This window comes from Pseudomonas sp. YuFO20, assembly GCF_035064975.1.
Lineage (GTDB): Bacteria > Pseudomonadota > Gammaproteobacteria > Pseudomonadales > Pseudomonadaceae > Aquipseudomonas > Aquipseudomonas putida_AE.
This window is the reverse complement of record NZ_JAXDEO010000012.1, coordinates 57672-114982: the sequence shown is the minus strand read 5'-3', so window position 1 is coordinate 114982 and position 57311 is coordinate 57672. Positions and strand designations below refer to the sequence as shown.

Genomic DNA, 57311 nt, shown 5'->3' with positions numbered 1-57311 from the left:
GCCATTGCGTTCGATTTCGATCGGCAGCGCCTGCTCCAGGAAACCTGGCCCGCAGATGGCCGCCACGCGCCGGGCGCGAGCCGCGTCGTCGTGGGCTTCGTGCAGGCTGAGGATGGTCTTGCCGTTATGGCGCAGGTGAAAGGCCACGTCGAACCGCGCCAGCGCCAGGCGCCGGATGACTTCCTGCAGGTGATCGAATTCGGTTTTTTCGGTCTTGAGAAACTTGCGGCGCGCCGGAGTATTGAAGAACAGGTCGCGCACCTCGACCGAGGTGCCCACCGGATGGGCCGCGGGTTGCACCCGGGGCGCCATGTCACGGCCTTCGGTTTCCACTTGCCAGGCCTGCTCGGCATCACGGGTGCGCGACGTCAGGGTCAGGCGCGCCACCGAACTGATCGATGCCAGGGCCTCACCACGAAAACCCAGGCTCATGACCTGTTCAAGGTCTTCCAGGTTACGGATCTTGCTGGTGGCGTGGCGCGCCAGGGCCAGCGGCAGGTCATCGGCGGAAATGCCGCTGCCATCGTCGCGCACCCGCAGCAACTTGACGCCGCCCTGCTCCACGTCGACATCGATGCGCCTGGCACCGGAGTCAAGGCTGTTTTCCAGCAGCTCCTTGATCACCGAAGCCGGGCGCTCGACCACCTCACCCGCAGCAATCTGGTTCGCCAGTCGCGGGCTGAGCAGCTCGATGCGAGCGCCGTTGTTCACGACCTGATTCATTCTTTGGCCGCCAGATCATTACCCGGGATGGTCAGGTGCTGACCAATCTTCAGCTCATCGCTCGACAGGTTGTTCGCATTGCGCACGGCGGCTGGGGACACTTGATAACGCACCGCGATCATCGCCAGCGTCTCGCCCGGGTTGACCCGATGGTCACGGGGGCCTTGGGCGATCTTCCCGGAGTCACGCAGCCAGGCAACGTAGGTGCCCGGTGGCGGGTTCTGCTGGAAGAACTGGCGCACGCCACTGCTGATGGAACGTGCCAGCGCCTGCTGGTGGCTCGCGGCAGCCAGTTTCGAGGCCTCGTTGGCGTTGGAGATAAACCCGGTTTCGACCAGGATCGACGGGATGTCCGGCGACTTCAGCACCATGAACCCGGCCTGCTCGACCCGTTGCTTGTGCAACGGCGTGACCCGGCCGATGTTGCTCAGGACTTTCTGGCCGACGTTCAGGCTGGAGGTCAGGGACGCGGTCATCGACAGATCGAGCAACACACCGGCCAGCATGCGGTCCTTGTCGTCGAGGCTGACGTTGCCGGCACCACCGATCAGGTCGGAACGGTTTTCACTGTCGGCCAGCCAGCGCGCGGTTTCCGAAGTGGCGCCGCGATCGGACAGGGCGAACACCGAGGCACCGAAGGCCGCGGTAGAGGGTGCGGCGTCGGCGTGAATCGAGACGAACAGGTCGGCGCCTTTCTTGCGGGCGATTTCCGTACGGCCACGCAGAGGAATGAAGTAGTCGCCGGTGCGGGTCAGCTCGGCACGGAAACCCTTCATGCCATTGACCTGGCGCTGCAGTTCGCGAGCGATGGCCAATACCACGTCTTTCTCGCGCTGACCGCGGGAGCCGGAGGCGCCCGGGTCTTCGCCACCGTGACCGGCGTCGATCACCACAATGATGTCGCGCTTGCCAGCCGGTGCTGGCGGCAACTTGATGGCCGGCTCCGAGGGCGTGACCGGCACGGCCGGCACTGTGGCGACCGAAGGGGTCGGCGCTGGCGGCGGCGCGGCGTCGGCCGGGTTGTCGAACAGATCGACCACCAGTCGATTGCCATACTGGGCGTTGGGCGCCAGGGAGAAGCTTTTTGGCGTCACGGCCTTTTTCAGGTCGATGACCACCCGCAGGTCTGTCGGCGTACGCTGTGCCGAGCGCATGGCGGTGATCGGGGTGTTCGCGCTGTTGACGTTCAACGGCGCACCGAGGCTCGCGCCATTGATGTCGATGACCAGGCGATCCGGGGACGTCAGCGTAAAGACGCTGTGCTGCACGGGGCCGGTCAGGTCAAACACCAGTCGCGTGTTATCCGGCGCCCGCCACAGGCGAACACTGTTGACCTTCGTCTCGGCCACAGCGTCGACGGTCACCGCCAGAAACAACACCCCTACGGCAGCCACCAACGCGCGAAAGCGCATACCTAACCCCATCATCTATTTGGATTCCAATGCCAATGCGGCACACCAGGCCTCGCCACGCGAGCCCTGGGATAAAATTTTCAGCGAACGCCCGCTGTCTTGCGGGCTAATGGTAATGGTCAGGTCGGGCTTTGGCAAAAAGCCTGCACCTTTATCGGGCCACTCGATCAGGCACAGGGCATCGTCTTCGAAATAGTCGCGGATGCCGAGAAACTCCAGCTCCTCCGGATCGACCAGGCGATACAGGTCGAAATGGAAGGCGCGGATGTCGCCGATCTCGTAGGGCTCGACCAGGGTGAAGGTCGGGCTCTTGACCGCGCCGACATGCCCCAGGCCCCGGATGATACCCCGGGATAAGGTGGTTTTGCCCATGCCAAGATTACCTTCAAGGAAGATCAGGCCATGCCCCTCGGTGATACGGGCGATGCGTGCGCCAAAGTCGCTCATGGCCTGCTCATCGGCCAGGTACAGGGTTACTTCAGACACGGTGCTTGCTCCTCCAACAACTGACGAATGGCTGGTATCAGATCACTGGCCGCCAGCCCACGGCCGAATTTTCCTTGTTGCTCACCAGCATTGGCGTGCAGCCAGACCGCCAGGCAAGCCGCGTCAAACGCCGCCATGCCCTGTGCAAGCAGTGCACCGACCAGACCGGCCAACACATCGCCCAGCCCCGCGGTGGCCATCGCCGGATGGCCCTGATGGCACAGGGCAAGCCGCCCGTCAGGGCAGGCGATCAGACTGCCGGCGCCCTTGAGCACGACGACTGCGTTGTATTTTTTGCTCAGTGCATGGACCGCCGCCGGGCGATCCGCCTGAACCTCGGCAGTGCTGAGCCCCAGCAACCGCGCGGCTTCCCCCGGGTGCGGCGTGATCACACAGCCCTTGGGCAAGCTGACCCGGCCCTCGGCCAGCAGGTTCAACGCATCGGCGTCCCAGACTTGCGGCAGGGGTGCGTTGGCGGCCGCCGATAACAGGCTTCGTCCCCAGGCGCCCTGCCCCAGTCCAGGGCCAACCACCAACACGGACACCTTTTGAAGCAAATCCATTAACTGATTGGCCGACGAAGTGCCCAACACCATCGCCTCAGGGACCCGCGCCAGCGCCGCGGGCACATGCTCGGGACGGGTCGCCACCGAGACCATGCCCGCACCACTGCGCAGTGTGCTTTGCGCGCTCAACAGGATCGCCCCGCCCAAACCGCGGTCACCACCGATCAGCAGGACATGGCCGAACCGACCTTTATGGGAGGCCGGGGCTCGAGGGTTCAGGGGCGGCAGATTGCCAGCCATGAGGCGACGGGCAGTGGTCGGCGCGCCCTCCAGCAGCTGCGGATCGGCGTGCAGGTCGTTAAACACCAGCTCACCCACGACATCCGCCGCATCACCGGTGAACAAGCCCAGTTTCAAGCCGATAAAGGTCACGGTCAGATCGGCGCGCACCGCGCAACCGAGGGTGCGCCCGGTATCAGCGCAAAGCCCCGAGGGGATATCCACTGCCGCCACGGGAAGGCCGCTGGCGTTGATCGCGGCGATGACACTGGCGTACGGCTCGCGCACCTCGCCAGTGAGGCCGGTACCCAGCAATGCGTCCAGAATGATTCCACGCAAGTCCGATTGCGCACTCCATGCATCGATCACAACCTTCTCAGCTACCGCTTCGGCATGGGCCGAAGCCGCATCACCTCGCAGTTGCTGCGGATCGCCCGCCGCCAGCACCCGTACCGTCCACCCGGCACGCTTGGCCAGCACGGCGACCAGATAACCGTCGCCAGCGTTATTGCCGTGACCGGTAACCACCGTCAGTTCGCTGGCCGTCGGCCATTGCCGGACCAGCGCCCGCCAGGTGGCCCGTGCGGCGCGCTGCATCAGTTCGAAGCCCGGTGTGCCGGCCGCGATCAGGCTCGCATCGAGCCCGCGGACCTGCGCGGCGCTGTACAGCGCGTCGGGTAAATCATCTTTAGCGTGCGGCATGCGTCTATGGGCTCCGATGTCTGGCAGAATTATACGCACCTCAGCTCCGGTTTCTCTCGCCTCATGCCCGCTATTACCACAGATTTGCCCGCCCTCGCCCAATCCATCAAGGACTGGGGCCGCGAGCTGGGCTTTCAGCAAGTCGGCATCAGCGGCCTCGACCTCGCCGAGCATGAGCAGCACCTGGAACGCTGGCTCGCCGCCGGCTACCACGGCGAAATGGAGTACATGGGCGCCCACGGCAGCAAACGCTCGCACCCCGAAGAACTGGTGCCGGGCACTTTGCGCGTGGTGTCGCTGCGCATGGACTACCTGTCGGGCGATACCAGAATGGCGCAGCTGCTCGCCCAGCCGGAAAAAGCCTACGTCTCGCGTTATGCCTTGGGCCGCGATTACCACAAATTGATCCGCAAACGCGTGCAACAACTGGCGGACAAGATTCAGGCAGAAATCGGCCCGTTTGGTTTCCGGGCTTTTGTCGACAGTGCCCCGGTGCTGGAAAAAGCCATCGCCGAACAGGCAGGCCTGGGCTGGATCGGTAAAAACACCCTGGTCTTGAATCGCAAGGCCGGCAGTTACTTCTTCCTCGCCGAACTGTTCGTCGACCTGCCGCTGCCAGTGGACCCGCCCCATGCCACCGAACACTGCGGCCGCTGCAGCGCCTGCCTCGACATCTGCCCAACCAATGCCTTCGTCGGGCCCTATGTGCTGGACGCCCGGCGCTGTATTTCCTACCTGACCATCGAGCTCAAAGGTGCGATTCCGCAGGAATTGCGGCCGATGATCGGCAATCGGGTGTTCGGTTGCGATGATTGCCAGATCGTCTGCCCGTGGAACCGCTTCGCCCGCCCGTCCGGGGAAAGCGACTTCAAGCCGCGGCACAACCTGGACAACGCCGGACTGGCCGAGCTGTTCATGTGGGACGAGGATAAATTCCTGAGCAGCACCGAAGGCTCGCCGCTACGCCGGACAGGGTACGAGAACTGGCTGCGCAACCTGGCCGTCGGCCTCGGCAATGCGCCTTCAACCATTCCGGTGCTGGAAGCGTTGAAGGCCAGGCGTGAACATCCGTCCGAATTGGTCCGCGAGCATGTCGAGTGGGCGTTGCAGCAGCACGCCGAGCGTCAGGCCTCGTCGTTGTAGACGAATTTGGGCATTTCCCAATGGAAGCGGATCGCCAGCAAGCGCAGCAGGAAACCGCCGAACAGGGTGATCAAGATCGCCTGCTCTCCCGGCAAGTTCAGGTATAGGCAAAACATGTAGCACCACGCCGCCGCGAACGACACGCTGGCGTACAGCTCGCGCCGGAAGATCAGCGGAATATCATTGCAGAAGATGTCCCGCAGGATGCCACCGAAAACGCCGGTGATCACCCCGCTGACCGACGCGACCAACATGCCATGCCCCATTTCCAGGGCGGTCATGCAGCCGATCAGGGTGAACGCCACCAGACCGACGGCGTCGAGCACCAGGAACAATGAACGCAGATGGCGCATCCAGCGCGCGGTGAATACCGTGATCATCGCCGCGATAGTGGTCAGCACCAGGTATTCCGGGTGTTTCACCCAGGTCAGCGGATAGTGGCCAAGCAACACATCGCGCACCGAACCACCGCCCAGCGCCGTGACGCACGCGATCAGCACCACGCCGAACCAGTCCATGCCGCGACGACCGGCAGACAGCGCACCGGTCATGGCCTCGGCGGTGATGGCGATCAGGTAGAGCATCAGCAACATGGTGGCGATCCTTGCAAAAAGGCGCGCAGTCTACGCACTTCGCCGAGGCACCAAAAGAGGGCGCCGCCATCTGTAGGGGCCGGCTCGCTGGCGATAGCGTCTTCAAAGCCCCCTTCGCTGGCAAGCCAGCTCCTACAGAACCGCGCAAACCTGTAGGAGCTGGCTTGCCAGCGAAAGGGCCATAACAGACGCTACACAATCAGGCCTTGATGAAGTGCTGGCGGTAGTGCTGCAGCTCGGCGATCGACTCGCGGATGTCGTCCAGCGCCAGGTGGGTGCTGCCCTTCTTGAAGCTGTCACGCACGTCCGGTGCCCAGCGCGCAGCCAGCTCTTTGAGTGTGGACACGTCAAGGTTGCGGTAGTGGAAATAGCTTTCCAGGGATTTCATGTGGGTATAAAGGAAGCGACGATCCTGGCAGATGCTGTTGCCGCAGATCGGCGATTTGCCTTTGGGCACCCACTTTTCCAGGAAGGCGATGGTCTGGGCTTCGGCTTCAGCCATGCTGATGCGACTGTCGCGCACGCGCTGGGTCAGACCCGAACCGCCGTGTTGACGGGTGTTCCACTCGTCCATGCCGGCAAGGATTTCGTCGCTGTGGTGAATGGCGATCACCGGACCTTCGGCCAGGGTGTTCAGGTCGCTGTCGGTGACAATAGTGGCCATTTCGATGATGACGTCGGTATCCGGGTTCAGACCGGTCATTTCCAGGTCGATCCAGATCAGGTTCTGCGGGTTTTGCATGAGTCGGCTCCTAGGCAATGCTGCGCAGTTTAGCCTAGGCCGGTGGCCGGGCGTGCTAAACTCGCGGCCGTTTTACCTAATCGCTGCATTCTTGATACGGAACACCCATGGCCAAACGCCAACTCAATCGTCGTCAAAACTGGCGCATCGAAAAGATTCAGGGCGAACGCGCTGCCCGCGCCGCCAAACGCGAGTCCTCGGCTGTCGAGGCACTAGAGGGTGGCGACCTGGGCCCGGAACAACACGGCCTGGTGATCGCCCACTTCGGGGTGCAGGTCGAAGTCGAAGCCCGTGATGGCGAGCTGGCCGGCCAGGTGTTCCGTTGCCACCTGCGGGCGAACCTGCCCGCACTGGTAACCGGCGACCAGGTGGTCTGGCGTGCCGGCAACCAGGGCATCGGCGTGATCGTGGCGCAATTGCCGCGCAATACCGAACTCTGCCGCCCGGACAGTCGTGGCCAGCTCAAACCGGTAGCCGCGAACGTCGACATGATTGTCATCGTGTTTGCGCCGCTGCCTGAGCCCCATGCCAACCTGATCGACCGCTACCTCGTCGCCGCCGAACATGCGGGCATCAAGCCGCTGTTGCTGCTGAACAAGTTCGACCTGATCGACGAGCACAACGCCCCGGCCCTGAACGCCTTGCTCGCGGTCTACCGCACCCTGGGTTACCCGGTGCTGGAAGTATCGGCCCACCACGGCAACGGCATGGAACAGCTTCAGAAACAATTGGACGGGCGCATCAGCGTGTTCGTCGGCCAGTCCGGCGTCGGCAAGTCGTCGCTGGTCAACAGCCTGCTGCCAGAGGTCGAAACCCGCGTCGGCCCGTTGTCCGAGCTGTCCGGCCAGGGCACCCACACCACGACCACCGCACGCCTGTTCCACTTCCCCGGTGGCGGTGAGCTGATCGACTCCCCGGGCATCCGCGAATTCGGCCTGGGCCACGTCAGCCGCGCCGACGTCGAAGCCGGTTTCATCGAGTTCAACGACCTGCTCGGCACCTGCCGCTTCCGCGACTGCAAGCACGACCGCGAACCCGGTTGCGCCCTGCTCAAGGCCCTGGAAGACGGCCGCGTGCAACAGCAACGGATGAACAGCTACCGCTCGATCATCGCCAGCCTGCCGGAAAACGGTTACTAAACAGACGCGCCGGCCGCCCTGACTACAGCGGGGCGGCCGGCGGCTGGATCCCTTCTCCATTTAAACGTCAGACCTTTCTGTAAGGCTTGTGCACACTCGCTTGTAGGGCATTTCTCTTTTCGCGCCAATCCCTTGTGGCCGCGCTGCAATCGCCTAGGTTCAAACCCTCTTCGCACTCAAGCGACACCGAGGGATACCCATGCAGACCTACCATTTGTTTATCAGCCACTCGTGGAATTACCCCCACGCCCACGACAATCTCGTGCGCTTGCTCAACGCGCGGCCCGACTTCAAGTACAAGAACTTTTCGGTGCCACCCGACAAGCCGATTGTGGGCGCGAAAACCGACAAACAACTCGAGGAGGCCATCGAAGACAAGATCCGCCCGTGCTCGGCGGTATTGATCATGGCCGGGATGTATTCCACCTACAGCAAGTGGATCAACAAGGAAATCGAGATAGCCAGGCGCATGGGCAAGGTCATCATTGCGATCAAGCCGTTCGGCGCCGACCGCATTTCCAAGGTGGTGCGTGACGCGTCGCACACCGAATGTGCGTGGAACACCAACAGCATCATCAGCGCCATTCGCCAGCACACGGCGGTGTAACCATGCGCAAGGGACTTTTTATCGGCATCAACGACTACACCCACGTTTCGCGCCTGAGCGGCTGCAGCAATGACGCCATGGCCATGGCTTCCGTGCTGAAGACCGACGCCAATGGCGATCCGAACTTCAAGAACATCGTCCTGACCTCCGCCGAGGACTACCTGGGCAGGGAAAAGCTCGAAGACCAGATCCGCGAGCTGTTTTCCGGGGACTGCAATGTCGCACTGCTGTATTTCGCTGGCCACGGCAGCTTCGATACCGACACCGACGAAGGCATGTTGATCCCGCAGGATTACAAGAGCGCCAAGGACGGGATTCGCCTCAGCGACATCCTCAACTGGGCAACCAAGGCCACCAAGATCAAGAACAAAGTGATCATTCTCGATTGCTGCCAGAGCGGCTCGGCCGGCGAATTGCGTGCCTTGCGCAGCGAGTGTGCCGTGATCGGCGAAGGCATGACCATTCTGACCGCCTGCAAAAAGGCAGAGCCGGCGATGGAGGGCTCACAGCACGGCGTGTTCACCGGACTGTTGCTCCAGGCCCTGCACGGCGGAGCTGCGAACATCCTGGGCAAGATCACCCCCGGCAGCCTCTATTCGTTTGTCGACAACGCCCTCGACGCCTGGGAACAGCGCCCGGTGTTCAAGACCAACGTGTCGCAGTTCATTTCCCTGCGCGAAGTTTCGCCGCTGATCCCCAAGGAAATCCTGCGCAAACTTCCTGAATGGTTTGCCGAAGCAGAGTCGATATACCCCCTCACCCCCAGCTTTGAACCCACCGAACCCGAGTTCAACCCTGAACAGGGCGAAGTCTTTGCCCAGCTGCAAAAGTGCAACCGCCACAGTCTCATCGAACCGGTGGACGCCGAACATATGTACTACGCCGCCATCCACGCCACAGGCTGCCGCCTCACCGCCCTCGGCGCCTATTACCGCGAACTCGCGATCAAGGGACATTTTTGATGCCAGTGTTTATCAGCTACCGCCACATGGATCGCGCTTATGCGATCAACATCAACACGCGCCTGATGCAGGCCAACATAAAGACCTACCTTGATGTACTGGATGCCGAATCCCAGACCACCGACGACATTACCGGGGTAATCACCCGCAACATCAGCGAATGCACGCACCTGCTGGCAGTGGTATCCGAGAAAACCGCGCTGTCCTGGCGGGTGCCATTCGAAATCGGCGAGGCGACCATCACAAATCGGCGTATCTGCTCGTTCAAGACCGGCCCGACAGAGCTGCCGCTGTATCTCGATAAGTGGCCGAAGCTGACCAGCGACAGAGATATTGAGTTCTTTATCGACGCGTATCGCAACGAATCGACGCTCAAGCGCTCGATGTCACTGGAATCCGTGAATGGCAGCGAATCGGCACGCAGCGTCAACAGGAGTAACGCCGACCGATTCCACACGGATCTCAAATCCAGAATCATCCGTGGGTTTTAAGGCAGGAAACGCCCACAAAAAAGCCGACATTGCTGTCGGCTTTTTTCGGTCACTGCCTGGTTGGTTCAGCCGATTTGGCTGGCTCACCCGGTTTTGGTGCAGGATCGTCAAACAGGTTCAGACGCTCCCGAAGCTCATGCGCCGGCAGCGGCTCCTTGTCCGCTGGCAACGCGTTTGGATCGACTGGCGCAGCCGGTGCGGCACTTGGAGCAGCCGAATCTTGCGGCGCATCAGGAGTTGGCTCCGCCCCTTGCGAACCTTCGATGGCACGCTGGGCCTTCTTGGTCAGCACGACAATGTCGATACGGCGGTTGACCGGGTTGAACGGATGCTCGCGGTCGAACAGGGCCGACGAGGCATAACCAACCACACGCGCCACCTGTGTCTCCGGGTAGCTGCCCGCCACCAGCGCACGACGCGCGGCGTTGGCACGGTTGGCCGACAGCTCCCAGTTGCCGAATTCGCCGCTGCCGCTGTACGGCGTGGCATCGGTGTGGCCGCTGATGCTGATCTTGTTCGGCACCGCCTTGATGGTGTCGGCCATGGCCAGCAGGATGTCTTCGAAATACGGCTTCAGGCGGGCCGAGCCCGAGTCGAACATCGGCCGGTTCTCGGCGTCCACGATCTGGATACGCAAACCGTCCGGGGTGATTTCGAACAGGATCTGGTCTTTGAATTTCTGCAGTTGCGGGTTCTCTTCGACCTTGTTCTGCAGTTCTTGCAGAAGCAGTTCCAGGCGCTCCTTCTCCACCGTCTCGGCCATGCCCTCGACCTGATCGACGTCGACCGTCAGCTTGTCCGGCTGCGGCTGGGTCTTCACCTCGGGGTTGAGGGTATTTTCCGGCGCCATGGTCGGCGTGCCGCCCAGATCGATGATGTAGGGTGTGCCACTTTCGGAAAAGCCGATCGGGTCCTTGAAGTAGCCGGCGATGGCGATTTTCTGTTCCGGGGTGGCGGTGGACAACAGCCACAACACCAGGAAGAACGCCATCATCGCCGTGGCGAAGTCGGCGAAGGCGATTTTCCAGGCGCCCCCGTGATGCCCACCGGCGATGCGCTTGACGCGCTTGATGATTATCGGCTGGTTATTTTCCATTACTTAACGACCACGAACCGCTTGTTCCAGCTCGGCGAAGCTTGGCCGGTGCGCCGGGTACAGGACCTTGCGCCCGAACTCCACGGCCAGCGATGGCGGCATGCCCGAGGCCGAAGCCACCAGCGAGGCCTTGATGGCTTCGTAGACGTTGAGTTCTTCTTTGGCATCGTGGGCCAGGGAATGCGCCAGCGGGCCGAAGAAACCGTAGGCGGCGAGAATACCGAAGAAGGTACCCACCAGTGCCGCACCGACGTGCAGACCGATCGACTTCTGGTCGCCCTCGCCCAGCGAGGCCATGGTCACCACGATCCCCAGGACCGCAGCGACGATACCGAAACCGGGCATGGCGTCGGCGATGCCGTTCACCGCGTGGGACGGGTGCTCCAGGTCTTCCTTGAGGCTGTAGAGTTCCATGTCGAACAGGCCCTCCAGCTCATGGGGCGCCATGTTGCCGGAGGACATGATGCGCAGGTAATCACAGATGAACGCGGTCATGCGCTCATCCTTCAGGACCGTCGGGTACTTGGCGAAGATCGGGCTCGCCGCAGCATCTTCGATGTCCGCTTCGATGGCCATCATGCCTTCGCGGCGGCTCTTGTTGAGAATCTCGTAGATCAGGCCCAGCACTTCAAGATAGAAGGCATGGCTGAAACGCGAACCGAACATGCTCAGGGACTTCTTGAGCACGTGCATGGTCATGTAACCGGGGTTGGCCTGCAGGAATGCACCGAGGGCCGCACCACCGATAATCATGACCTCGAAAGGCTGGATCAGGGCGGCAATCTTGCCATGGGAGAGCACGTATCCGCCGAGCACGCTCGCGAATACGACGATGATGCCGATAATTTTAGCCATAGGTAGGAGAGCACTTACTGAGTCGGGTTCAAGGTCATATTCGGAAGTTAAAAAATCTCTTCTTCTACTTATCGGCAAAACTGCGCCAGACTATAGCCAGTTCAGGCGAAAAGCCAATTTGACCCCCTCCGGGCCCAGGTATTGTTGACGATGATCGCCTCCAGACATGGCTAGACAAACGAACGCCCCGACGCCAACACCGAACACGCTCGAAGGCTGGGTCAAGCTTCTCGACGGCGTGCGCCTGCCGGTTCCGCAGGCCAGTCACGACCAAGTGTGCCGGGCCATGCGCGACAGTCGCAGCTCGCTGCGCAACATCGCCGACTTGATGCAGGGCAGCCCGGCCCTGGCCTTGAGCGTGATTCGCGAAGCCAACCGGCACAGCCATGGCGCCATGAGCGAGCCTGCGGAAAACCTTGAGGTCGCCATCAACCGCCTTGGCTTGAAGCGCACCGAGGAGCTGCTCGCGCGATTGCCCGCCATGCCCCAGGCCGAGATCCCGAAAGCCCTGCGCCAGTTGCAGATGATCAGCCAACACGCCAGCCAACAGGCCAACGGTTTTTTTGCCGGCCGCCTGGCGCGCCTGTGGCAGGACATCCACTGGGGCAGCCTGCTGTTCCTGTCGCCGCTGTGGCCGCTTGCCATGACGCATCCGCAGCTGCTCGAAGACTGGGAGCTGCGGGTCATTCATAAAGGCGAGTCGGCGCGCGCAGTCGAACAGCAACTGTTTGGCGCGCGCCTGCTGGAAATCGGCCAGGCCCTGGTGGACCTCTGGCACCTGCCGATCTGGGTGCAACAGGGCTATCGACTGCTGCTCACCGAGCAACGGGAACTGGTGAAAGTGCTGCGCATTGCCCGCGACAGCGAACATCCGCTACGCCAGCAGAACCGCTTGGATGACCACCCGACCCTGCGTCGCTGGCTTAATCAACCTGCCAACACGGTGCTATTGGCCAACGGCCTGGCCCTCTCGGCGCAGCAGGCCTGGGACAGTCCGCACAGTGAGCGCTGGCAGTACTTGACCGGCCTCTACCTGCAAATACCGATGGACGAGGTGCAACAACAATTGCACCAGCAAGCCGCCAACAGTGCGCGTTATCACGCCATGCCCGATCTTTGGCATCCCGCTGTCGCACTGATCTGGCCATGGGGTACGAACCCTGTACATGCCGGTTTGCAGCCAGCCCCGGCACCCACTGCCGACGACCTGGCGAAATGGCGCAAACAATGTGCCGCGCTGTTGCACGAGCCAAGTCGTTTCACCAATGCCATCCACCTGACCACCTCTGCCCGCGACGCGCTGGTGGCCAGTGGCATGCGTCGGGTGATGATCCTGATGGCCGACCGCACCCACGCCAATCTCCGTGTGCACCAGACGGCCGGCCTGCCTGATGAAGTGGCCGGGCTGAATTTTAACGTCAGTCAAAGCGCGCTATTGCAACGCCTGCTCTCGCAACAGGCCCAGGTACGCCTGACGCCGCTCAACAACGCGCAATTTTCCGCCTTGCTGCCCAACAACCTGCGTAGCCAGTTCAGCGGCGAGCACCTGTTGCTGCGCTCGCTGCTCAACAATGGGCGAGTGATCATGATCGTCGTGGCGGATCAGGGTGGCGGGCCATTCTCGGACATCGCCGTGCAAGCCTTCGGCAAAACCGCGCAATGCATCGAAAAAGCGCTGCACAGCTTTAGTCAGCGCGGCCAATAAGGCTGCGCTACAATCCTCCCTTTTGTGCCCTGGAGACCTCACATGTCTGACTTCTCTGGCTTGCCGCTGGTGATCGAGCCGAGCGACTTGCTCCCTCGCCTCGAAGCCCGCCAACTGATCCTGGTGGACCTGACCAGCCATGCCCGCTACACCGAAGGGCATATTCCCGGTGCGCGGTTTGTCGATCCGAAACGCACACAACTCGGCCAGGCACCCGCGCCGGGGCTGATGCCGCCGCAAGCGGCGCTCGAAGCATTGTTCGGTGAGCTGGGACACAACCCCGATGCCGTCTATGTGGTCTATGACGACGAAGGCGGCGGTTGGGCCGGGCGCTTTATCTGGCTGCTGGATGTCATTGGCCACAGCCAATACCACTATCTCGACGGCGGCCTGACGGCCTGGCTGGCTGAAGGCATGCCCATGTCGATCCAGGTCCCCGCTCCTGCAGGCGGCCCGGTCGCGTTGACCCTGCACGACGAACCCATCGCCACCCGCGAGTACCTGCAAAGCCGTCTCGGCGCTGCCGACCTGGCGATCTGGGATGCGCGCGGGCCGCTGGAGTATTCCGGCGAGAAAGTCCTCGCGGCCAAGGCCGGGCACATCCCTGGCGCGGTCAATTTCGAATGGACCGCCGGCATGGACAAGTCTCGCCAGCTGCGCATCCGCAGCGACATGCCGCAGATCCTCGAACAGCTCGGCATTACGCCCGACAAAGAAGTGATTACCCACTGCCAGACTCACCATCGATCTGGCTTCACCTATCTGGTGGCCAAGGCTCTCGGTTATCCGCGGGTCAAAGGCTACGCCGGCTCCTGGGGCGAATGGGGCAACCACCCCGACACGCCCGTAGAGATTTAAGGTTTTTAAGGACAGTTAATGAACAAGCGTCTGTTTATCGTCAGCCAATACCTGCTGCCCCACAACCTGCTCTCGCGACTGGCCGGCTGCATCGCCGAATGCCGCGTGCGCTGGTTCAAGAATGCGTTCACCGCGTGGTTCGCCAAGCGTTACCAGGTGAACATGTCCGAGGCGCTGGTCGAAGACCTCACCGCCTACGAGCACTTCAACGCGTTTTTCACCCGCGCATTGAAAGACGGTGCCCGTCCGCTGGACGAGACCCCGGGTGCCATCCTCAGCCCGGCCGACGGCGCGGTCAGCCAGCTCGGCCCGATAGAACACGGTCGTGTGTTCCAGGCCAAGGGCCACAGCTTCAGCGTGCTGGAACTGCTGGGTGGCGATGCGGCGAATGCTGCGCCGTTCATGGGCGGTGATTTCGCGACCATCTACCTGTCGCCGAAGGACTATCACCGCGTGCACATGCCGCTGGCCGGCACCCTGCGCGAGATGGTCTACATCCCGGGCCGGCTGTTCTCGGTCAACCAGACCACCGCTGAAAACGTTCCGGAACTGTTTGCCCGCAATGAGCGCGTAGCGTGCATTTTCGACACCGAGCGCGGGCCGATGGCGGTGGTGCTGGTGGGCGCGATGATCGTGGCCTCGATTGAAACCGTGTGGGCCGGGCTGGTGACGCCGCCGAAACGCGAGCTGAAAACCTTCCGCTACGACGAAACCGCGCGCGCGCCGATCCACCTGGAAAAAGGTGCGGAGCTGGGCCGCTTCAAACTGGGTTCGACCGCTGTCGTGCTGTTCGGGCCGGATCAAGTGCAGTGGGATGCAGAGTTGCTGGCCGGTTCGCCGGTGCGGATGGGTCAGGGTATGGGGCTGCCGAAGGCATAAGTGCGCAGCCCAAATCTGTAGGAGCCGGCTTGCTGGCGATGGCGTCCTTGAGGTCCCCATCGCTGGCAAGCCAGCTCCTACAGTGGATTTGCGGTGCTGTTAGAGTTGTCCGTCGCGATCGCGAAAGCCCAGCAGATACAGCACGCCATCCAGCCCAAGGGTGGAAATCGCCTGTTTCGCCGACTGCTTGACCAGCGGTTTGGCCCGGAACGCCACGCCCAACCCGGCAATCGCCAGCATCGGCAAGTCATTGGCACCGTCGCCGACCGCAATGGTCTGCTCCAGACGCAAACCTTCCTTGTGTGCCAGTTCTTTCAGCAGATCCGCTTTGCGCTGAGCATCGACAATCGGCTCGACCGCCACGCCGGTCACCTTGCCGTCGACCACTTCCAGTTCGTTGGCGAACACATAGTCGATACCCAGCTTGGCCTGCAATTGCTTGGCGAAGTAGGTGAAGCCGCCCGACAGGATGGCGGTCTTGTAACCCAGGCGCTTGAGTTCGGCGAACAGGGTTTCAGCGCCTTCGGTCAGGCGCAGCGAGGCGCCGATCGAGTCCAGCACGCCGACATCCAGCCCCTTGAGCAACGCCAGGCGCTCCTTGAAGCTGGCGCGGAAGTCCAGTTCACCGGCCATCGCCCGCTCGGTAATTTCCGACACCTTGTCGCCCACACCGGCCGCCTTGGCCAGCTCGTCGATGACTTCGGCTTCAATCAGGGTCGAGTCCATGTCGAACACAGCCAGGCGGCGATTACGACGGAACAGCGAATCTTCCTGGAAGGCGATGTCGACGTTCAGTTCCTGGGCGACGCTGAGGAATTCGGCCCGCAGCGCCTGCGGATCAGCCGCCTCACCACGCACGGAAAACTCGATGCAGCCCTTGCCTTTATCAGCCGGGGTGTCCAGCGGCATGCGCCCGGACAGGCGATCGATATGGTCGATGTTCAGACCATATTTAGCGGTAATCGAACTCACGGCCTGCAATTGCCCGGCGGTGACCTTGCGCGTCAGCAGGGTCACGATGTGGCGTTTTTTGCCCTGGTTGCCGACCCACTGCTGGTAATCCTCTTCGGACACCGGCGTGAAACGCACTTGTTGATCAAGCTCATAGCCCTTGAACAGGATGTCCTTGAGCACCGACTTGCCTTGTTCGGTATCAGGAATTTCAACCAGGATGCCGAACGACAGGGTGTCGTGGATCACCGCCTGACCGATGTCGAGAATGTTCACACCACCCTGGGCCAGAACGCCGGTAATGGCCGCAGTCAGACCCGGACGGTCGACTCCCGTGATGTTTATCAGGACGATTTCGCGCAAGGCGCACCCCCGCAGGTGGAAAAAACCGCATTCTACCCACATTCAGTGACCATCGGGCACCGTGAGCGCTTTGACGGCCTAGGGCCTGTCGCTATACTGCGCGTCAACTTCACGGACAAAAGAGCCGAGCTCAAGTGAACCGGCCCACGCCAGTAAAAACCGATAACTTCTTCCTGCTGATCTTCCGTGCACTGCGCCACCGCCGTGTACCGATTGCATTGCGCATTGCCAGCCATAACGTGATCCTGGTCGCTCTGGCCCTGGTGATCTACGCCTGTGTGATGGGTTTGCAGTTCAAGCAGGCCATGCACGAGCAGGCGGATGCGTTGGGTGAAAGCCTGACAATGCAGACGGCCACCTCGGCCACCGAGCTGCTGGTGTCCAACGACATCCTCAGCCTCAACGTGCTGCTCAACAACCTGACCAAGAACAAGCTGGTGGCCCACGCCGCCATCTACAGCGTGGACAACCGCATCCTCGCCGAAGCCGGCCAGCGTCCCAAGCATGGTTTGTTGGGCGAAGCCGAGGGCATGTACCAGAGCAAAATCACGTTCCAGGATGTGACCGCCGGTCAGCTGCGCATCAGCCTGGACATGGATCAGTTCCAGCAGCCGATGACCATCAGCCTGCAAAGCATGGGCATCTTGAGCGCGATCCTGCTGGCCCTGTCCCTGGCCTTGAGCCTGCGCATGGGTCGATACCTGTCCACGCCGCTGCTGCAATTGCGGGTGTGGCTGCGCAACATCGACGAATACACCCCGGCCACCGAGCGTAATGACGAGATCGGCGACCTGGCGCGCCAGCTGCACGCCGACTTTGCGCCGGAACCGGCCGAACCGGAACCCGAGCCGGAACCCGAATACGACGATGTCGACGACGGCGAACCGGGCTTCGAAGTGCGCAACCTGCGTGATCCGAGTTTCGATGAAAGTCGCCCGATGGCCGCGATGAAAGCCGCGCCACGGCGTGTCGTCAGCACCGTTGAAGACGATGACGATGACGATGCGTTCGCAGACTTGCTCGATGATGCGCCAGACAGTGTGGCGAAACCGCTGGCCAAACCCGTAGCTTCCAACGTGCCGCAGCACAGCGCCGTGCTGGCCGTACAGCTGGGCTCACAGGAACAGTTGCGACGCCTGCCGCGGACACGCCTGGAAGAACTGCTCAAGCGCTACCGCGACTGCCTCGACCAGGCGGCCTCGCTCTACCAGAGCGAACTGCACACCCTGAACGATGGCAGCACCCTGATGCTGTTCCACGCCGAAGACAGTGGCGACGATTACCTGACCAACGCCATCTGCTGTGGTGAGCTGCTGCGAGCGCTGGGGCATCAATTGCAGATCGAAGTCGCCGACAGCGGCATCACCTTGCAATTGCAGCTGGGCCTGACTCTGGGCGAGGAGCTGTTCGGCCTGAGCCAGATCGACCTGTTGCTGACCGACGCCGCGCAGGATGCCCTGGCCCTGTCGCAACACAGCCGCAACCTGCTGCTGGTGGAGCGCAAGATCAGTGACGATGCGCTGATCCGCCAGCGCGCACGGATCCGCCCGATTGCAAGCCCTGAAGGCGCCTGCTGCGTGGAGCGGCTGATGGAGCCTTATCCGTCGATGCTGGAACGACAGCTGGCGCGGATGCACGAACGTCGGGCGTAAAAGCCCTGTCATGCATAAGCCCGCAGGCGAGTGATCGTCTGCGGGCTTTTTTGTTGCCTGTCCTTTCGCTATCGCTGGCAAGCCCGCTCCTACAGGGTTCCATGCCGAACGCAGGTCTTGTGTACGACATCAATCACTGTAGGAGCGGGCTTGCCCGCGAAGAGGCCGGGACAGGCACTAGAGATCTCCAACCGGCAGAAACAACAAGACCCGCATCAACGCGGGCCTTGTTTCCAATCCATCGAGCATTAGAAGCGAAACACTTCCATATCCGTACGAATCGGCGCAGCCATCGGGATCTTCGGCTGTTTTTCCTGCTCCGCCGCAGGTGCTGCAGGCTTGGCTGCCGGCTTGCGTGGTGCTTCGGCAATCGGTGGCTGGTTGGCCAGCGGCTTGAGCGCTACCGAGAGCTGTTCAGCGAGCTTCTGCAGCAATACACCCTGTGCCTGGACCTGAGCCGCCGTGTTGCCGGCGTGCTGTTCCTGCAGGTGAATGATGCGGTTATCGCGCACCTGGCCACGACGGTCGATCAAACGCCATTGCGCATCGAGAATCGCCGGTTGCGACTTCCCCGAATCCAGGCGCGTGATGGTCAACAGCACCTGGACATCCGGCGTGAAGCCTGTGGTCGCAGGCGCCAGCACGACACGCTGGCTGTCCAGGTGGCCAGCCACCTGACGCAGCAACAGCTGGTCGATGTCGGAAGAAAGGCTGCCAGCCCAACGGCCGTCGGCCGAGGCTTGCAGGCTGCCATCGGGCTGACGCTGCAACAGGGTTTCGCGCTGCAGGTAGTCCGCCACGGTTACCGGGCCCAACAAAACCGCCATGCCCGCGCTTTGCGCAGGCTGAACCGGACTTCCGCTGTCCAGTTGATACAGCGACACCGGCTGGTGAACGCTGCAACCCGCCAGGCCAAGTACGCCGGCGAGCATCAAAATAAAAGGAAGGCGCAGAGCAGTCATCGTCCCATCCAGGTGATTGCCACAAGGCTAATCACAGTGAAAATACTCAATAAATATGAAGAACGCTCGGCCACGCCGGCGCTTGAAAGGCCATATCATCCGTGAATATGCGTTCCGACTCCAGCGCCAAAGCGTCGATCTACGCGTTAAATCGTAGATCGAGGCCTCTAGGACGCTTAATTGAGGTTTTCGACGAACAGCGCATCTACCCGCTGGAAGCCACGTGGCAGTTTGTTCCCACGACGACCACGCTCACCCTTGTAGTGCTCGAGGTCGTCCGCTTTCAGTGACAAGGTACGTTTTCCGGCCTGCAGCACCAAAGTGGCGCCCTCCGGCACAACGGCGATGTCCGTGACATATTCTTCGCGACTGGCCACACGCTCACCGGGAATCCCGATGATCTTGTTGCCTTTGCCCTTACCTAATTGTGGCAGATCGCTGATCTTGAAGATCAGCAGGCGACCTTCGGTGGTCACCGAAGCCAACCAGTTATGCTCACGATCGGCCACCGGACGCGGCAGGATCACCTTGGCGTTGTTCGGCAGGCTCAGCAGGGCCTTGCCCGCCTTGTTCTTGGCCTGCAGGTCTTCACCCTTGACCACGAAACCGTAACCGGCGTCCGAGGCGATGACGTACAGCGCATCGTCTTCGGGCATCAGCACGCATTCGAAACTCGCCCCTGGCGGCGGCGTCAGACGGCCGGTCAGTGGCTCGCCCTGGCCACGGGCCGAAGGCAAGGTGTGTGCCGCCACCGAGTAACTGCGCCCGGTGGAGTCGATGAACACCGCAAACTGGTTGGAACGCCCTGCCGCCAGGGCCTTGAAACCATCCCCGGCCTTGTAGGAAAGCCCAGTAGCGTCGATGTCATGGCCTTTGGCGGAGCGCACCCAGCCTTTTTCCGACAGCACGACAGTGACTTTTTCGTTCGGCAGCAGATCGTGTTCGGTCAGCGCCTTGGCTTCGGCGCGCTCGACGATTGGTGAGCGACGGTCGTCGCCATAGGTCTCGGCATCCTTGATCAGCTCGGTGCGTACCAGCTTCTTCAGCTTGGCTTCGCTGCTCAGCAGGGCTTGCAGCTTGGCTTGTTCCTTGAGCAGTTCGTCCTGCTGGGAACGCAGCTTCATTTCTTCCAGTCGCGCCAATTGGCGCAAACGCGTGTCGAGGATGTAGTCGGCCTGGATTTCGCTCAGGGCGAAACGCTCGATCAGCGCGGCTTTGGGCTGCTCCTCGGTACGGATGATGTGGATCACTTCATCCAGGTTGAGGTAAGCGATCAACAAACCGTCCAACAGGTGCAGGCGACGCTCGACCTTGTCCAGGCGGAATTGCAGGCGGCGGCGTACGGTCCGGACCCGGAATTCCAGCCACTCGACCAGCAGGGCCCGCAGGTTTTTCAGCTGCGGCTTGCCGTCCAGGCCGATGATGTTGATGTTGACCCGGTAGCTCGACTCCAGCTCGGTGCTGGCGAACAGGTGCTGCATCAACGCATCGTGGTCAAAGTTTTTCCGGGCGCCCGGAATAATCACGATCCGGCACGGGTTCTCGTGGTCCGACTCGTCGCGCAAATCGGCGATTTGCGGAGCTTTCGAGGGTTTGGCCTGCATCATCGCCGCGATCTGTTCCAACACCTTGGCGCCGGAAACCTGATGTGGCAGCGCGGTGACGATGATGTCGCCGTCTTCAATGTGATAAACGGCGCGCATGCGCACCGAACCGCGGCCGGTCTCGTAGATTTTCAGCAGGTCGGCGCGCGGCGTGATGATTTCCGCTTCGGTCGGGTAATCCGGACCCTGGATGTGTTCACAGAGCTGTTCGACCGTGGCCTTGGGCTCGTCGAGCAAACGCACGCAGGCGCTGGCGACTTCGCGCAGGTTGTGCGGCGGCACGTCGGTGGCCATGCCCACGGCGATACCCGTGGTGCCGTTGAGGAGGATATTCGGCAAACGTGCCGGCAACACCAGCGGTTCGTCGAGGGTGCCGTCGAAGTTCGGGCCCCAGTCCGCCGTGCCCTGGCCCAGTTCGCTGAGCAGCACTTCGGAGTAACGCGACAACCGTGCCTCGGTGTAACGCATGGCGGCGAAGGACTTGGGATCGTCCGGCGCACCCCAGTTACCCTGACCGTCCACCAGCGTATAGCGATAGCTGAACGGCTGGGCCATCAGGACCATGGCTTCGTAACAGGCCGAGTCGCCGTGGGGGTGGAATTTACCGAGCACGTCACCGACGGTACGCGCCGATTTCTTGTGCTTGGAATCGGCGTCCAGCCCCAACTCGCTCATCGCATAAATGATGCGGCGCTGTACCGGTTTCAGGCCGTCGCCGATATGCGGCAAGGCACGGTCCATGATCACGTACATGGAGTAGTTGAGGTAGGCATTTTCGGTGAAGTCAGCCAGTGACCGGCGTTCTACACCGTCCAGGCTGAGATCAAGGGAGTCGCTCATGCGGGCCTCATCGGTTCGTTGTCTGGCGCAGCAGCATGGTGCCACCGCGCTGGGTAAATTCAAGTTTGTTCAGCGCGCTCATACCGAGCAGCACTTGCTCGCCATCCAGGCCTGGCACGACGATGGCGCGCACATCACGCAACACAATGTCGCCCAGTTGCAGCCGGTCGACCCGGGTTCGATAACCCTCGGTGCGACCGTTGGCGGTGCTCAGGGTCACCCCGAAGCCTTGTTCCAGTTTCAGCCGTTCGGCCATTTGCGCCGGGATCGCCACATCGGTCGCCCCGGTATCGAGCATGAAATTCACCGGCTGGCCATTGATATGGCCGCTGGCAACGAAATGCCCCTGGCCATTGCTGACCAGTTTCACCTCGACGAAACCCTCGCCGCGTTCCGAGCTGACGACCACATTCGGATTTTGCTGACGCTCTTCCCACTGGCCGAAAAACCGCGTCGCCAGAAACAAAGCGGCGCACCAGGCCAGTACCATCAATACCCGACCGGCACGTTTGCCCGGCGTTTGCTGGCTCATGACTTGGCACTCCAGCCACCTTCAGGTACAGCAAAGCGCCAGACGATCGGACGGACCTCGCCATCGGCGCGGGCGCCGGTGTTGTTGTCGATGCCGATCCAGGCGCCCTCGGCGTCCACGATCAAGGCTTCCGTCAGGGCAAAGTCCTGGGGATAACGACGATTTTCCTGCAACGCCTCATCGGCAAACGACCAGCAGCGCTCGACCTTGGCTGTCACCGCATCACGACGGCAAATCTGGTACGCATTGCGCTCGAGGGTAAACAGCTTGCCGTCGAACCATGACAGGTCGGCAAAATCCCGGGGCATCGGCCTGGCGCTGGGAAATTGTGCCGGTTGCATCTCCTTTGCGCCTTCGCTCAGCAGCACACAGCCGCCATCGCAGTCCCAGACGGTCTGCTTGCGCTTGACCAGCAGCAAACCGCGGCTCTCGCGCTCGGCAGCCAACCACAACTGGTCACCTTGCGGATTGATCGCCAGGCCTTCGAACAATGCATTAAAGCGCAGCAACATACCGCTGGCCCGCGCCTCGCGAACCATGAGCGGCGAAATCTTCAGCCAGAAGGTTGGCCCGGTTGGCGGAATCTGCAGCACCGCCGCATGGGACTCGCTGACCACGTAGCGATTGCCGACGCTGTCGCAGGTGATGCCTTCGAAATCAAGGTCACCGCCACGCACGAACGACGACACCCAGGCCCGCGAACGCAGGCCCCAGGGCAAGCCGCTTTCCGGCACGGGCGGCACGCCGATGCCCACCGCTTCCGCACGCCAGACACCCGCGCCCGTCTCGAGGCGGTAGATCTGGTCGTCGTCGCGGTCGGAGACCGTCCACAACTCCGTGCCGCACTGGGCCAGCCCGGACAGGTTGCCGCCGCGCATGCCGTCCACGGCGTGCTCGGACAACAGGCGCAGCTGCGGTGTCGGCTTGGCAGACACCGTCATCGAGGTCAGCAGCAACGCACACGCCAGGGCAAAGCCCAGCCGCATCAGCCCAGCACCTCCGCCAGGTTGCCCTTGGACTCCAGCCAGGTCTTGCGGTCGCCGGCGCGTTTTTTCGCCAGCAGCATGTCCATCATTTCCGAGGTCGCGTCGAAATTATCGCCCAGGGTCAGTTGCACCAGGCGCCGGGTGTTCGGGTCCATGGTGGTTTCGCGCAGCTGCGGCGGGTTCATTTCACCCAGGCCCTTGAATCGGGTGACCTGCGGCTTGCCGCGCTTCTTCTCGGCCACCAGGCGATCGAGAATGCCATCGCGCTCGGCTTCGTCGAGGGCGTAGTAGATCTCTTTGCCCAGGTCGATGCGGTACAGCGGCGGCATGGCGACGTAGACGTGACCGGCATCCACCAGCGGGCGGAAATGCTGGACGAACAGCGCGCAGAGCAGGGTCGCAATGTGCAGGCCGTCGGAGTCGGCGTCGGCGAGGATGCAGATCTTGCCGTAGCGCAACTGGCTCATGTCCGCGGCACCCGGATCGACACCGATGGCCACGGCAATGTTGTGCACTTCCTGGCTGGCCAGCACTTCGCTGCCGTCGACTTCCCAGGTATTGAGGATCTTGCCGCGCAACGGCAGGATCGCCTGGAACTCTTTGTCCCGCGCCTGCTTGGCAGAACCACCGGCGGAATCACCTTCCACCAGGAACAGCTCGGAACGCATCGGGTCCTGCCCGGCGCAGTCGGCGAGCTTGCCCGGCAACGCCGGCCCCTGGGTGATGCGCTTGCGCTCGACCTTCTTGCTGGCCTTGAGGCGACGACCAGCGTTGTTGATCGCCAGTTCCGCCAGCGCCAGGCCGGTTTCCGGGTGCGCGTTGAGCCACAGGCTGAACGCATCCTTGACTACACCGGAGACGAACGCCGCCGCTTCACGGGACGACAGGCGTTCCTTGGTCTGGCCGGAGAACTGCGGCTCCTGCATTTTCATCGACAGCACAAAAGCGATGCGTTCCCAGACGTCTTCCGGCGCCAGCTTCACGCCGCGTGGCAACAGGCTGCGGAATTCGCAGAACTCGCGCATGGCGTCGAGCAGGCCTTGGCGCAAACCGTTGACGTGGGTACCGCCCTGGGCGGTCGGGATCAGGTTGACGTAGCTTTCCTGCACCGCGTCGCCACCTTCCGGCAGCCACAGCAGCGCCCAGTCCACGGCTTCCTTGTTACCGGCCAGGCTGCCGCAGAACGGCTCGTCCGGCAGGCGCTCGAATTCGCTGACCGCGTCGACCAGATAGGAACGCAGGCCGTCTTCGTAATGCCATTCGACTTTCTCGCCGCTGGCCTTGTCTTCAAAACTGACCAGCAGCCCCGGGCACAGGACGGCCTTGGCCTTGAGCACGTGCTTGAGGCGGCTGATGGAGAATTTCGGTGAATCGAAGTATTTCGGGTCCGGCGCGAAGAACACGCTGGTGCCGGTATTGCGTTTGCCGACCGTACCGAGGATTTCCAGCTCGGTTTTCTTGAAACCGTCGGCGAAGGTCATCTGGTATTCGTTGCCGTCACGTTTTACACGCACCCGGACTTCGGTCGACAAGGCGTTGACCACCGAAATACCCACCCCGTGCAGACCGCCGGAGAACTGGTAGTTCTTGTTGGAAAACTTGCCACCCGCGTGAAGCTTGGTGAGGATCAGTTCGACCCCGGAAACGCCTTCTTCGGGGTGAATGTCCACTGGCATGCCACGGCCGTCATCGCTGACTTCCAGCGAGTGATCGGCGTGGAGGATGACCTGCACCGATTTGGCATGCCCGGCCAAGGCTTCGTCGACACTGTTGTCGATGACTTCCTGGGCGAGGTGGTTCGGCCGACTGGTGTCGGTGTACATGCCGGGGCGTTTGCGCACCGGGTCGAGGCCCGAGAGGACTTCGATGGCGTCGGCGTTATAAGAGCTAGCGCTGGGAGTGGCCATGGGGTCTCGTCGTCAGTCTTTCATTGAAAATAGGGGCAAGGTTTCACAGCGCGGTGAAATCAATCGCCTGATACAAATCTGCGCCAATGCCGGCAAAACTCAGCATCGCCGGAAGCTGCTCGGCAAAACCCTGGAAACCATGGTCGCCACCGGCCTGGATGCGCAAGGCACAGGCCCGGTAATACTGTTGGGCGAGGCGATAGTCCAGTGTTTCGTCACCGGTCTGCAACCATACCTGATAGCGCTGCGGGTCCTGGGGTGCCGGCACTTCCAGCTCGGCGAGGGCCGTCACATGGTCGTGGGTCATTTCCCAGGTCTCGTCGGTATACAGGTTCTTCTGTGTACCCAGGAACCCGTCAAACATCCGGTGCGGACTGACGGCAGGGTTGATCAACAGGGCTTTCAAGCCATGGCGCTCGGCCAGGTGAGTCGCATAGTAGCCGCCGAGCGAGCTGCCGACCAGCAGTGGCCGTCCGAGCGCTTCAATCGCCTGCTCCAGCTGACCGATGGCCTCGCGGGGGTGGTGATGCAGGGCCGGCACACGCAATTGGTCGCTCAAGCCCAGGCGTTCCATCACTTCGCTCAACTGGGTGGCCTTTTTCGACGCAGGCGCGCTGTTGAAACCGTGGATATAAAGGATCGAGCCGGACATTTGAACTCCCTGAGCTTCGGGTAAAGAGGCGGAGTTTACAGGGACTTTGGCACGTTGGGTGCCGATGAAATGCGATGCCTGTAGGAGCTGGCTTGCCAGCGAAAGCGGATTATCAAACAACATTGATGTTGATCGTGACGGCCTCTTCGCTGGCAAGCCAGCTCCTACAAGGGATGGGTTAGTAGCCGTTGGAGCCGTAATCGACCTGAAAGTCGAACCCGGTCAGGCGTTCCACACCGGTTTCCAGCCGCCCATCCGGCAATAAACGCAACCAGCGATACCCCGGCGCCTGCGCCCCGACCTTGAAGTCTTCGCTGCCCGGTTCGAACTGAATGCAGGTCGATGGCGAGGCGATCAGACGCACGCCGTTACTCAATTGATCGATTTCCTGATGCACATGCCCCCACAGCACGGCACGCACCTGTGGAAAACGATCCAGGACTTCAAAAAACGCTTCAGGATTGCGCAGACCGATCGGCTCCATCCACGCACAGCCGATCGATACCGGGTGATGGTGCAGGCACACCAGATGGTGCCGCTCCGGCGCTTCGCTCAAGGAACGGGCCAACAACTGCAACTGTTCATCCTGCAAATACCCCGGTACCGAGCCCGGCACGGCCGAATCGAGCAGGGTGACCCGCCAGTTGCCAACATCCACCACCGGCTCCAGCAAGGCGCTCTGCACCGCGGCCTCGGCCATTATCCGCGGCTCGTCGTGATTGCCGGGAATCCAGCGCGCCGGCGCGTCGAGCTGTCGGGTCAACTCGCGAAACTGCTGGTATGACTCGAGCGTGCCGTCCTGGGACAAATCGCCGGTGGCCAGGATCAGATCGATGCGAGGTTGCTGCTCGCGTACCAAGTCGATGACTTTTTGCAGGCTGTCACGGGTATTCATGCCCAGCAGCATCCCGTCCGCTTCGGCGAACAGGTGACTGTCGGAGAGTTGCACCAGCAACGCCGGATCGGCGGTGGTCAAGTTGGATACGCTCGGCAAGGCGTTCTCCCAGGGCGTGATCGCGGGGTTGGAGGATGGCGCAATTATGCTGGGGGATGATCGAAAAGGGGAATCCGCGAACCTGACGCAGTTCACAAGAACGTCAACGGACCACTTCGTACTCGTGCCCCAACGCCAGGCAATGACTCAACCACTCGCCAAGAAACATGTTCAGCTGGGCCTTTTCGTCGGGCTGATGCATCGAAGCGTTCGGGTAAGGATAGATGCCGCGAAAGCGCCGTGCATGTTCGGCGCTGACCACTTCGGCCATGCACGCGTCGTGATAGACCTGCACTTCCAGTTGCGGCACCGGCAGCCATGGCAGACTGTGCTCCTGGCGCACCTGCAGGGTGGTGGTGTAGGGACAGACCTGCAGCACCTCCAGCGCCAGCACGCCCAGCATCTGGTCGCCATGGGTCACGGCGATACGCCGCGCCGCCGGCTCGCTGCGCATGTCCGGCAACAATCGCATCAGGCGCGCGTAGTTCGCCTCGCAGGATGCCTGTAGCCCCACGAGGTCCACCCGATAGCGATCGCGCAGCTTGTTTACGACCATAGCCCCCTCACTTCAACGCGGTTCAGTGCCAGCCATTGCAAGGCAATGATGCTGGCCGCGTTGGCAATACGTCCGTCGCGTACGGCTTGCAGGGCATCTTCGAACGCCCACACCGTGACGCGGATATCTTCAGCCTCTTCCTCCAGCCCATGCAGGCCGCCTACCCCACTACTATCGCAACGTCCCAGGTACAAATGCACGAATTCGTTGCTGCCGCCCGGCGATGGAAAATATTGGGTCATCGGCCACAGCGCCCCGATGACAAGCCCAGCTTCCTCCTGCGCTTCGCGGTGAGCAACTTCTTCCGGTTGCTCATCCTTGTCGATCAGACCAGCGACCAGTTCGATCAGCCATGGATTGTCGGTCTTGCCCAGGGCACCGACGCGAAACTGCTCGATCAGCACCACTTCGTCGCGCTGGGGGTCGTAGGGCAGCATGCACACCGCATCGTGGCGCACGAACAGTTCACGGCTGATTTCGCGGCTCATGCCGCCGGCGAACAGTTCGTGGCGCAAGTGCACGCGATCGAGCTTGTAGAAACCCTCGAAGCACTTTTCGCGCCGAACGATATCCACGGCGGTCGGAATGGCTTTGGCAAAATCAGTCATGACTATCCTCGTATCTGACACCGAGGCTCCAACCTCGACTTCGCGCCATCCTAACGCGCCCGTGAGGTTTGATGCAGCCCCTTTACCTTCATCGAGATGGACGGTGAGGGCGAAACCCACTCTAATTAGCTTAGTGGCGAACTGACTGCTCCGTTGACAGTCGAAGCGGGTAACTTTTCGCCTTTCCCTGTTTTATGAAGGACGCCCATGTCGCTTTTTAAAATTGCCTCCGTGGCCGCTCTCGCCCTGACCCTGGGCGCTTGCCAGAGCCTGTTCCAGCCTAACTATCGCGCGCCGCTGGAAACCACCCGCGACGCCACCGAGCAACTCAAGCCAGGCTGTACGGACCAGGACTGTCCGCTGGTGAACATCGACACCCTGCACTTCCCCGCCGAGCCTGAACTGGACGGCATCATCGAAAAACGCCTGCTGCAAATGACCCGCACCTCACCCGACGCCCCGGTGGCGCCGACGCTGGCGGCCTATCGCGAACAGTTTTTGCGCACCGCAGGTCCGCGCAACAGCATTTACCTGCAGGCCAAGGTACGTGAGCAGCATGACGGACTGGTGATCATCGAGTTGTCCAGCTACCTGGACACCGGCGGCGCCCATGGCACGCCGGGTCGGGGGTTCATCAACTACTCGCGTCAGCAGCATAAAGTGCTGACACTGTCGGACATGCTGGTGCCCGGGCAGGAAGAGGCGTTCTGGAAAGCCGCGCAGGTGGCGCACAACAGCTGGTTGATCAGCACCAAGCTCGATCAGGAACCGGAGTTCGTCAAGAGCTGGCCGTTCCAGAAAACCCAGAACGTGGCGCTGACCTACGGCGGGGTGATCCTCAAGTACGAAACCAGCAGCATCGCGCCTTACGCACTGGGCCATGTCGAACTGAAGATCCCCTACCCTCGCCTGAATGGCATCATCAAGCCCGAGCTGTTTCCCGGCCGTAACTGAAGGCCCGGCCCAGCACCAGCTGCAGCAGCCCTGCCAGGATCAACGCCGGCAGGGTTGCGCCGATGTCCGGATACAGATTGGCCAGCAAATGATAGGTGCTCACCCCGCCCAACCAGGCGAGCAGCGCCGGCCAGCGCAATGCGGCTGACGCCACTTGGCCACTGCGTTTGCGCAGGATGAAGTGATCCACCAGCACCACGCCGAACAGCGGCGCAAACACCGATCCGATCAACAGCAGGAAGTTCTGGTACTGGGCCAGTGGCGCCAGCAAGGCGATCAGGGTGCAGATCACGCCGATGGCCAAGGCCAGGTGCTCGACTTTCAGGCGCAACAGGATCCCGCTGGAAACGGCTGCCGAGTGAATGTCGGCAAAGGCGTTTTCCGACTCATCGAGCAGGATCAGCAGCAGCGGAATGCCCAGGCCCGCACCCGCCAATGCCAGTAGCAAGGCATTGACTTCACCGCTCGGCGCGAACGCCAGGGTGTAGGCCACGCCCAGGCTCATCAGCCAGAAATTACCGATGAAGAAGCCAATCGCCGTCCCGCCGAAGACATTCTTCGCACGCTTGCCGAAACGCGAATAGTCGGCAATCAGTGGCAGCCACGACAGCGGCATCGCGATAGCGATGTCGAAGCCCACCGCGAACGGCATCGAACCGTCACCGGCCAGCGCCCACAAGGCGGCCAGGTCGGCTTTGGCGAACAGGTTCCAGGTCAGCCAGATGCACGCTGCCAGCAACAGCCAGATGCCCCATTTACGCAGGATCTGGCGCACGAAGGTCAACGGACCGCTGACGGCCAACAGGGTCGCCAGCGCGCCGAAGAACAGGGTCCACAGCACTGGATTGGACAGCACGCTGCCGTCGCTGAAGGCCTTGGCGCCCAACAGACTGGCGGCATCGCGCATGACGATGATCTCGAACGAGCCCCAACCGATCAGTTGCAGCAGGTTCAGCACCGCCGGCAGGCTGGCGCCTTTGCTGCCGAGGCTAAGTTTGAGCGCGGCCATGGATGACAGGCCGGTGTCGCTGCCGATCACGCCGACGGCAGCCAGCAGTAGAACGCCGACCAGCGTACCGAGGAAGATCGCCAGCAGCGAGCCGGACAGGCCCAGGCCTGGCGCGAGCAGTGCGCCGGTCTGCAGGACCATCAGGCCGATGCCGAGGGAGAACCACAGGGAAAACAGATCGCGGCCGCCGAACACACGTTTGTCGGTCGGCACCGCGATGTCGGGGGAATAAGTACTCGGTTGAATGCTCAAGGGTGTTATCTCAGAGGGATAAGTGTGTCATTGAGAAATCCGGTGCCTGTTCCAACGCCTTCGCGAGCAAGCCCGCTCCCACATTGATCCCGGTCGTACACAAAATTTGTGTTCACAGGAGATCCAGTGTGGGAGCGGGCTTGCTCGCGAAGACGGCAGCAAAGGCGCCGTCAATCACAGGTCAGATCAAACTTTCTGATACAGCTGACTGCCTTCCTGCTTGAAGCGCTCAGCCTGTTCGGCCATGCCCTGGGCAACATCCACGTCGACCGCCTCGATCCGTTGGTTGGCCGCATACTCGCGGACTTCCTGGGTAATTTTCATCGAGCAGAATTTCGGCCCGCACATGGAGCAGAAGTGCGCGACCTTGGCCGAATCCTTCGGCAGCGTCTCATCGTGATACGAACGGGCGGTATCCGGATCAAGGCCCAGGTTAAACTGGTCTTCCCAACGGAATTCGAAGCGCGCCTTGCTCAAGGCATTGTCGCGGATCTGTGCGCCCGGATGCCCCTTCGCCAGATCGGCGGCATGCGCGGCGATCTTGTAGGTGATGATCCCGGTCTTGACGTCATCCTTGTTTGGCAGGCCCAGGTGCTCCTTGGGCGTGACGTAGCAGAGCATGGCGCAACCGAACCAGCCGATCATCGCCGCGCCGATACCGGAGGTGATGTGGTCGTAGCCCGGCGCGATGTCGGTGGTCAGCGGGCCGAGGGTGTAGAACGGCGCCTCGTCGCAGCATTCCAACTGCTTGTCCATGTTCTCCTTGATCAACTGCATCGGCACGTGGCCCGGGCCTTCGATCATGCACTGCACGTCGTGCTTCCAGGCGATCTTGGTCAGCTCGCCGAGGGTCTCCAGCTCGCCGAACTGCGCTTCGTCGTTGGCATCGGCAATCGAGCCAGGACGCAGGCCATCACCCAGCGAGAAGCTGACGTCGTAGGCCTTCATGATTTCGCAGATGTCTTCGAAATGGGTGTAGAGGAAGTTTTCCTTGTGGTGCGCCAGGCACCACTTGGCCATGATCGAACCGCCACGGGAGACGATGCCGGTCACGCGCTTGGCGGTCATTGGCACGTAGCGCAGCAACACGCCGGCGTGGATGGTGAAGTAGTCGACGCCCTGCTCGGCCTGCTCGATCAGGGTGTCGCGGAACAGCTCCCAGGTCAGGTCTTCGGCGACGCCGCCGACTTTTTCCAGGGCCTGGTAGATCGGCACGGTACCGATCGGCACCGGCGAGTTGCGGATGATCCACTCGCGGGTTTCGTGAATGTGTTTGCCGGTGGACAGGTCCATTACCGTGTCCGAACCCCAGCGAATGCCCCAGGTCAGTTTCGCCACTTCTTCTTCGATGGACGAACCCAGGGCGCTGTTGCCGATGTTGCCGTTGATCTTCACCAGGAAGTTACGGCCGATGATCATCGGTTCCAGTTCGGTGTGGTTGATGTTGGCCGGAATGATCGCGCGGCCGCGGGCGATTTCGTCACGGACGAATTCCGGGGTGATGATTTTCGGCACGCTGGCGCCGAAGCTGTGGCCGGCGTGTTGCTGGTCCAGCAGGCCGGCGGCGCGGGCCACTTCCAGCTTCATGTTTTCGCGGATGGCGACGTATTCCATCTCGGCGGTGATGATGCCCTGGCGCGCGTAGTGCATCTGGCTGACGTTGGCACCCGGCTTGGCGCGACGCGGGTTGTTCACGTGGGCAAAACGCAGCTTGGTCAGCTCCGGGTCGGCGAGGCGTTCCTGGCCGAAGTTGGAGCTCAGGCCGCTCAGGCGCTCGGTGTCGCCGCGGGATTCGATCCAGGGCGAGCGCACATCGGCCAGGCCTTTGCGCACGTCGATGATGACGTTGGGGTCGGTGTACGGGCCGGATGTGTCATAGACCACGACCGGCGCGTTGACCTCGCCACCGAAGTCGGTTGGCGTCACGTCGAGGCTGATTTCGCGCATCGGCACGAGGATGTCCGGGCGAGTGCCCTGGACATAGATTTTTTGCGAGTGGGTAAACGGCTGCACCGATTGTTGATCGACCTTGGCCGAGTCACTCAGGTTGGTGGCGATTTTTGCTTTTGTAGTCATCACGGGCTCTCCAGACAGCATCCAGGCAGTGGAATTTTGTCGGAGCGAACCTGTAAACGAATGGACGCACGGGTGCTGAAAAACCAGCTGTGCTGTGCTCAGTGCTCGAGGGGTGTTCGATTGTCGAACAACATCCCGGACGAAGCACAAGAGGACTCGCCGGGTGACGAGAAATCTTGTTCCCTACGCAGGCGCTAACCTGATCAGGTTCAACGGGATCCGAAATTATTCGATCTCAGCCTCATAGCAAGGCACCCCGACAAGAACCCGGCCAGTCTAGACACAACTGGCAGAGAACGCCAACTCCGTTGCAAACACCGTGATGAATGGCGCAATTAGCGCGATCGCCAGGATTGTTGCCGCTTCAATGCACAACTACACTCGCTACGCCAAGCTGCGCATTGACGTTGCACAGGCAGCGCCTTAGCCTTGGCGCTCAAATTACTTGTGTAATATTTTTACTAGGGAACGCCTATGCTGCGCAAACTCTCACTGGCCCTTGCCGTGTCTTGTGCGTCCAATGGAATGGCCTGGGCAGCAGAAGCGCCCTTATCGACCAGGACCGATCTGGTCAGCGTCTACCAGGAAGCGGCGAACAACAACGCCGACCTCGCCGCCGCCATCGCCCAATATGGCGCCCAGAAGGAAGTCGTGCCCCAGGCCCGCGCCGGGTTGCTGCCCAACCTCTCCGGCGGTGCCGATGTTGCCAGCGTACGCACGGCGATCGATCAGCCTTCGGCCACGGCCAACCGTAATGCCCATTCGTACCAGGCGACCCTGGCGCAACCGCTGTTCCGCGCCGACCGCTGGTTCCAGTTCCAGGCCGCTAAGGACGTCAACGAACAGGCTGCGTTGCAGCTTTCCGCGACCCAGCAGAACCTGATCCTGCAGACGGCCGACAGTTACTTCAACGTGTTGCGCAGCCAGGACAACCTGGCCTCGACCAAGGCCGAGGAAGCCGCGTTCAAGCGTCAGCTCGACCAGTCCAACGAACGCTTCGATGTCGGTCTCTCGGACAAGACCGACGTACTGAACTCGCAAGCCAGCTACGACACCGCACGCGCCAACCGCATCGTTGCCCAGCGCCAGGTGGATGATGCCTTCGAAGCCTTGGTCACCCTGACCAACCGTCAGTACAACTCGATCCAGGGCATCAGCCACAACCTGCCGATCCTGCCGCCTGCGCCGAACGACGCCAAGGCCTGGGTCGAAACGGCGGCCAGGCAGAACCTCAATTTGCTGGCCAGCAACTACGCCGTCAGCGCCGCCGAGCAAACCGTCAAGCAGCGCAAGGCCGGTCATGCACCGACCCTCGACGCCGTGGCGCAATACCAGAAAGGCGACAACGATGCACTGGGTTTCAGCAACCCGAGCGCCTTCGGCCAACCGTACAAGGGCGACGTCGAGCAGACTTCGATTGGCCTGCAACTGAACATACCGATCTACAGCGGTGGCCTGATCAATTCCCAGGTGCGCCAATCCTATGCGCAACTGGACCAGACCGAGCAGCAACGCGAATCCCTGCGTCGACAAATCGTCGAAAACACCCGTGACCTGCACCGCGCGGTGAATACCGATGTCGAGCAGGTGCAGGCGCGCAAGCAATCGATCATCTCCAACCAGAGCGCGGTGGAAGCGACCGAAATCGGCTATCAGGTGGGCACGCGAAACATCGTCGACGTGCTGGATGCACAGCGCTCGCTCTACACGTCGGTGCGTGACTACAACAACACCCGCTACGACTACATCCTCGACAACCTGCGCTTGAAGCAGCAGGCCGGTACGTTGAACCCGGGGGACTTGCAGGATCTGGCACGCTGGCTCAATCCCAACTACAACCCGGACAAGGACTTCCTGCCGCCGGATCTGGCGAAGGCCGCGGCTGAGCAACTCAAGGCAAGGCCTTAAAAGCAAAAGATCGCAGCCTTCGGCAGCTCCTACATTGGAATGCATCCCCCTGTAGGAGCTGCCGCAGGCTGCGATCTTTTTGTTTCTAACGGTCGATCAACCGCCCCAACCCATCCAATAACCGCTGCAGCGCCCCCTGATTGGCGCGCATCACCTTCAACCCCGCTTCCGACATCCGCTGCGCATCGCGCGGCAATTCGAACAGGCGCTGCACCGCCACCGCCAGACCTTGCGCATCCTCAACCTCCTGCAACGCCCCGGCACTGCGCAACTGCGCTGCGATTTCAAGGAAGTTGAACAGATGAGGGCCGCTCAGCACTGGCTTGGAGAGTGCCGCCGGCTCAAGCAGGTTATGCCCGCCATTGGGCACCAGGCTACCGCCGACGAACGCGCTGTCAGCCAGGGCATAGAGAAACAGCAACTCGCCCATGGTGTCACCCAGCAGCACCGAAGTCTTTGCGGTTACGGGTTCGCCCGTGGAGCGACGGACTGTTTCGAACCCCTGCTGAAGGCACAATTCGAAAACCGGGTTAAAGCGCTCAGGATGGCGCGGCACCAGAATCAGCAAGGCATCGGGATGGCTCGCGAGCAACTGGCGATGGGCTGCCAGGACCACCTCGTCTTCGCCATCGTGGGTACTGGCGGCAATCCACACCGGGCGTTCCTGCGCCTGCCATTGCCCGCGCAACTCGGCGGCACGCTGCAACAGTTGCGGGTCGATGGTCAGGTCGAACTTGATCGAGCCGGTGACTTCGACGGTTTCCCCCCGCGCGCCCAACTCACGAAAACGCTGGGCCTCGGCTTCGGTCTGCACCGCAAACAGGCTCATCTCGGCGAGCATCGGAGCGGTCAGTTTTCTGAAGCGACCATAGCCCCTGGCCGAACGCTCGGACAGCCGCGCATTGGCCAGCGCCACGGGAATCCCGCGCTTGGCGCATTGATGGATATGGTTGGGCCAGAGTTCGGTTTCCATGATCACCGCCAGTTTTGGCTGGACCCGATCAAGAAAACGCTTGGCGGCGCACGGCAAGTCGTACGGCAGATAGCAGTGCTGGATGCGCGGCTCGTTGGCGAACAACGCCTGGATGCGCTCCGAACCGGTGGGGGTCATGCAGGTCACGGTGATCGGCAGCTGTGGATAACGTTGCAGCAAGGCGCGAATCATCGGCGCGGCGGCAATGCTTTCGCCTACGGACACCGCGTGCACCCAGATTCCTCCGGGTTTCATCGTCGGCATCCCGTAGGAGAAACGCTCGCCGATGCGCTTGGCATAGGCCGGCGCCTTGCGCGAGCGCAGCCACAGCCGAATCGCCACCAATGGCAGCCCCAGGTAAAACAGCACGGTGTAGAGAGTTCTATTCATGGCGGCGGAGTTTATCGGTTTTTTCACCGATCGCCTGCAGATGCACGGCAAAACGTTCCGCCAACCAGCGAGCCGCCGGACCCAGCGGCTCATCGCGCCGCCAGACCAGTTCCACCACCAGGGCCGGCGGGGTCCATTCGCTGACCAGTTCGACCATCAAATCCTGATACGCCGGGTACTGAACTACGTGCCGTGGCAGCCAGGCCCAGCCAAGACCGCGCACCAACCATTCAGCCATCACATAAAAGCTGTCGGCCCGCCAGACCTGCGGGCTGGCCGGTTCGCTGCCGGGGTAGACGCTGGACTGGGTGGACATCAGCAACTGGCGATGCTGCGCCAGTTCCTGGCAGTTCACTTCAGTCTTTGCCGCCAACGGATGCCCGACACCGCATACCGTGACCATCTCGACACTGCCCAGCACCCGCCGCTCCAGGGCTTCAGGAATTTGATCGTGGTAAAACAGCAACCCCAGATCGGCCCGACGCTCCACCAGTTTGCGCGCCACATCGCCTTGGGCAGCGCTGGTCAGCTGCACTTCAATGCTGGGAAATTTTTCCGCCAGGGCTTCGAAGCTTTCGATGATCGGCTGGTACGGCATCGCCTCATCCTGGGCCAGGCGCAGACGGGCCTCCTGGCCGCGCATCATCGCCAGCGCCCGGCCATTGAGACGCTCACATTGGCGCAGCACTTCCCGCGCCTCTTCCAGCAAGGCGTTGCCGGCCTCGGTGAGTTTCGGCTGGCGGCCGCTGCTGCGGTCGAACAGGCTCACGCCCAGGTCTTCCTCCAACAGCGCAATTGCACTACTGACCGCCGACTGGGCTTTGCGCTGGTCCCGTGCCACGGCAGAAAACGAGCGTTGCTCCGCCACGCCGATAAACAGGCGCAGTTGTTCAAGGTTCCATTGCATCGACAAACCCATCTTCATAACAGATAGGTAATGACTTTACCGCATCTGGAGAATCTCTAGAATGCCGAACTCAACAAGCAACACTTCATACGAGGATTGACCCATGACCGCTTACTACTACCTGGCCATTGCCATCTGCGCCGAAGTGATTGCCACTGTTTCGATGAAAGCGGTCAAAGGCTTCAGCACCCCGCTGCCGCTGCTGCTGGTGATCGTCGGCTACGGCATCGCCTTCTGGATGCTGACCCTGGTGGTGCGCAGCGTACCGGTGGGCGTGGCTTACGCGGTATGGGCCGGCATGGGCATCGTAATGGTCAGCGTCGCGGCGCTGTTTATCTACGGGCAGAAGCTGGATGTGCCGGCGATGCTGGGGATGGCTTTAATCGTCCTGGGTGTCGTGGTGATTCAGTTGTTCTCCAAAACCGCCGGACACTAAGACTCACGCACAATCCAATGTGGGAGCGGGCTTGCTCGCGAATGCGGTGTGTCATCCAGCATTGAAGCCGACTGACACGACGCCTTCGCGAGCAAGCCCGCTCCCACAATTGATCACCAACAAATCCACGCTTCTTCGAGTCTGTATACTGCGCCCTTGTCTTGAACACTGAGGTCGCCGCATGCCATCCGTTATTTCCACCGACGTTCTCATTGTCGGCGCTGGTGTCGCCGGCCTCTGGCTGAATGCGCGCCTGCGCCGCGAGGGTTTTTCGACCGTGCTGGTGGAAAGCGCCAGCCTCGGCGGCGGGCAGAGCGTGAAGTCCCAGGGCATCATCCATGGCGGAGCCAAATATGCTCTGCATGGCGCACTGACCGGCGCCTCGGAAGCCATTGCCGACATGCCGCGGCGCTGGCGTGAAGCCCTCGCTGGCGACGGCGAACTGGACCTGTCGGGCGTGCGTCTGCTGTCCGAGGCCCACTATCTCTGGTCACCGGGGACCATTGCCGGCAACCTCACCAGCTTCTTCGCCAGCAAGGCCGTGCGCGGTCGCGTCGATCAGGTCAAGGGCGACCACTTGCCACCGGCCCTGCAAGACAAACGCTTCAAGGGCAAAGTCTATCGCCTCGCGGAACTGGTGATCGATGTACCGAGCCTGATCCAGCGCCTGGCAGACCTCGCGGGCGACGGTCTGCTCGCCGGCCAGAAGATCGAACCGCTGCTGGAGGGTGGTGTGCTGGTCGGCCTCAAGGTGGATGAACGCGAGATCCGCGCCCAACGCATCGTCTTGAGCGCCGGTGGCGGAACGGCGGCGTTGCTCGAAGCGCTGGGGCTGACCCAGCCCGCGATGCAACGTCGCCCGCTGCACATGATCATCGCCAAAGGCCCAAGCCTCAAGCCGCTGTACGCCCATTGCCTGGGTGGCGGCACCAAACCGCGCATCACGGTGACCACGCACCCTGCGGCCGATGGCCAGTGGGTCTGGTACTTGGGCGGAGATATCGCCGAAGCCGAAGGCGTGGCCCGTGAGCCCGCCGAACAGATCGCCACTGCTCAGAAAGAGCTTGGCCAGTTACTGCCATGGATCGACCTCAGCACGGTGCAATGGGCAACCCTGCGCGTGGACCGTGCGGAGCCATTGCAATCAGGCCTGACCCGCCCCGACAACGCCTTTGTAGCCGAGGAAGGTCGCCTGCTGGTGGGCTGGCCAACCAAACTGGCACTGGCGCCGGACTTCGCCGACCGTGTGATCGCCAGCCTCGCCCGCAATGGCATTCAACCGGGCCCCGCCAGCGCATTGCCGCCGCTGCCAAAACCGCCGATGGGCGTCCCGGCCTGGGAGCAACTGCTGCCATGAGCCAACCGACTTTGCACGACCTTCACCGGCCCTTGGGCAGCACTGGCCTGACAGTATCGCCACTAGGCCTGGGCACGGTAAAACTCGGCCGCGATCAAGGGGTGAAGTACCCCAACGGTTTCCAGATTCCCGATGATGACGAAGCGCGCATGCTGCTCAAACTCGCGCGTGATATGGGCATCAACCTGATCGACACCGCGCCGGCCTATGGTCGCAGCGAAGAGCGCCTCGGCCCGCTGCTGCGAGGTCAGCGTCAGGATTGGGTGATCGTCAGCAAGGTCGGCGAAGAGTTTGCCGACGGGCAGTCCCGCCATGATTTCAGCGCCGCCCACACCCGCCTCTCGGTGGAGCGCAGCCTGCAACGCCTTGAAACTGATTTTATCGACCTGGTGCTGGTGCACTCCGACGGCAACGACCTGGCGATCCTCAACGACTGCGAAGTCTACGCAACCCTTGCCGCACTCAAGGCCGAAGGCAAGATTCGCGGCTTCGGCTTTTCCGGCAAAACCGTCGAAGGCGGCTTGAAGGCGCTGGAGCAAGGTGATTGCGCCATGGTCACCTACAATCTGAACGAGCAAAGCGAAAAGGCCGTGATTGACTATGCTGCTGCTCACGGCAAAGCCATTCTGGTCAAGAAAGCCCTCGCCAGCGGTCATGTGTGCCTGAGCCCAGGCGTGGACCCTGTGCGCGCCAGTTTCGAGTTGTTGTTCGAACATCCCGGCGTGGCCAGTGCTATTGTCGGAACGATCAACCCGCTGCACCTCGCCCATAACGTGGCGACCGTTGCCCAGGTCCTACGTAGCCACTGATGCCGCCCCACGCGGCCTAAAGCAGGAGCCGACATGCCGCGTACGCTCATTAGAAAGAACCCGAGCAACTTCAAGACCCTGCCGTTATTCGTCGAAGCGACTCCCGAAGGCCTGAGTTATCAGAGCGTCGGGAGGCCGCTGAATTTCTCCCAGATCCTGCAACGTCGGCGCCCGGTGACCGTCGCCGATACGCAACGCTTTTCCCTGGAATTGGCCAACCTCGGGGTTTCGGTTCGCCTGACACTGCATTGGCAGAATCGCGATTACTGGGTACTGGTGCGCCAACGGCGGCAGGACCGCGGCGACGTGGTGCTCAAGCTGATTTCCGGCTACGTGCCGGCCCATGAGCTGAACCTGCCGTTGCACACGGCCATCCAGGAAATTGCCGAGGAATGCCTGCTGGAAACCCCGGAAGGCTGGCTCGGCGGACGCTTCAACGACACCTGGCTACCCGCGCCCTACTCCAGCGCCCTGCACTACCGCGAAGCCCTGCCGTTTCGCCTATCGCCGCTGTCCGGCTCGGCACGTCCGGTACGTTGCGCCAACCTGCCATTGATCGAACGGCCACGGGCCTACGTGCACTTGCCGACCGCATCGCTGCAGTTGATCTACGACTTGCGCCTGGAGGTGCCCAAGGAAGCCAAGTCCCTGAGCCTGTTTCACGTCGACGAACGCCTGGAAGGCGATCAATTGGTCGCCCGCCTGGATCGCAAGCGTCCCGACCTGTACCTGATGCCTTTGCAGGATGGCCACCCCCTGGCCGAGCTCTACACCTTGAAAAAGGATCAATTGCACCCGGCGAGCACGCGTGGGCTGTACCTGGCCGAAAGTTTCGCCCGGCAGGAAGGCTGGCTGGTGAAAGATGAGCGGATTCGCTGGAAGGACTGGGTGCGTCAGCAGGGTTTGACGCCGCCGGGGAAGGCTTCGGGATTGGCGCGGTTGCGTGGCAAGGCCAGGCAACTGCTGAAAAAGATCGTACCGCGTAAAAAGGTCAACTCTTAAAAGCAAAAGATCGCAGCCTGCGGCAGCTCCTACAGGGTCACGTGCCGCAGGTTGCGATTTGTTTTGGGTTTATTCGGACTTGCGGATCTTCTCGACAATGGCGGTCGTTGAGCTGTTTTCCACCAGTCCCAGCACTTTCACGGTCCCGCCGTAAGCGGTCACGATGTCCGCACCGACCACTTGGTCAATCCCGTAGTCCCCACCCTTGACCAGCACGTCCGGCTTGACCTCGCGCAGCAGGTTCTCCGGTGTGCCCTCAGCGAAACTGATCACCCAATCGACCGCGCCCAGACCTGCAAGCACCGCCATGCGCCGGTCGACACTGTTGATCGGACGGCCGGGCCCTTTCAGGCGGCTGACCGACGCATCGTCGTTGACCGCGACGATCAGGCGATCGCCTTGCGCCCGCGCCTGCTCCAGGTACGTCACGTGCCCGGCATGCAGGATGTCGAAGCAGCCGTTGGTGAAGACGATCTTCTCTTTATGCGCACGCGCATCATCGACTGCCAGCAACAGCTGCTCCAGGCCCAACACGCCGCGCTCGGAGCCTTCTTCACGCTGGATAGCCCGACGCAGTTCCGGCGCGCTGATGGCCGCCGTACCAAGCTTGCCGACCACGATGCCGGCCGCCAGATTGGCCAGGCCCACCGCGTGCGGCAGCTCTTCACCCGCAGCAATCGCCGCTGCCAGGGTGGAAATCACCGTATCGCCAGCACCGGTCACGTCGAACACTTCACGGGCGCGTGCCGGCAGGTGCAATGCCGGATGATCAGGCCGCAGCAGGGTCATGCCGTGCTCACCACGGGTCACCAGCAAGGCGCCAAGGTCCAGGTCGTGCATCAGCTGCGCGCCTTTGCTGACCAATTCGTGCTCATCGGCGCAACCACCGACGATGGTTTCGAATTCGCTGAGGTTCGGCGTGATCAGGCTCGCTCCGCGATAAATGGAGAAATCCTTGCCCTTGGGATCGGCCAGCACCGGAATGCCACGGGCGCGGGCGGCCTGGATCAACACCTGATGGTTTTTCAGTGCGCCCTTGCCGTAGTCGGACAGCACCAGCACCTTGATGCCTTCGAGCAGTTCGTCGACTTGCACGGACAACGCCAGGGAGTCGGTGGCGAACGGTTCTTCGAAGTCGATTCGCAGCAGTTGCTGGTGACGACTCATGACCCGCAGTTTGACGATGGTCGGCTGGTGCGCGATGCGCTGGAACAACGCGCGCACACCGGCCCCCTTGAGGCTATTGACCAGGCTGTCGGCGGCTTCATCGTCGCCGGTGACGCCGACCAGCGAGGCTGGCGCGCCAAGGGCGGCAATGTTCAACGCAACGTTGGCGGCACCGCCCGGGCGGTCCTCGATGTGTTCGACCTTGACTACCGGTACTGGCGCCTCAGGGGAAATCCGTGAGGTACCACCATGCCAGTAACGGTCGAGCATGACATCGCCGACCACCAAGACAGGGGCTTGATCGAATCGCGGCATGGACAACTTCATGGAGCAACCCACATACAAAATGAACAGGGGCGCGATATTAACACAGGGTGGGCACAGGCTTGTGTGACGGCTGCAACGGGATCTTGCGCCAAGGCTTTTTGATCAATTATTGAGCAAGAATCGCGCATGGATTCACTCGAGCGGCGCATTGCACGCCGGCTGAGCATCAGGGTGAGCCAGGCTCACCCTGAAGTCGGTGTCAGGCGATGTCTTCGGCCGGCGTATCGAGCCCCATCGCATGCAGGCGCGAATAGTAGCCATTTTGCGCCAGCAATTGCGTGTGGGTGCCACGCTCGACGATTTCACCCTGATCCATCACCAGAATCAGGTCGGCCTTTTCGATAGTCGACAACCGGTGAGCGATGACCAGCGTGGTACGACCTTTCATGACTTGATCCAGGGCTGCCTGAATGTGCCGCTCGGACTCGGTATCGAGCGCCGAGGTGGCTTCGTCGAGAATCAGCAACGGGGCATTTTTCAGCAAGGCCCGGGCAATCGCCAGGCGCTGGCGCTGGCCGCCGGACAGCAGTACGCCGTTTTCCCCGACCTGGGTATCCAGGCCTTGCGGCATCTGCGCGATGAAGTCCATGGCATAGGCGTCCGCAGCAGCCTTTTCAATGTCTGCGCGAGGTGCGCCAGCCAGGTCACCGTAGGCGATATTGTTGGCGATAGTGTCGTTGAACAGGGTCACATGTTGTGTGACTTGTGCTACGTGCCGACGCAGGTTGCGCAGGCGGTAGTCTTCGATTTCGACATCATCGAGCAGGATCTCGCCGACTTCATGATGGTAGAAGCGCGGTATCAGGCTGGCGAGTGTCGACTTGCCGCTGCCAGAGCGACCAACCAGTGCGATCATTTGCCCTGGCGCCGCAGTGAAGCTGATGTTCTTCAGCACTTCACGCTCTGTCCCGGGATAGGTAAAGCTCAGGTTGCGCACTTCCAGGTAGCCATTGACGCGGTCGCGCTCAACGGTACCGTGGTCGACTTCCGGCTCGACGTCCAGTTGCTCGAAAATGCTTTCGGCACCGGCGACACCTTTCTGAATGGTCGAACTGACTTCCGACAGCTGCCGGATCGGCTTGGGCAGCAGACCCGCCGCCGTGATGTAGGCCACCAGGTCACCGGCGGTGGCATCACCGCGCAGGAACAGCACCAGGAACATCAGCACGGCCATGGCGGTGTAGATCACCAACTGCAACATCGGCGTGTAGACCGCCCCGGTCTTGGTCATGCGCAGTTGCTTGTCGGTATTGCCCTGGCTGGCTTCGGCAAAACGCCGCTCTTCATAGCTCTCGCCACCGAAGCTGCGCACCACGCGATAACCCTGGATGGTCTCGGACGCCACATGGGTCACATCGCCCATGGCCACCTGGATCTTCTTGCTCTGCTTGCGGAATTTCTTGCTGGTGTTACCCACCATGAGTGCAATCAGCGGCAGGATGGCCAGCATCACGATGGTCAGTTTCCAGTTCATCCACAGCAGGTAGGCAAACAGGAAGACCACGGTAAGGCCTTCGCGAATCACCACCTTGATTGCATCGGTAGCGGCACCGGTCACCATGGTCACGTTGAACGTGATGCGCGAGATCAGATGCCCGGAATTATGCGTATCGAAATAGCGGTTTGGCAGAACCAGCAACTTGTTGAACAACTCGACCCGCAGGTCATGCACCAGCCCCAGCGAAACCTTCGCCAGGTAATAGTTGCCAAGGAAGGAGCCCAGGCCTTGCCACGCCGCGATCAGGATGATCAGCAATGGCACGGCCATCAGCAGCTGCAAGTCCTTCAGATAAGGGACGTTGGGGAAGAGCACCGCTTCAGGATTGCTCAGGCCATCGACGAAATACTTGAGAATCCCCGCCAGCATCGGCTGTGTGGAGGCAAAGATCACGAAGCCCACGATACTCAGCAAGAAAAGGCCGAGATAAGGTTTTACATACCCCAACAGCCGAAAATAGATTTTCAGGCTGGAGTCCTGTCCCGCTTTGGGCGGTGCGTCACTCATCGTAGAGCTCACTGGTTAGGAAGAACGCGAAATTTTATCACAAGCGTCGGGATTGGCCCGCGCCCATACCAAAACACTGGCCAGGCCAATGGGTAACCAGCTGATAAACCATTCGGCCCTCGGTGTCCCGTTCAGGCTGGCGGCATCGAATTGCATCGCCAGGGTAGAGAACAACCAGATGCCGATGATTCCCTTGGCATAGAGCGTTTCCCGAACCTTCCAGGCCTCGCGCAGTACTGCGATCCAGGTCGCCACCCACAACAACAACCCTGGCAGGCCCAATTCGATGGCTACGTGGGTGAACAGGTTATGGGCGTGGTCAAAATGCTGCCCATCGGCGAACACATTGTAGTTACTGCCAAGGCCCAGGCCGCGCCATGGGTGTTCCGCGATCATTTGCAAACTGGCCATCAGGATCTGCGGGCGATAGGAAACACCGCGCGACAGGACCAGGGATTCGAAAAGCCAGAACGCCAGCATCGCGATGATCAATGCGAGCGCCGCGACGAGACGACTGCGTCGGTCACGGCACCAGACCGGCATGGCCAGTATCGTGAGAAACAGTGCCAGGGCCGCGCCGCGACTCTGGCTGAGCAGGACAAATATCCCCAGAACGCCCAATGCAAGGGCATAGACTACCTGCATCAAGCCCGTACGCGGTGTCCAGAGTACCAGCCACACGGCTGCCAGGCCGATGACGTAGCCGCCCAGGATCGGATGGGACAATTCGCCCAGCCCTTCCACGCGTGAAACCCAGACGTTGCCATGCATTCCATAAAATTTGACGATCGCCACCAGCGCCGTGACAGCCAGCCCTATACCTCCCCATTGCATGACGCGGATCACGCGCTCGGGTCGGGCATTGGCGAAAACCGGAAAGAACAACAGGAACACCACGATGTACAGCACGCGCTTGGCTGCGCGATCAGGATCAGGCGTGTTCGACCATGAAAGACTGAGCAGTGACCAGATCACCAGCCCCAGCAACGGCAGGTAGATCCAGCGCTGTTCATGGAACAATTCCCGAAGCCGGGCCCGTGCGGACCAGCAGAGCATGATTGCAGGCAACCAGAGAAACACCACCAAGCCTTGCTGATAGAGCTTGTTGGTAGGCGCAATGGCGATGGCCAACAAAAACCACAAAAGACCTACTGCCATCCATGCTTGCGCCCAACGAGTTTCTTGCATCAAATTGCTCCTGTAAGCGTTCACTCACCCAACCCGACATGGTTAAAGCTGAATTTTTTCGGCATCATTGCCCGCCATGGCGCCCCGTTCTTCCAAAAGGCTTTCTACGATGCAATGTTCCCGGCTCCCTCAAGCCACCCTGAATCAAATGATTGACGGCGCCAAAGTATTGGAGGCCGACAGTTACGGGCCAAAAGTCTACCTGTTGCAAGACGGGAATATCCTCAAACTGTTTCGTCGCAAGCGTATATTTTCATCCGCCTTGTTTCGGCCTTACTCGAAACGCTTCATCGACAATGCCGCCGAACTGCAGAAGCTCGGCGTGCCGACCTTGCAGGTCCTGCAGTATTACCGACTGCAGGCGCCCGGCATGACAGCCGTGCTGTACCAGCCGCTGCCAGGCCAGACCCTGCGCCAGATCGCCAGCAAGGACGGTTTCAACTGGCCGCAAGCCTTGCCTGAACTGGCCGGATTGATACGTCGACTGCATCAATCGGGGATCTACTTCCGCTCACTGCATCTGGGCAACATTGTGATCACGCCCGACAATCAAATGGGCCTGATCGATGTGGCTGACATGCGTTTCCTGCGAGCCCCTTTGCCTCGGCATCTGATCAAACGCAACCTGCAACACTTCGCGCGCTATATTGCACGCGAGAACCTGAACGACACCTTTCCGATGCAAGCATTGGAGCAGGCAGTGCTGCCCTCATGAGAGTAGTGCACGGGCGGTCTGGCTGAAGCTCAGCCAGGCTTGATCCGGCCCTAATGCCTGGAACTGATCAGCGGCGACCGCTGCGGCAGAGACGCTGAACGCTCGCAAGATCGCGTCGCGCCAGGCGTTCACATCATCAACCGGGGCGTACCAGCCACTATCGGCCAGCTGTTCGCGAAATACCGCCAGGTCACTGGACAGTACCGGAACCCCCGCCATGACCGCCTCCTGCATGATCAGCCCCAGACCTTCCTCCCGCGACGGGATCGCGACCCAGTCGAACGCACGATAAAGACGCGCCGCATCATCAAGATGGCCCGGCAGCAAGACTTGCCCATGCAGCCCCAGCTCATCAATACGAGCCTGCAGCGAGGCGCGGGTGCTGCCTTCCCCGACAATCACCAATTTCAGGTCGGGGCGCTCCCGCAATGCCGCCGCAAAAGCATCAAGCAGGCAGCCGAAGCCCTTTTCCGAAACCAGGCGCCCCACCGCTCCCAATACCGGCCCACCGTCCGCAGGCAAGCCCAACCGGGTCCGCGCCTCTTCCCGAGGAAGCAAAGCGCAACAGAAGGCGGCAGGCTCAAAGGCACTGCGCAAGGTCATGACCGGTATTTGCAAGTCACTGCTCAGTGAGGCTGCGAGGGTGTTCGACACTGCAGCCAAGGCCAGCTGGGAAGCCGGGAGCTGTTGAAAGAGCACTCGATCACCCGCATGCAGCCGAGTCGCCCCATGAAAGATGACCACGACGCGGATATGCGGCAAGGACTTGAGTATCGGTAACAGCGTGCGCGCTACGCCCAATCCGTCGAGCAACAACAGTCGTGCGTCGCTGTCCTGGAGGGCGCGGTGAAAGCGGGCTCGCATCCAGGGTTTGGTCAATCGCCAGAAATGCCGCCCTTTCAATCGGGCAGAAGACAGTCCCCACTCGCGTATCTCACCGACGTCCACTCCGCATTCGGCGGCGTCTCCCTGGAGCAACCAGGTTTTCACCGGGGCCGAGGGCAAGGCTTGAGACAGTATCTGCTGATGCACCTTGTGGATCGAGGCAAACGGAGCACCACCTGCCCACATCACGTTGAGAATACTCATAGGGCAAGCAGCCAATACAAAAGGTTATGGGGATAAGCTGCGGTGTCGCTACTTGATGGACCAGCCAATGCAGACTCCCAACAACAAAAACAAAACGAACTTGACCTGTTCGCGCCGGCTGCGACGCGCCTTGCGCTGTCGCTCTACAGGCGTTTGCACGTGCAGGCCAAACCCGGTGTGCATGACTGCGTCCGCTTCAAGCGTCAGGGCAGTCAGGTTCAACTGTGCGTATCGCTGTGACAGCGCTTTCTCGCCAGCGTGCCCGGAAAAAGGCGCGCACAATCGATATTCCTTGACCCGTCGCAGGCCTGGGTTCAGCGAGAACCCCTGCCACTCCGGCTTGTCGGAAATCAATGGATGGCAAGCCACTCCACCGACGACTTCACGCGGCCCCAGATGAATGTAGGGGCTGTGAACCCGCAGATCATGAGTATAGCTACGCAACCATACTTGCAGGATTTCCGGGCGAGATTGGAGAACGGTCATGGAGTCCTCCACAAACCCTGGGCGGTAGAATTCCCAGTCATCCTCGCAATGGAAGATATAGCTCGTGCTGACGTGTTCGTACGCCAGGTCGATCGACGCCAGCTGACCCAGCTTGGGTCGATTGACGAAGACCGTACAGTGATCCTTCCAGTGGGCTGGAATCACCGCGTGTACCTCTGCGTCACCTGCATCCTCGGTGATGAACACTTCGCGGATGGGCGCCGTATTGAATCGATCGAAGCTCTCGAGGGTGGTCTTGAGCAGGTCCAGGCGACCACAGCTTGTGACCACCAGCGTGATGTCACTCTCGTGGGAAAAATGCACGGTTGTCTCAACAAAGTAGAAGTGGCCAGCAATATCAATGGCTGGCCAACGCTTGTCAAACACCCAAATTGAGTCGAATTCTTTCCAACAGACTCAACGGCGCGCGAGGGTGCAGTGCAGGCTCAAGTTCTTCGACGATACGTTGGCCGATGCGGGCAAAGCTGAATTGGTTGACCGCCAACTCCCGACCATTGCGAGCGATGCTCTGCGCCAGTTGCGGTTCGCTGCGCAGTCTGGCCAGTTTCTCCTGAAGCTGCGCAATGTCCTGGTAGAACACCACGTTGTGCATGTCCTGCAAACCCAGCGCCTGGTTTTCCGCTGCGCCCTGATCATAGGCCAGCAAGACACAGCCACAGGCCATGGCCTCGAAATTCTTGATCATGAACTCGCCCATGCCGACGTCGGCACTGACGAAAAAGCGAATGCGGTTGAGCGTATCGCGGTACTCCTCGCCGGATTTGGTGCGAGTCACCACCAAAGGCTCGACGCGACCCAGTTCATCGAGCAAGGCCTTGCGACCGCTGTAGGCGACGCTGTTGGTACTGCCGACGAACGCCAGCTCGATATCCCGCTCGCGCCCCTGATCCGCAAGTTGCGTCTGGTCATAGCCCTTGGGCACGAACACCGCATCGAAACCCTCTGCACGCAGGCGCTCGGTGACAACGAAGCCGGAACTGATGACCCGCGCCCAGGGCAGGCGACGGTAGTGCGCGCTGAACTTGCCGGTGTACTTGCAAGGAATGTAGTTCTGGTAAGCATCGTGTTCGAGAATGACCAGGTTGGGAATCGTGCGGATAAATCCGACCTGGCGGATCTCCTGCTTGAAACGCAGGAAAAACACGATCCGGTCGTAACGGGACACATCGACTTCACGCCGGAAATAACTGCGCAGGTTGCGCTGTTCCTTGCTGCTCAACCACCGCAAGTCGCACTCGCAATGAGCCGCGACCCCGTCGTACAGACGGTCCAGAATGGCCCGCTGATCTTTCTGCACCAGAAATAGAACTTTCATCGTCTTCCTTGCCACAACAGGCAAATGGAGCAACACCTGAATCCGAACCTGCCGCCAGGCAGCCGACCTTCAGGCCCATGACACCTTACAAACGCCAAAACAGTTCCTGGCGTCGCACAGCCTTGCGAAAAAATTCATTTTCGCCGTATGGCGAACCGCCCCGCCCCGCGAGCAACCGCTGCAAACCACGCCGCAGGCGACGCTTGAAGGGAGCCGGTGGCTGCAGGTCGTGCATCATTGCCAATGCCATGGCCTTGTCACGCTGCTGCGCCAGGGAAAGCTGCAGACACCAGGGATGCATCTGCTGGCCCGGATCGAACACAGGAGGAAGGGCAATACCGGCTCCGGTGTCACCCATGGGCCAGCGATCGTTGTCGTGCAGGTGATTGGCATACCCCAACAGCGTCGGCTGCCAATCAAGACCCTTTAGCGCTTCGAGCACCGCGGCCTGCGCGCAAATGTGATCGGGATGGGGGTCGAGGGTCGGGTGCGGCAACACGATCACCTCAGGCCGAGCCCGCAGCAGCAGGGCTTGCAGATCCGCCAGCAGGTTGTTCCAGGTGGGCGCGCCATCGACATCGCCCGGCAGGCCAAACGGGTTCAACTGACGAAACAACCGGGTGTCGTCCAAATCCGCTTCCCGCGAGCCTATCGGCTTGGCGGGCGATGCCTGCATGGCCGCCAGTTGCAGGCAGAAATAGCCCAACTGCACGCAATGGGCTTGCGGTACACCGGCCCAGCGCGGCACGGCGATGCTGTCCCAGGCGCGCAACCGGCCTTTGAGGCGCGCCGCCTCGACCTTGTCCATGCCCATGCGCTGATAATGTTCGGCTTCGATTTCACCGGCGGTGAGCGTCACGATCCAGGTCTCGTCCGCCTGGCTGTACAAACCGTAGGCCGCCAGCTCGGCATCATCGGCGTGCGGGGCGATGACCATCACCCGTTGCCGGCGAAAGTCCGGATGCTCGAATGCCCACAGGACCGGCTCGCCCACCAGCCGGCAGAAACGCCCGCGCAGACGCAACTCACCACGCGACAGCACCTGAGCCTGGCCACTGAGATTGAGGTAACGCAGGCCGTTCACACCCCGCTCGAAGGTCTGCCGGTCCGGGTTATCGCCACCCAACAACTCGACCATAGGATCGAAGAAGCGTCCCAGCCACGTGCTTTTTACCTTCAGGGCCAGCACCAGCGTCGCGTCGTCGACCAGCATGACACCCTCGTCCAGGCGCAGATGCTCCCCGTTCAGGTGCACCTTGGGCTGCGGGGTGTAGGGAGGAAAAGTGTATTGATAGTGGTCGTTCGGCGAATAGAACAGGTGATCGGCAAACCAGGCTTCGTGGACCACCCAGCCCACCACCGCCAGCACCAGCGGCAACCACCACGCCACCAGGATGCCGCAAAGGATCAACAGCACCAGTGCGACCAGCAGACCGATGCGTTTGTTGCGCCGGTGGCGCTTGAGCAATTGCTGTTTGCGGTTCATGGGCTGACTCATACGGTGTAGACCGGCACAGGGTTGCACCAGCGATCCTTGTATTCCCGGTCGGCGCGGCCAAAGGAAAAGCGCAGGGGCTTGTCCAGTGCCCTGGCGTGCTCCCAGGCGCTTTGGGTGTTGAGAAAACTCAGCACGCTACCGGGGCTGAACTCGCGGGTTTCGGGGTCGACACCGCCATTGATGTATTCGACGCTGATCCACTGCGGCGTCTCGACGCGGTACACCAGTTGAATGGCAATGGGGGCATCGTTGAGGAAAATCACCGAACCGATCAGCAGCTCGCGCAACAACTCGATGACCTCGGCCATGCGCTCGGCACCGGTCGCCGGGAACCCCCAGCGGCGCTGGAACAGATCGCAATAGATCGCCCCCAGCTCCTGGCTGGAAAATTCGCTGACCGGTCGTACTACGCCGCCTGCCTCTTCCAGCAACCTGAGTTCGCGGCGCTGGTTGTAGCGAAACTTCTTCGACAACTCTTCGGGCGTGCGGGCCATGGCCAGTTGCTCGGCCTGCAGCCGGATGCCGGTGAAACGGTTTTCGTTGAGCGCCGACAGGTAACGCCCGCGATGGCGCAAAGGTGCCTGGGCATCGGCCGCAGCCGGCAGGATGATCTCGGCATTGCCAAGGTCGAACAGGCCCTTTTTGCCGTTACGCTTGAGCACGTCCTTGGACAAGGCGAGGTCGCGCCCCCAGGTCGGGATTGCGGCCTTGATTTCGCCGTCCTGCTCCCAGGCCAGGTATCGCACGGGGATACCGGCCAGCTGCGCCAGGCGCTCGACCACCAGTGGGTGAGTGGCGACGCTGCCGCCATAACGCTGCCAGGCCTGGGCATAGGTCGGGGCATCGGAGAGCGACCAGCCACGTTCGCGCCAGCCTTGAAATCGGTTGAGCATCAGCCCCTCTGTGCCAGTTCGGTAACGTGCGGCAAGTGCCAGAAAGCATCGCGCACCGCGCGGTCGGAGAAGCGTTCGCGCAGGCGCTCGAGCATCAGCTCGGCACACTGGCGACGTTGCTGCTCGTCCATTGCGGCCAGATGTTGCAGGCCTTGAGCCAGGTGCTCGGCATCGCCCAGCGGGAACAGGATGCCCACGCCTTCGACCACTTCCTTCGCGCCGCCACACGCCGTTGCAAGCAACGGCACGCCCGCCGCCATGGCTTCGAGCAGCACCATGCCGAAAGGTTCATGATCGGAGCTCAGGGCAAACACATCGAATGCCTTGAAATACCGCCGGGCCTCAGGGACCTGACCAAGGAACAGCACGCGGTTGCCAATCCCCAGCTCGCGCGCCTGGGCTTTCAGATCCTGCTCCAGTCGACCGCTACCGAGGATCACCAGCTGGCTATTGGCTGGCAAACCGGGCAGCGCCTGGGCAAAGCCGTCCAGCAAGGTGGCCTGGTCCTTGTCCGGATGCAGGCGCCCGACGTTGCCGACAATCCAGGCGTCCTCCGACAGGCCAAGGGTCTCGCGCGCCTCGCGAACCGATACCTGGCTGGCCTGCAAGGCCGGCACATCGATCCGGTTATACAGCGTCTGAATCCGTGCCGCCGGCCACTTCGGCAGGCATTGGCGCATGTCATCGCGCACGGCGTCGGACACCCCGAGCAGGCTCAGGCGCTTGCGGAAAACCTGCGCGAAGAGTTTGCGTGTGCCGCGTTTGTAATCGTCAAACGCATGGTGCACGCCAATCACCGGCAACGAGGTGCCGAGCAAGGCGATGTAGATGGGCTTGAAGCGATGGGCAATGCAGAAACTGAAATTGCGCGAAGCGGCGATCTTGCGCAGATCGCCGATGGCGCCCAGCTTCAAGCCACGAATGGCCTTGGAGCTGTATTCCATGAACAACACTTCATCGGAGGCGCAACCGGCGGCAACCTCGGCATCGGCGACCCCGGTCAGGAACACCGTGGTCACCCGGTAACCGGTCCCCGCGAAGAGGCTGGCGTACTGCCGCGCGCAGTCCAGGAACGGCCCGTCATAGCCGTGGCAAAACTGCAGCACATGGCGTTCAGCCGAGCGTGTCATAGGTGTCCGCGCCCTCTTTGACCACCAGGATGTCTTCCATGATCAGATACTGTAGATCGGAACCGAAGAACATGTTCAAGGCGTCGGTCGGTGAACAGATCATCGGCTCGCCACGACGGTTCAGCGAGGTGTTCAGCGACACACCATTGCCGGTGAGGACTTCCAGCGCCTTCATCATGTCGTAGTAGCGCGGGTTGTATTCGCGCTTGAGCACCTGGGCACGGGAAGTGCCGTCTTCGTGGACGACTTCCGGCACGCGGGTTTTCCACTCCTCAGCCACTTCGAAGGTGAAGGTCATGAACGGAGCCGGGTGATCGATCTTGATCATCTGCGGCGCCACGGTGTCGAGCATCGACGGGCAGAAAGGCCTCCAGCGCTCGCGGAACTTGATCTGGTGGTTGATGCGGTCGGCCACGCCGGGAATGCTCGGGCAACCGATGATCGAACGACCACCCAGTGCGCGCGGACCGAACTCCATGCGGCCCTGGAACCAGGCCACCGGGTTGCCATCAACCATGATCCTGGCGATCTGCTCCGGCATGTTGTCGAGCTTGCGCCACGTTGGCTTGTTCTCGTGACGGGCGCAGGCCGCGATCACGTCTTCGTTGCTGTACGACGGGCCGAGGTAGACGTGTTCCATCTTCTCGACCGGGACGCCACGAGCGTGGGACACATAGGCTGCCGCGCCCACCGCGGTACCGGCGTCGCCGGATGCTGGCTGGACGAACAGTTCCTTGACGTCGTCGCGGGCGATGATTTTCTGGTTCAGCTTGACGTTCAACGCACAGCCACCGGCGTAGGCCAGCTTGCCGGTTTCCTTGAGCACGTCGCCCAGGTAGTGGTCGATCATCTGCAGCGCAATTTTTTCGAACAGCGCCTGGATGCTCGCGGCGTAGTGGATGTACGGCTCGTCGGCGATGTCGCCTTCGCGCTTCGGACCCAGCCACTCGATCAGTTTCGGCGAGAAGTAGTAACCCTTGCCCTTCTCTTTGTAGCGACGCAGGCCGATGACGTTGGCATAGTCGGTGTTGATCACCAACTCGCCGTTTTCGAACGAGGCCAGGCGCGAGAAATCGTATTTGCTGGCGTCGCCGTACGGCGCCATGCCCATGACCTTGAACTCACCGTCGAGCATATCGAAACCGAGGAACTCGGTGATCGCGCCATACAGGCCGCCGAGAGAGTCCGGATCGAAGAATTCCTTGATCTTGTGGATCTTGCCGTTTTCGCCATAACCGAAGAAGGTCGTGGCGTACTCGCCCTTGCCGTCAATGCCGAGGATCGCGGTTTTCTCTTTGAAACCGGAGCAGTGGTAGGCACTGGAAGCGTGGGCCAGGTGGTGTTCGACCGGCTCGATCTTGATCTTCTTCGGGTCGAAGCCCAGTTGCTCCAGGCACCAGACGATCTTGTTGCGATAGCGCTTGTAGCGACGGTTGCCCATCAGGATCGCGTCGAGTGCACGATCCGGGGCGTACCAGTAACGCTTGGCGTACTGCCAGCGGGCCTTGCCGAACAGGCTGATCGGTGCGAATGGAATCGCTACCACGTCAACGTCGGAAGGCTTGATGCCGGCCTGTTCCAGGCAGAACTTCGCCGATTCGTAGGGCATGCGGTTCTTTGCATGTTTATCGCGTACGAAGCGCTCTTCTTCCGCAGCCGCGACCAGCTTGCCGTCGATGTACAGGGCTGCGGAAGGATCATGGCTAAGGGCGCCGGACAGGCCAAGAATCGTCAATGCCACAGGGGTCTAGCCTCTTTAGTCTGCGTGCAGGCGCAATGCGCCTCAATAATTAATGTGCCCTCGCAACGGGCGAGAGACAGCTAAAGGGCGGGATTATAGCTTAAAGATGCCGGGAATGACCCTACGGTTATCAGCCTCGGGCAGGCCGCCAGTAAATACGGATGTTGCCATCCGTGCCCTGCCGGTAAAGGGTGTAGGGCAAGACAACGGTATCCAGCGTGCCGGACATCGCCAGGTCCAGCAAAATGACTGGAACGAAGATACCCGTTGGATCGGGAGGCGCATTCAATACGCAAAAGTCGTAGGCCAGGCCGCTGTAGACCCGTGGAATGGACTGACAATAAGTTTTTTGCCGTCGAAGCGCCTGGGCCGCGTCGGCATCGTCCTGCAAGACCGTCGAGACGGTCCCGCACCCTGTCAAAGCCAGTGAGATGACACCTGATGTGACTGCCTTTTTGATCGTCAAAGCTTGCCCTCCGTGAACGTCAGGCAAGCTAGCATCGCGGTCATTCAGGCCACAGTTCATGGCTTCCCAAGTTCCTGTAGGACGATGCTTAAGAAGTTGTCCCTTATCTTCGCTGGCTGTTCCGGCCCCTTCGCGAGCAAGCCCGCTCCCACATTCGACCGCTTTCATCTATGTGAACGCGGTTGAAATGTGGGAGCGGGCTTGCTCGCGAAGAGATTCAGACTGCGCTGGAGATATCTTTCGGAAGCCGCTGATCAATGACCTGATAAAGCGCACAGGTCTCAGGCCAGTTGCGCATGAACCGCGCCCGGTCCCGCGCATAAGCTGGTGCGAAGCTTTGGAGCGAGCCGTGCTGGCACATCGAATCCAGGTCGATCAGCGCCCAGCGGTCCTGCTGCCAGAACAGGTTGTGACCCTTGAAGTCGCCGTGGCTGATGCGCTCGGCAATCAATTCGGCAAACAGGTGATCCAGCGCCAGCAACTCGGCTTCAGGCGCATCACCACTCTCGATGTACGGTGCGAAACGCTCGATGATGTCCGGCCCCGACAGATGTTCGGTGATCAGATAGGCACGGCTACGCAGCCAGAGAAAACGCTTCTCCAGCACCGCCAGGGGCTTGGGCGTGGCGATGCCGAGAAAGGCCAGGCGATTGCCTTCGCGCCAGGAGTGCCAGGCACGGCTCGGGCGCCAGAAGCGCTTGAGCCAGTGGGCGAAACCCTTGATGTTGTAGCGCTTGATCACCAGCGTTCGGCCATCCACCTCGACCTTGCCAACGCTCGCCGCGCCGCCGGTCTTGTACAGGTGCCCCTGATCCAGCAAGGCATCGGCCTGGGCCAGTACGGGCAGCATGGCCGTTTCTTCTTCGCGACGAATCGCCCGCAAGCCGAACGCTCCGCGCTGGACGCTGAACAGCGTGCATTCGCGACCGACCTTGATCAGGAAGTCCTTGAGGCGCCAGCTGCGAACCTTGTCGACCTGTTTCTGCAGCGCCTCCATGGGCAGGGCATGCTCGCCGTTGCTCAGCAGGTAGTACACCAGCAATTCTTCGGTGAACGGCTCCAGCGACTTGGGCAACTGGGCGAAAAACACCCCGAGATTTTCCAGGACCTTTTGCCGCGAGAGCGGCTGGCCTGGCGTTTCGCTGCAGATACCGGCGCCATCGATCAAATACAGTCGATTGCCCTGGCGCAGCAGGTTGTCCAGGTGCAGGTCTTCCTGCCACAAACCTTTGCGATGCATTTGACCGATCGCGCCCAAGGCTTGCGCCAAAACGGCTGACTGCTCATCGGCCAGCACCGGCAGGCCTTCCACCTGATGCCAGGCATCCCCCAGGCTTTGGGCGCCCTCAAGGAATTCAAACAGCAGCCAGCCACCCTCGCCATCCTTCAGACCGTCAGCCAACAGCAGCGGCGTGGTCAGGCCCTGGGCGGCGAGCAGTCGCACACCGTCCAGCTCGCGCTGGAAATGCCGCGCCGCCTTGCTGCCAACCAGCAACTTGGCCAGCACGGGCCGACCGCGCCAGACACCCGCACCGACATAACGCTGCCCGGGCAAGACCCGCAACAGGGTCAGCAACTGTAGCTGCGCCGGCCCGGCAGCATCGGCCAGTGAAAGACTGAGCGGCAGGCTCGGGTGACGGCCAGCGCTTTTCAGTTCGGATAAACGCATCAGCGCTTCTCCTTATGGCTGCGCCGCGCGGTCAGGCGCGTCAGCCAGGTGTCGATCAACGAGCTGTCCTGGGGTTGATCCAGATAAGCGCCCAGCAGCACCCGCAATTGCCCTTCGCTCCACTCGGGCGCCCGACGCAGCAACGGCTCCAGGTCCTTTACGCGGTCGCGCAGCCCGAACAACAGGTGCCGGGTCTTTTCCAGGTCGATCAGTTGCGCCTGATACCCGTCGCCGGTGGCCCGCAGGAAAATATGCTTGGGGTAGAAGCAGCCATGCACCTGGCGCATGCCGTGCAGACGCTGCGCCAGGTGCCCGCAAGCTTGCAGAATGGCTACCTGCTGCGCCTCGCCGAGATCCGTCCAACGTTGCAACAGCGAATCCAGATCATCCCAACCGTCGAGGGCGCGCGTCAGGAGAATGGCCCGGGTTTCACCGTCCACCTTGCGCTCACCGAAGAACACCGCCTTGAGCGCCGGTATGCCGAGCTTTTCGTAACGGCTGATGTTGCGAAACTCCCGGGCAAAACTCGGCTCGCCAAACGGCGCATGCAAGGTATGCATCTGGTAGTTGCTCTGGCGCTTGAGGTAGTAGCCACGACCTTCCAGTTCCAGTCGAAACACGCTGCTCCAGCCACCCCGCAGGGTGTTGGGTTCGTCCACGGCATCGAGCTGCCGGGCCCAGAGCGCGTCGAACGTGCCGAGGCCGTGGCGCTCAAGCAGCGCACGGTCTTCAGCGGCCAGGAAATCAGTCATTCGCGCCCCTCGAAAAATCTCATCACGTGCCGGATGCGTTTTTTATCGGCGGCATTGAGCCGGGTCCGTTGGCGGTATTGCAGGTAAAAGCGCAGGCGCTGGGTGGCCGACAGTTGATACTTGGCGACCTTGTCCAGGCAGGCCAGGTCCTTGGTGATTCGGTACTTGAGCCAGAAACCTCTCCAGAAATCACCGTTGGGGCAATCGATCAGGAACAGTCGGGCCTGATCATCGACCAGCAGGTTGCGCCACTTCAAATCGTTATGGGTAAAGTGATGCTCGTGCATCGTGCGGGTGTAATTGGCCAGTTGTCGGCTGATGCTGTCGACCCAGGCGCGGTCCGCCAGTTTCGCATCGTGCCGCTCGGCCAGGGCCGACAAATCTTCCGTATGTGGCAGTTCGCGGGTGATCATCGCCCCACGATCATAGGCTGCACCGCGACGCTCCAGCCCCCAGGCCACCACCTCGGCGGTGGGGATGCCCCACTTGGCAAAGCGCTTGAGGTTCTGCCACTCCATCTTCACCCGTGGCTTGCCCAGGTAGCGGCGCAAGCCCTTGCCTGCCCCCACGTAGCGCTTGACGTAATAGTTGACGCCATTGCGCTGGACGCGAATGACCTCCGACAGCGGATCGCGGGTCAGGCGCTCGCCCTGCAGCGCAAACACGGCATCAAGGCTGCCGAAGTCTTGTGCCAGATCGCGATAAGCAGGCTCCAGTCTCCAACCCGCCATCAGAGCGCGTCTCCGTACCGCTGTTTACGCTCGTAAAGCTTGTTGGCCTTGCCTTCGAGCCAGCTCAGCAGCCCCGCTTCTTCGCCCAGGATCTGGCGTAGCGGCCGCTGGAAATAACCCTTGAGGAAACGCAACTTGTCGCGCCGGGTCAGGCCGATGTCCAGGGCGGAAAAATACAGCGCCGCCAGATCCTTGTTACGCCAGCGCGAGGTGATCGTCGGACGGGTCTGGGCGCGGTGCAGGTCGATCACCGAGAGTTT

Annotated in this window: 53 protein-coding genes and 1 riboswitch (2 of these 54 cut by a window edge); of the genes, 16 read left to right on the top strand and 37 right to left on the bottom strand. The window is 61.4% G+C overall.

Translation table 11 applies throughout. The annotated features are described in order from the left end of the window. The 4 genes in view from mutL to SOP85_RS09215 are tightly spaced (each overlapping or abutting the next) and all read right to left on the bottom strand, a layout consistent with a single transcriptional unit that may run on beyond the window. A protein-coding gene (mutL, locus tag SOP85_RS09230; protein ID WP_442967899.1) for a DNA mismatch repair endonuclease MutL crosses the window boundary here: on the bottom strand, positions 1-723 show its beginning. 1188 nt of this gene lie to the left of the window's left edge; the window shows 723 of its 1911 coding nt (coding positions 1-723); the start codon lies at positions 721-723; its stop codon lies beyond the left edge, outside the window. Beyond that, the gene (locus SOP85_RS09225) at positions 720-2150 is read right to left on the bottom strand and encodes an N-acetylmuramoyl-L-alanine amidase (RefSeq protein ID WP_274076798.1); all 1431 of its coding nucleotides are present in this window, start codon (positions 2148-2150) and stop codon (positions 720-722) included. The genes mutL and SOP85_RS09225 overlap by 4 nt, the downstream gene beginning before the upstream one ends. After that, positions 2151-2621, bottom strand: a complete 471-nt coding sequence (tsaE, locus tag SOP85_RS09220) for a tRNA (adenosine(37)-N6)-threonylcarbamoyltransferase complex ATPase subunit type 1 TsaE (protein ID WP_274076797.1) — start codon at positions 2619-2621, stop codon at positions 2151-2153. Further along, entirely contained in the window at positions 2609-4108 is a 1500-nt protein-coding gene (locus SOP85_RS09215) for an NAD(P)H-hydrate dehydratase (protein WP_323626753.1), read from the bottom strand. Before SOP85_RS09215 ends, tsaE begins: the two co-directional genes overlap by 13 nt. A gap of 63 nt (positions 4109-4171) precedes the next feature. On the opposite strand from SOP85_RS09215, the gene queG reads away from it, so the two are divergent. Next, a complete protein-coding gene (queG, locus tag SOP85_RS09210; RefSeq protein ID WP_323626751.1) occupies positions 4172-5251 on the top strand; it encodes a tRNA epoxyqueuosine(34) reductase QueG in 1080 nt (359 codons plus the stop codon). Here the strand turns inward: queG and SOP85_RS09205 are convergent. After that, entirely contained in the window at positions 5233-5844 is a 612-nt protein-coding gene (locus SOP85_RS09205) for a trimeric intracellular cation channel family protein (RefSeq protein ID WP_274076794.1), read from the bottom strand. The two genes, queG and SOP85_RS09205, sit on opposite strands and share 19 nt — an antisense overlap. 199 nt (positions 5845-6043) lie before the next feature. Beyond that, on the bottom strand, positions 6044-6586 hold the full coding sequence (gene orn, locus SOP85_RS09200) for an oligoribonuclease (protein WP_179057346.1): 543 nt from the start codon (positions 6584-6586) through the stop codon (positions 6044-6046). Between the two features lie 107 nt (positions 6587-6693). Between orn and rsgA the strand changes: the two genes are divergently transcribed. The 4 genes from rsgA to SOP85_RS09180 all read left to right on the top strand — a co-directional run bounded on the left by rsgA (position 6694) and on the right by SOP85_RS09180 (position 9785). Next, positions 6694-7725 carry a small ribosomal subunit biogenesis GTPase RsgA gene (rsgA, locus tag SOP85_RS09195; protein WP_008064125.1) on the top strand — a complete coding sequence of 344 codons (1032 nt, stop codon included), beginning with the start codon at positions 6694-6696 and terminating at the stop codon, positions 7723-7725. A gap of 199 nt (positions 7726-7924) precedes the next feature. After that, positions 7925-8332 (top strand): TIR domain-containing protein, encoded by a 408-nt coding sequence (locus tag SOP85_RS09190; protein ID WP_274076793.1) that lies wholly within the window; start codon positions 7925-7927, stop codon positions 8330-8332. Between the two features lie 2 nt (positions 8333-8334). Further along, complete coding sequence (locus SOP85_RS09185) at positions 8335-9294, top strand: caspase family protein (protein ID WP_274076792.1); 960 nt, start codon at positions 8335-8337, stop codon at positions 9292-9294. Further along, on the top strand, positions 9294-9785 hold the full coding sequence (locus SOP85_RS09180) for a toll/interleukin-1 receptor domain-containing protein (protein ID WP_323626750.1): 492 nt from the start codon (positions 9294-9296) through the stop codon (positions 9783-9785). Before SOP85_RS09185 ends, SOP85_RS09180 begins: the two co-directional genes overlap by 1 nt. Before the next feature lie 49 nt (positions 9786-9834). Here SOP85_RS09180 and motB read toward each other — a convergent pair whose 3' ends face one another. Further along, entirely contained in the window at positions 9835-10881 is a 1047-nt protein-coding gene (motB, locus tag SOP85_RS09175) for a flagellar motor protein MotB (RefSeq protein ID WP_323626749.1), read from the bottom strand. A gap of 3 nt (positions 10882-10884) precedes the next feature. Beyond that, entirely contained in the window at positions 10885-11736 is an 852-nt protein-coding gene (gene motA / locus SOP85_RS09170; RefSeq protein WP_008063575.1) for a flagellar motor stator protein MotA, read from the bottom strand. Between the two features lie 166 nt (positions 11737-11902). Between motA and SOP85_RS09165 the strand changes: the two genes are divergently transcribed. From SOP85_RS09165 to asd, 3 genes are read left to right on the top strand one after another with little or no spacing between them, the layout of a single operon-like run. Then, a complete protein-coding gene (locus tag SOP85_RS09165) occupies positions 11903-13441 on the top strand; it encodes an HDOD domain-containing protein (RefSeq protein WP_323626748.1) in 1539 nt (512 codons plus the stop codon). A gap of 42 nt (positions 13442-13483) precedes the next feature. Further along, the gene (rhdA, locus tag SOP85_RS09160; protein ID WP_323607464.1) at positions 13484-14299 is read left to right on the top strand and encodes a thiosulfate sulfurtransferase; all 816 of its coding nucleotides are present in this window, start codon (positions 13484-13486) and stop codon (positions 14297-14299) included. An 18-nt stretch (positions 14300-14317) separates the two neighbouring features. Further along, positions 14318-15178 carry an archaetidylserine decarboxylase gene (asd, locus tag SOP85_RS09155; protein ID WP_274076785.1) on the top strand — a complete coding sequence of 287 codons (861 nt, stop codon included), beginning with the start codon at positions 14318-14320 and terminating at the stop codon, positions 15176-15178. Between the two features lie 99 nt (positions 15179-15277). Here asd and serB read toward each other — a convergent pair whose 3' ends face one another. Continuing rightward, positions 15278-16492: a phosphoserine phosphatase SerB gene (gene serB / locus SOP85_RS09150; RefSeq protein WP_095192149.1), complete on the bottom strand. Its 1215-nt coding sequence runs from the start codon at positions 16490-16492 to the stop codon at positions 15278-15280. A 134-nt stretch (positions 16493-16626) separates the two neighbouring features. Between serB and SOP85_RS09145 the strand changes: the two genes are divergently transcribed. Further along, complete coding sequence (locus SOP85_RS09145) at positions 16627-18144, top strand: AhpA/YtjB family protein (protein ID WP_323626747.1); 1518 nt, start codon at positions 16627-16629, stop codon at positions 18142-18144. Between the two features lie 248 nt (positions 18145-18392). Here SOP85_RS09145 and SOP85_RS09140 read toward each other — a convergent pair whose 3' ends face one another. From SOP85_RS09140 to SOP85_RS09100, 9 genes are all read right to left on the bottom strand, one after another. Further along, on the bottom strand, positions 18393-19106 hold the full coding sequence (locus tag SOP85_RS09140; RefSeq protein ID WP_274076783.1) for a PqiC family protein: 714 nt from the start codon (positions 19104-19106) through the stop codon (positions 18393-18395). Between the two features lie 176 nt (positions 19107-19282). Beyond that, the gene (gene parC, locus SOP85_RS09135; protein ID WP_323626746.1) at positions 19283-21550 is read right to left on the bottom strand and encodes a DNA topoisomerase IV subunit A; all 2268 of its coding nucleotides are present in this window, start codon (positions 21548-21550) and stop codon (positions 19283-19285) included. Positions 21551-21557: 7 nt separating this feature from the next. Beyond that, the gene (locus SOP85_RS09130; protein WP_046819858.1) at positions 21558-22082 is read right to left on the bottom strand and encodes a retropepsin-like aspartic protease family protein; all 525 of its coding nucleotides are present in this window, start codon (positions 22080-22082) and stop codon (positions 21558-21560) included. Further along, entirely contained in the window at positions 22079-23068 is a 990-nt protein-coding gene (locus tag SOP85_RS09125) for an esterase-like activity of phytase family protein (RefSeq protein WP_323626745.1), read from the bottom strand. Before SOP85_RS09125 ends, SOP85_RS09130 begins: the two co-directional genes overlap by 4 nt. Then, a complete protein-coding gene (gene parE, locus SOP85_RS09120; protein ID WP_274076780.1) occupies positions 23068-24975 on the bottom strand; it encodes a DNA topoisomerase IV subunit B in 1908 nt (635 codons plus the stop codon). Before parE ends, SOP85_RS09125 begins: the two co-directional genes overlap by 1 nt. Positions 24976-25018: 43 nt before the next feature. Continuing rightward, positions 25019-25627, bottom strand: a complete 609-nt coding sequence (locus SOP85_RS09115) for a YqiA/YcfP family alpha/beta fold hydrolase (RefSeq protein ID WP_323626744.1) — start codon at positions 25625-25627, stop codon at positions 25019-25021. A 178-nt stretch (positions 25628-25805) separates the two neighbouring features. Then, positions 25806-26621, bottom strand: coding sequence for a 3',5'-cyclic-AMP phosphodiesterase (gene cpdA / locus SOP85_RS09110; RefSeq protein ID WP_323626743.1), 816 nt, complete (start codon positions 26619-26621; stop codon positions 25806-25808). Positions 26622-26724: 103 nt separating this feature from the next. Further along, positions 26725-27177 (bottom strand): DUF1249 domain-containing protein, encoded by a 453-nt coding sequence (locus SOP85_RS09105; RefSeq protein ID WP_008063540.1) that lies wholly within the window; start codon positions 27175-27177, stop codon positions 26725-26727. Continuing rightward, positions 27168-27785 carry an NUDIX domain-containing protein gene (locus tag SOP85_RS09100; RefSeq protein WP_323626742.1) on the bottom strand — a complete coding sequence of 206 codons (618 nt, stop codon included), beginning with the start codon at positions 27783-27785 and terminating at the stop codon, positions 27168-27170. Before SOP85_RS09100 ends, SOP85_RS09105 begins: the two co-directional genes overlap by 10 nt. A gap of 207 nt (positions 27786-27992) precedes the next feature. Between SOP85_RS09100 and SOP85_RS09095 the strand changes: the two genes are divergently transcribed. Then, entirely contained in the window at positions 27993-28739 is a 747-nt protein-coding gene (locus tag SOP85_RS09095; RefSeq protein ID WP_323608915.1) for an RsiV family protein, read from the top strand. Here SOP85_RS09095 and cytX read toward each other — a convergent pair. Beyond that, the gene (cytX, locus tag SOP85_RS09090; RefSeq protein WP_323626740.1) at positions 28708-30000 is read right to left on the bottom strand and encodes a putative hydroxymethylpyrimidine transporter CytX; all 1293 of its coding nucleotides are present in this window, start codon (positions 29998-30000) and stop codon (positions 28708-28710) included. The two genes, SOP85_RS09095 and cytX, sit on opposite strands and share 32 nt — an antisense overlap. Before the next feature lie 186 nt (positions 30001-30186). Beyond that, entirely contained in the window at positions 30187-32076 is a 1890-nt protein-coding gene (gene thiC / locus SOP85_RS09085; RefSeq protein WP_323626739.1) for a phosphomethylpyrimidine synthase ThiC, read from the bottom strand. A 163-nt stretch (positions 32077-32239) separates the two neighbouring features. Continuing rightward, positions 32240-32345: riboswitch (TPP riboswitch) on the bottom strand. Between the two features lie 205 nt (positions 32346-32550). Here thiC and SOP85_RS09080 point away from each other — a divergent pair. Next, positions 32551-33984 (top strand): TolC family outer membrane protein, encoded by a 1434-nt coding sequence (locus SOP85_RS09080; RefSeq protein WP_323626738.1) that lies wholly within the window; start codon positions 32551-32553, stop codon positions 33982-33984. Between the two features lie 85 nt (positions 33985-34069). Here SOP85_RS09080 and waaA read toward each other — a convergent pair whose 3' ends face one another. Both waaA and SOP85_RS09070 read right to left on the bottom strand, forming a co-directional pair. Continuing rightward, the gene (waaA, locus tag SOP85_RS09075; protein ID WP_323626737.1) at positions 34070-35347 is read right to left on the bottom strand and encodes a lipid IV(A) 3-deoxy-D-manno-octulosonic acid transferase; all 1278 of its coding nucleotides are present in this window, start codon (positions 35345-35347) and stop codon (positions 34070-34072) included. Further along, the gene (locus tag SOP85_RS09070) at positions 35340-36254 is read right to left on the bottom strand and encodes a LysR family transcriptional regulator (RefSeq protein ID WP_323626736.1); all 915 of its coding nucleotides are present in this window, start codon (positions 36252-36254) and stop codon (positions 35340-35342) included. The genes waaA and SOP85_RS09070 overlap by 8 nt, the downstream gene beginning before the upstream one ends. Before the next feature lie 103 nt (positions 36255-36357). On the opposite strand from SOP85_RS09070, the gene SOP85_RS09065 reads away from it, so the two are divergent. From SOP85_RS09065 to SOP85_RS09045, 4 genes are all read left to right on the top strand, one after another. After that, on the top strand, positions 36358-36690 hold the full coding sequence (locus SOP85_RS09065; protein ID WP_008004867.1) for a DMT family transporter: 333 nt from the start codon (positions 36358-36360) through the stop codon (positions 36688-36690). 181 nt (positions 36691-36871) lie between these two features. Then, on the top strand, positions 36872-38047 hold the full coding sequence (locus SOP85_RS09055) for an NAD(P)/FAD-dependent oxidoreductase (protein ID WP_323626735.1): 1176 nt from the start codon (positions 36872-36874) through the stop codon (positions 38045-38047). Further along, positions 38044-38856 (top strand): aldo/keto reductase, encoded by an 813-nt coding sequence (locus SOP85_RS09050; protein ID WP_274076018.1) that lies wholly within the window; start codon positions 38044-38046, stop codon positions 38854-38856. Before SOP85_RS09055 ends, SOP85_RS09050 begins: the two co-directional genes overlap by 4 nt. A gap of 33 nt (positions 38857-38889) precedes the next feature. After that, entirely contained in the window at positions 38890-39858 is a 969-nt protein-coding gene (locus SOP85_RS09045; RefSeq protein ID WP_274076019.1) for a metal ABC transporter ATPase, read from the top strand. Between the two features lie 69 nt (positions 39859-39927). On the opposite strand, the gene hldE is transcribed toward SOP85_RS09045, so the two are convergent. The 3 genes from hldE to SOP85_RS09030 form a co-directional block, all read right to left on the bottom strand. After that, entirely contained in the window at positions 39928-41352 is a 1425-nt protein-coding gene (hldE, locus tag SOP85_RS09040) for a bifunctional D-glycero-beta-D-manno-heptose-7-phosphate kinase/D-glycero-beta-D-manno-heptose 1-phosphate adenylyltransferase HldE (protein ID WP_274076020.1), read from the bottom strand. A 199-nt stretch (positions 41353-41551) separates the two neighbouring features. Further along, entirely contained in the window at positions 41552-43357 is a 1806-nt protein-coding gene (gene msbA, locus SOP85_RS09035) for a lipid A export permease/ATP-binding protein MsbA (RefSeq protein WP_274076021.1), read from the bottom strand. Between the two features lie 15 nt (positions 43358-43372). Next, a complete protein-coding gene (locus SOP85_RS09030) occupies positions 43373-44545 on the bottom strand; it encodes an O-antigen ligase family protein (RefSeq protein ID WP_323626734.1) in 1173 nt (390 codons plus the stop codon). Between the two features lie 109 nt (positions 44546-44654). Between SOP85_RS09030 and SOP85_RS09025 the strand changes: the two genes are divergently transcribed. Beyond that, a complete protein-coding gene (locus tag SOP85_RS09025; protein ID WP_323626756.1) occupies positions 44655-45260 on the top strand; it encodes a toluene tolerance protein in 606 nt (201 codons plus the stop codon). Here SOP85_RS09025 and SOP85_RS09020 read toward each other — a convergent pair. The 12 genes from SOP85_RS09020 to rfaP all read right to left on the bottom strand — a co-directional run. After that, positions 45255-46349, bottom strand: a complete 1095-nt coding sequence (locus SOP85_RS09020; RefSeq protein WP_274076023.1) for a glycosyltransferase — start codon at positions 46347-46349, stop codon at positions 45255-45257. The two genes, SOP85_RS09025 and SOP85_RS09020, sit on opposite strands and share 6 nt — an antisense overlap. A 48-nt stretch (positions 46350-46397) precedes the next feature. After that, on the bottom strand, positions 46398-47159 hold the full coding sequence (locus tag SOP85_RS09015) for a glycosyltransferase family 2 protein (protein ID WP_274076024.1): 762 nt from the start codon (positions 47157-47159) through the stop codon (positions 46398-46400). Between the two features lie 55 nt (positions 47160-47214). Then, complete coding sequence (locus SOP85_RS09010; RefSeq protein WP_323626733.1) at positions 47215-48171, bottom strand: glycosyltransferase; 957 nt, start codon at positions 48169-48171, stop codon at positions 47215-47217. Positions 48172-48256: 85 nt separating this feature from the next. Continuing rightward, positions 48257-49657, bottom strand: coding sequence for a PIG-L deacetylase family protein (locus SOP85_RS09005; protein WP_323626731.1), 1401 nt, complete (start codon positions 49655-49657; stop codon positions 48257-48259). 8 nt (positions 49658-49665) lie between these two features. Next, complete coding sequence (locus tag SOP85_RS09000; RefSeq protein ID WP_274076027.1) at positions 49666-50562, bottom strand: antimicrobial resistance protein Mig-14; 897 nt, start codon at positions 50560-50562, stop codon at positions 49666-49668. Then, positions 50562-51692 (bottom strand): glycosyltransferase, encoded by a 1131-nt coding sequence (locus SOP85_RS08995; RefSeq protein ID WP_323608921.1) that lies wholly within the window; start codon positions 51690-51692, stop codon positions 50562-50564. The genes SOP85_RS09000 and SOP85_RS08995 overlap by 1 nt, the downstream gene beginning before the upstream one ends. Next, positions 51676-53433 (bottom strand): carbamoyltransferase family protein, encoded by a 1758-nt coding sequence (locus SOP85_RS08990; protein WP_274076029.1) that lies wholly within the window; start codon positions 53431-53433, stop codon positions 51676-51678. The genes SOP85_RS08995 and SOP85_RS08990 overlap by 17 nt, the downstream gene beginning before the upstream one ends. 130 nt (positions 53434-53563) lie before the next feature. Beyond that, positions 53564-53899: a YceK/YidQ family lipoprotein gene (locus tag SOP85_RS08985; protein WP_323626730.1), complete on the bottom strand. Its 336-nt coding sequence runs from the start codon at positions 53897-53899 to the stop codon at positions 53564-53566. 217 nt (positions 53900-54116) lie between these two features. After that, entirely contained in the window at positions 54117-55568 is a 1452-nt protein-coding gene (locus SOP85_RS08980) for a lipopolysaccharide kinase InaA family protein (RefSeq protein WP_323626729.1), read from the bottom strand. Beyond that, positions 55568-56320, bottom strand: coding sequence for a lipopolysaccharide kinase InaA family protein (locus tag SOP85_RS08975; protein ID WP_323626728.1), 753 nt, complete (start codon positions 56318-56320; stop codon positions 55568-55570). Before SOP85_RS08975 ends, SOP85_RS08980 begins: the two co-directional genes overlap by 1 nt. Further along, a complete protein-coding gene (locus SOP85_RS08970; RefSeq protein ID WP_323626727.1) occupies positions 56317-57051 on the bottom strand; it encodes a lipopolysaccharide kinase InaA family protein in 735 nt (244 codons plus the stop codon). Before SOP85_RS08970 ends, SOP85_RS08975 begins: the two co-directional genes overlap by 4 nt. Then, positions 57051-57311 carry the final stretch of a lipopolysaccharide core heptose(I) kinase RfaP gene (rfaP, locus tag SOP85_RS08965; RefSeq protein ID WP_274076034.1) on the bottom strand. 546 nt of this gene lie beyond the right edge of the window, so 261 of the gene's 807 nt are visible here — the last part of the coding sequence; its start codon lies off the right edge, out of view — the gene reads right to left on this strand; it ends in the stop codon at positions 57051-57053. The genes SOP85_RS08970 and rfaP overlap by 1 nt, the downstream gene beginning before the upstream one ends.

Coding starts and splice junctions, on each gene's coding strand:
- SOP85_RS09225 (WP_274076798.1), bottom strand. CDS start 2,150: ATGATGGGGTTAGGTATGCGCTTTCGCGCGTTGGTGGCTGCCGTAGGG.
- SOP85_RS09215 (WP_323626753.1), bottom strand. CDS start 4,108: ATGCCGCACGCTAAAGATGATTTACCCGACGCGCTGTACAGCGCCGCG.
- queG (WP_323626751.1), top strand. CDS start 4,172: ATGCCCGCTATTACCACAGATTTGCCCGCCCTCGCCCAATCCATCAAG.
- SOP85_RS09205 (WP_274076794.1), bottom strand. CDS start 5,844: ATGTTGCTGATGCTCTACCTGATCGCCATCACCGCCGAGGCCATGACC.
- orn (WP_179057346.1), bottom strand. CDS start 6,586: ATGCAAAACCCGCAGAACCTGATCTGGATCGACCTGGAAATGACCGGT.
- rsgA (WP_008064125.1), top strand. CDS start 6,694: ATGGCCAAACGCCAACTCAATCGTCGTCAAAACTGGCGCATCGAAAAG.
- SOP85_RS09190 (WP_274076793.1), top strand. CDS start 7,925: ATGCAGACCTACCATTTGTTTATCAGCCACTCGTGGAATTACCCCCAC.
- SOP85_RS09185 (WP_274076792.1), top strand. CDS start 8,335: ATGCGCAAGGGACTTTTTATCGGCATCAACGACTACACCCACGTTTCG.
- SOP85_RS09180 (WP_323626750.1), top strand. CDS start 9,294: ATGCCAGTGTTTATCAGCTACCGCCACATGGATCGCGCTTATGCGATC.
- motB (WP_323626749.1), bottom strand. CDS start 10,881: ATGGAAAATAACCAGCCGATAATCATCAAGCGCGTCAAGCGCATCGCC.
- motA (WP_008063575.1), bottom strand. CDS start 11,736: ATGGCTAAAATTATCGGCATCATCGTCGTATTCGCGAGCGTGCTCGGC.
- SOP85_RS09165 (WP_323626748.1), top strand. CDS start 11,903: ATGGCTAGACAAACGAACGCCCCGACGCCAACACCGAACACGCTCGAA.
- rhdA (WP_323607464.1), top strand. CDS start 13,484: ATGTCTGACTTCTCTGGCTTGCCGCTGGTGATCGAGCCGAGCGACTTG.
- asd (WP_274076785.1), top strand. CDS start 14,318: ATGAACAAGCGTCTGTTTATCGTCAGCCAATACCTGCTGCCCCACAAC.
- SOP85_RS09140 (WP_274076783.1), bottom strand. CDS start 19,106: ATGACTGCTCTGCGCCTTCCTTTTATTTTGATGCTCGCCGGCGTACTT.
- parC (WP_323626746.1), bottom strand. CDS start 21,550: ATGAGCGACTCCCTTGATCTCAGCCTGGACGGTGTAGAACGCCGGTCA.
- SOP85_RS09130 (WP_046819858.1), bottom strand. CDS start 22,082: ATGAGCCAGCAAACGCCGGGCAAACGTGCCGGTCGGGTATTGATGGTA.
- SOP85_RS09125 (WP_323626745.1), bottom strand. CDS start 23,068: ATGCGGCTGGGCTTTGCCCTGGCGTGTGCGTTGCTGCTGACCTCGATG.
- parE (WP_274076780.1), bottom strand. CDS start 24,975: ATGGCCACTCCCAGCGCTAGCTCTTATAACGCCGACGCCATCGAAGTC.
- SOP85_RS09115 (WP_323626744.1), bottom strand. CDS start 25,627: ATGTCCGGCTCGATCCTTTATATCCACGGTTTCAACAGCGCGCCTGCG.
- SOP85_RS09105 (WP_008063540.1), bottom strand. CDS start 27,177: ATGGTCGTAAACAAGCTGCGCGATCGCTATCGGGTGGACCTCGTGGGG.
- SOP85_RS09100 (WP_323626742.1), bottom strand. CDS start 27,785: ATGACTGATTTTGCCAAAGCCATTCCGACCGCCGTGGATATCGTTCGG.
- SOP85_RS09095 (WP_323608915.1), top strand. CDS start 27,993: ATGTCGCTTTTTAAAATTGCCTCCGTGGCCGCTCTCGCCCTGACCCTG.
- thiC (WP_323626739.1), bottom strand. CDS start 32,076: ATGACTACAAAAGCAAAAATCGCCACCAACCTGAGTGACTCGGCCAAG.
- SOP85_RS09080 (WP_323626738.1), top strand. CDS start 32,551: ATGCTGCGCAAACTCTCACTGGCCCTTGCCGTGTCTTGTGCGTCCAAT.
- waaA (WP_323626737.1), bottom strand. CDS start 35,347: ATGAATAGAACTCTCTACACCGTGCTGTTTTACCTGGGGCTGCCATTG.
- SOP85_RS09070 (WP_323626736.1), bottom strand. CDS start 36,254: ATGCAATGGAACCTTGAACAACTGCGCCTGTTTATCGGCGTGGCGGAG.
- SOP85_RS09065 (WP_008004867.1), top strand. CDS start 36,358: ATGACCGCTTACTACTACCTGGCCATTGCCATCTGCGCCGAAGTGATT.
- SOP85_RS09055 (WP_323626735.1), top strand. CDS start 36,872: ATGCCATCCGTTATTTCCACCGACGTTCTCATTGTCGGCGCTGGTGTC.
- SOP85_RS09050 (WP_274076018.1), top strand. CDS start 38,044: ATGAGCCAACCGACTTTGCACGACCTTCACCGGCCCTTGGGCAGCACT.
- SOP85_RS09045 (WP_274076019.1), top strand. CDS start 38,890: ATGCCGCGTACGCTCATTAGAAAGAACCCGAGCAACTTCAAGACCCTG.
- hldE (WP_274076020.1), bottom strand. CDS start 41,352: ATGAAGTTGTCCATGCCGCGATTCGATCAAGCCCCTGTCTTGGTGGTC.
- msbA (WP_274076021.1), bottom strand. CDS start 43,357: ATGAGTGACGCACCGCCCAAAGCGGGACAGGACTCCAGCCTGAAAATC.
- SOP85_RS09030 (WP_323626734.1), bottom strand. CDS start 44,545: ATGCAAGAAACTCGTTGGGCGCAAGCATGGATGGCAGTAGGTCTTTTG.
- SOP85_RS09025 (WP_323626756.1), top strand. CDS start 44,655: ATGCAATGTTCCCGGCTCCCTCAAGCCACCCTGAATCAAATGATTGAC.
- SOP85_RS09020 (WP_274076023.1), bottom strand. CDS start 46,349: ATGAGTATTCTCAACGTGATGTGGGCAGGTGGTGCTCCGTTTGCCTCG.
- SOP85_RS09010 (WP_323626733.1), bottom strand. CDS start 48,171: ATGAAAGTTCTATTTCTGGTGCAGAAAGATCAGCGGGCCATTCTGGAC.
- SOP85_RS09005 (WP_323626731.1), bottom strand. CDS start 49,657: ATGAACCGCAAACAGCAATTGCTCAAGCGCCACCGGCGCAACAAACGC.
- SOP85_RS09000 (WP_274076027.1), bottom strand. CDS start 50,562: ATGCTCAACCGATTTCAAGGCTGGCGCGAACGTGGCTGGTCGCTCTCC.
- SOP85_RS08995 (WP_323608921.1), bottom strand. CDS start 51,692: ATGACACGCTCGGCTGAACGCCATGTGCTGCAGTTTTGCCACGGCTAT.
- SOP85_RS08980 (WP_323626729.1), bottom strand. CDS start 55,568: ATGCGTTTATCCGAACTGAAAAGCGCTGGCCGTCACCCGAGCCTGCCG.
- SOP85_RS08975 (WP_323626728.1), bottom strand. CDS start 56,320: ATGACTGATTTCCTGGCCGCTGAAGACCGTGCGCTGCTTGAGCGCCAC.
- SOP85_RS08970 (WP_323626727.1), bottom strand. CDS start 57,051: ATGGCGGGTTGGAGACTGGAGCCTGCTTATCGCGATCTGGCACAAGAC.